42 protein-coding genes and 1 other RNA gene (2 of these 43 only partly in view) are annotated in these 57,671 nt (G+C 44.8%); 29 read left to right on the top strand and 14 right to left on the bottom strand.

From position 1 onward, the window contains the following. Positions 1-104, bottom strand: partial view of an ATP-binding protein gene (locus ACTJLE_RS00995; protein WP_481267038.1) — the start only. It extends 1,327 nt beyond the left edge of the window; only the first 104 of its 1,431 coding nucleotides appear in the window; it begins with the start codon at positions 102-104; its stop codon lies off the left edge, out of view. 382 nt (positions 105-486) lie between these two features. Then, positions 487-2,013 (bottom strand): aminotransferase class I/II-fold pyridoxal phosphate-dependent enzyme, encoded by a 1,527-nt coding sequence (locus ACTJLE_RS01000; RefSeq protein ID WP_481267039.1) that lies wholly within the window; start codon positions 2,011-2,013, stop codon positions 487-489. 343 nt (positions 2,014-2,356) lie between these two features. On the opposite strand from ACTJLE_RS01000, the gene ACTJLE_RS01005 reads away from it, so the two are divergent. Further along, positions 2,357-2,614, top strand: a complete 258-nt coding sequence (locus ACTJLE_RS01005) for a hypothetical protein (protein ID WP_116971496.1) — start codon at positions 2,357-2,359, stop codon at positions 2,612-2,614. 32 nt (positions 2,615-2,646) lie between these two features. Here ACTJLE_RS01005 and ACTJLE_RS01010 read toward each other — a convergent pair whose 3' ends face one another. Further along, on the bottom strand, positions 2,647-3,435 hold the full coding sequence (locus ACTJLE_RS01010) for a nitroreductase family protein (protein WP_481267040.1): 789 nt from the start codon (positions 3,433-3,435) through the stop codon (positions 2,647-2,649). Positions 3,436-3,551: 116 nt separating this feature from the next. Beyond that, positions 3,552-4,067 (bottom strand): DUF4235 domain-containing protein, encoded by a 516-nt coding sequence (locus ACTJLE_RS01015; RefSeq protein WP_481267041.1) that lies wholly within the window; start codon positions 4,065-4,067, stop codon positions 3,552-3,554. Between the two features lie 171 nt (positions 4,068-4,238). On the opposite strand from ACTJLE_RS01015, the gene ACTJLE_RS01020 reads away from it, so the two are divergent. The 3 genes from ACTJLE_RS01020 (at position 4,239) to ACTJLE_RS01030 (ending at position 8,170) form a co-directional block, all read left to right on the top strand. Then, entirely contained in the window at positions 4,239-4,949 is a 711-nt protein-coding gene (locus tag ACTJLE_RS01020; protein WP_481267042.1) for a histidine phosphatase family protein, read from the top strand. A 177-nt stretch (positions 4,950-5,126) separates the two neighbouring features. After that, complete coding sequence (locus tag ACTJLE_RS01025; protein ID WP_481267043.1) at positions 5,127-6,548, top strand: ABC transporter substrate-binding protein; 1,422 nt, start codon at positions 5,127-5,129, stop codon at positions 6,546-6,548. Between the two features lie 275 nt (positions 6,549-6,823). After that, positions 6,824-8,170, top strand: a complete 1,347-nt coding sequence (locus ACTJLE_RS01030; protein WP_481267104.1) for an ABC transporter substrate-binding protein — start codon at positions 6,824-6,826, stop codon at positions 8,168-8,170. 192 nt (positions 8,171-8,362) lie between these two features. On the opposite strand, the gene ACTJLE_RS01035 is transcribed toward ACTJLE_RS01030, so the two are convergent. Beyond that, positions 8,363-9,376, bottom strand: a complete 1,014-nt coding sequence (locus tag ACTJLE_RS01035) for a LacI family DNA-binding transcriptional regulator (RefSeq protein WP_481267044.1) — start codon at positions 9,374-9,376, stop codon at positions 8,363-8,365. A 301-nt stretch (positions 9,377-9,677) separates the two neighbouring features. Here ACTJLE_RS01035 and ACTJLE_RS01040 point away from each other — a divergent pair, with 301 nt between their 5' ends. From ACTJLE_RS01040 to ACTJLE_RS01050, 3 genes are all read left to right on the top strand, one after another. Continuing rightward, positions 9,678-10,532, top strand: coding sequence for a carbohydrate ABC transporter permease (locus ACTJLE_RS01040; RefSeq protein ID WP_119487590.1), 855 nt, complete (start codon positions 9,678-9,680; stop codon positions 10,530-10,532). After that, entirely contained in the window at positions 10,529-11,362 is an 834-nt protein-coding gene (locus ACTJLE_RS01045) for a carbohydrate ABC transporter permease (RefSeq protein ID WP_481267045.1), read from the top strand. Before ACTJLE_RS01040 ends, ACTJLE_RS01045 begins: the two co-directional genes overlap by 4 nt. A gap of 150 nt (positions 11,363-11,512) precedes the next feature. Beyond that, complete coding sequence (locus tag ACTJLE_RS01050) at positions 11,513-12,118, top strand: DUF624 domain-containing protein (RefSeq protein ID WP_481267046.1); 606 nt, start codon at positions 11,513-11,515, stop codon at positions 12,116-12,118. Positions 12,119-12,451: 333 nt separating this feature from the next. On the opposite strand, the gene malQ is transcribed toward ACTJLE_RS01050, so the two are convergent. The 5 genes from malQ to ACTJLE_RS01075 all read right to left on the bottom strand — a co-directional run bounded on the left by malQ (position 12,452) and on the right by ACTJLE_RS01075 (position 21,016). Continuing rightward, positions 12,452-14,698 carry a 4-alpha-glucanotransferase gene (gene malQ, locus ACTJLE_RS01055; RefSeq protein WP_481267047.1) on the bottom strand — a complete coding sequence of 749 codons (2,247 nt, stop codon included), beginning with the start codon at positions 14,696-14,698 and terminating at the stop codon, positions 12,452-12,454. A 188-nt stretch (positions 14,699-14,886) separates the two neighbouring features. Further along, positions 14,887-16,902, bottom strand: a complete 2,016-nt coding sequence (gene pulA / locus ACTJLE_RS01060; protein WP_481267048.1) for a type I pullulanase — start codon at positions 16,900-16,902, stop codon at positions 14,887-14,889. 389 nt (positions 16,903-17,291) lie between these two features. Beyond that, the gene (locus ACTJLE_RS01065) at positions 17,292-18,194 is read right to left on the bottom strand and encodes a sugar ABC transporter permease (RefSeq protein ID WP_479691719.1); all 903 of its coding nucleotides are present in this window, start codon (positions 18,192-18,194) and stop codon (positions 17,292-17,294) included. Between the two features lie 17 nt (positions 18,195-18,211). Continuing rightward, positions 18,212-19,609 (bottom strand): carbohydrate ABC transporter permease, encoded by a 1,398-nt coding sequence (locus tag ACTJLE_RS01070; RefSeq protein ID WP_481267049.1) that lies wholly within the window; start codon positions 19,607-19,609, stop codon positions 18,212-18,214. A gap of 174 nt (positions 19,610-19,783) precedes the next feature. Beyond that, positions 19,784-21,016 carry an extracellular solute-binding protein gene (locus ACTJLE_RS01075; protein ID WP_481267050.1) on the bottom strand — a complete coding sequence of 411 codons (1,233 nt, stop codon included), beginning with the start codon at positions 21,014-21,016 and terminating at the stop codon, positions 19,784-19,786. Positions 21,017-21,273: 257 nt separating this feature from the next. Here ACTJLE_RS01075 and ACTJLE_RS01080 point away from each other — a divergent pair, with 257 nt between their 5' ends. The 12 genes from ACTJLE_RS01080 (at position 21,274) to ACTJLE_RS01135 (ending at position 41,673) form a co-directional block, all read left to right on the top strand. Then, positions 21,274-22,980, top strand: a complete 1,707-nt coding sequence (locus ACTJLE_RS01080) for an alpha-amylase family glycosyl hydrolase (RefSeq protein ID WP_481267051.1) — start codon at positions 21,274-21,276, stop codon at positions 22,978-22,980. Positions 22,981-23,138: 158 nt separating this feature from the next. Further along, positions 23,139-23,915 (top strand): TraX family protein, encoded by a 777-nt coding sequence (locus ACTJLE_RS01085; RefSeq protein WP_481267105.1) that lies wholly within the window; start codon positions 23,139-23,141, stop codon positions 23,913-23,915. 121 nt (positions 23,916-24,036) lie between these two features. Continuing rightward, positions 24,037-26,724, top strand: a complete 2,688-nt coding sequence (locus ACTJLE_RS01090; protein WP_481267052.1) for a glycoside hydrolase family 31 protein — start codon at positions 24,037-24,039, stop codon at positions 26,722-26,724. 179 nt (positions 26,725-26,903) lie between these two features. Then, a complete protein-coding gene (locus ACTJLE_RS01095; RefSeq protein WP_481267053.1) occupies positions 26,904-32,975 on the top strand; it encodes a hypothetical protein in 6,072 nt (2,023 codons plus the stop codon). Positions 32,976-33,542: 567 nt separating this feature from the next. Continuing rightward, positions 33,543-34,613, top strand: a complete 1,071-nt coding sequence (gene thiO, locus ACTJLE_RS01100) for a glycine oxidase ThiO (protein WP_004129299.1) — start codon at positions 33,543-33,545, stop codon at positions 34,611-34,613. A gap of 84 nt (positions 34,614-34,697) precedes the next feature. Next, entirely contained in the window at positions 34,698-34,904 is a 207-nt protein-coding gene (gene thiS, locus ACTJLE_RS01105) for a sulfur carrier protein ThiS (RefSeq protein WP_119487475.1), read from the top strand. A gap of 38 nt (positions 34,905-34,942) precedes the next feature. After that, the gene (locus tag ACTJLE_RS01110) at positions 34,943-35,767 is read left to right on the top strand and encodes a thiazole synthase (protein ID WP_479857089.1); all 825 of its coding nucleotides are present in this window, start codon (positions 34,943-34,945) and stop codon (positions 35,765-35,767) included. 36 nt (positions 35,768-35,803) lie between these two features. Next, positions 35,804-36,535, top strand: a complete 732-nt coding sequence (locus ACTJLE_RS01115) for a HesA/MoeB/ThiF family protein (protein ID WP_481267054.1) — start codon at positions 35,804-35,806, stop codon at positions 36,533-36,535. A 729-nt stretch (positions 36,536-37,264) separates the two neighbouring features. Beyond that, on the top strand, positions 37,265-39,163 hold the full coding sequence (gene dnaK, locus ACTJLE_RS01120) for a molecular chaperone DnaK (RefSeq protein ID WP_481267055.1): 1,899 nt from the start codon (positions 37,265-37,267) through the stop codon (positions 39,161-39,163). Then, positions 39,163-39,867, top strand: coding sequence for a nucleotide exchange factor GrpE (gene grpE, locus ACTJLE_RS01125; RefSeq protein WP_481267056.1), 705 nt, complete (start codon positions 39,163-39,165; stop codon positions 39,865-39,867). The genes dnaK and grpE overlap by 1 nt, the downstream gene beginning before the upstream one ends. Positions 39,868-39,961: 94 nt before the next feature. Beyond that, a complete protein-coding gene (locus ACTJLE_RS01130) occupies positions 39,962-41,014 on the top strand; it encodes a DnaJ C-terminal domain-containing protein (RefSeq protein ID WP_481267057.1) in 1,053 nt (350 codons plus the stop codon). Positions 41,015-41,073: 59 nt separating this feature from the next. After that, entirely contained in the window at positions 41,074-41,673 is a 600-nt protein-coding gene (locus tag ACTJLE_RS01135; RefSeq protein WP_119487480.1) for a heat shock protein transcriptional repressor HspR, read from the top strand. Here ACTJLE_RS01135 and ACTJLE_RS01140 read toward each other — a convergent pair. After that, complete coding sequence (locus ACTJLE_RS01140; protein WP_481267058.1) at positions 41,618-42,412, bottom strand: HAD family hydrolase; 795 nt, start codon at positions 42,410-42,412, stop codon at positions 41,618-41,620. The two genes, ACTJLE_RS01135 and ACTJLE_RS01140, sit on opposite strands and share 56 nt — an antisense overlap. Positions 42,413-42,541: 129 nt before the next feature. Beyond that, complete coding sequence (locus ACTJLE_RS01145; RefSeq protein ID WP_481267059.1) at positions 42,542-44,875, bottom strand: transglycosylase domain-containing protein; 2,334 nt, start codon at positions 44,873-44,875, stop codon at positions 42,542-42,544. Positions 44,876-45,080: 205 nt separating this feature from the next. On the opposite strand from ACTJLE_RS01145, the gene ACTJLE_RS01150 reads away from it, so the two are divergent. The 6 genes from ACTJLE_RS01150 to ACTJLE_RS01175 all read left to right on the top strand — a co-directional run bounded on the left by ACTJLE_RS01150 (position 45,081) and on the right by ACTJLE_RS01175 (position 52,669). Beyond that, positions 45,081-46,223 carry an inositol-3-phosphate synthase gene (locus ACTJLE_RS01150; RefSeq protein WP_481267060.1) on the top strand — a complete coding sequence of 381 codons (1,143 nt, stop codon included), beginning with the start codon at positions 45,081-45,083 and terminating at the stop codon, positions 46,221-46,223. 92 nt (positions 46,224-46,315) lie between these two features. Then, positions 46,316-46,412, top strand: an RNA gene (gene ffs / locus ACTJLE_RS01155) — signal recognition particle sRNA small type. A gap of 59 nt (positions 46,413-46,471) precedes the next feature. Continuing rightward, positions 46,472-47,710 carry a phosphatase PAP2 family protein gene (locus tag ACTJLE_RS01160; protein ID WP_481267061.1) on the top strand — a complete coding sequence of 413 codons (1,239 nt, stop codon included), beginning with the start codon at positions 46,472-46,474 and terminating at the stop codon, positions 47,708-47,710. Positions 47,711-47,844: 134 nt separating this feature from the next. Then, entirely contained in the window at positions 47,845-50,709 is a 2,865-nt protein-coding gene (gene topA / locus ACTJLE_RS01165; RefSeq protein ID WP_481267062.1) for a type I DNA topoisomerase, read from the top strand. Between the two features lie 22 nt (positions 50,710-50,731). Further along, entirely contained in the window at positions 50,732-51,436 is a 705-nt protein-coding gene (gene tmk, locus ACTJLE_RS01170; protein ID WP_481267063.1) for a dTMP kinase, read from the top strand. A 63-nt stretch (positions 51,437-51,499) separates the two neighbouring features. Then, positions 51,500-52,669 (top strand): DNA polymerase III subunit delta', encoded by a 1,170-nt coding sequence (locus ACTJLE_RS01175; protein ID WP_481267064.1) that lies wholly within the window; start codon positions 51,500-51,502, stop codon positions 52,667-52,669. Between the two features lie 11 nt (positions 52,670-52,680). Here the strand turns inward: ACTJLE_RS01175 and ACTJLE_RS01180 are convergent, their stop codons facing one another. Continuing rightward, a complete protein-coding gene (locus ACTJLE_RS01180) occupies positions 52,681-53,760 on the bottom strand; it encodes a LacI family DNA-binding transcriptional regulator (protein ID WP_481267065.1) in 1,080 nt (359 codons plus the stop codon). A 119-nt stretch (positions 53,761-53,879) separates the two neighbouring features. Then, the gene (locus ACTJLE_RS01185; protein ID WP_481267066.1) at positions 53,880-54,146 is read right to left on the bottom strand and encodes an HPr family phosphocarrier protein; all 267 of its coding nucleotides are present in this window, start codon (positions 54,144-54,146) and stop codon (positions 53,880-53,882) included. A gap of 299 nt (positions 54,147-54,445) precedes the next feature. Between ACTJLE_RS01185 and ptsP the strand changes: the two genes are divergently transcribed. The 4 genes from ptsP to ACTJLE_RS01205 form a co-directional block, all read left to right on the top strand. After that, positions 54,446-56,104 carry a phosphoenolpyruvate--protein phosphotransferase gene (gene ptsP / locus ACTJLE_RS01190; protein WP_481267067.1) on the top strand — a complete coding sequence of 553 codons (1,659 nt, stop codon included), beginning with the start codon at positions 54,446-54,448 and terminating at the stop codon, positions 56,102-56,104. A gap of 111 nt (positions 56,105-56,215) precedes the next feature. Further along, positions 56,216-56,665 carry a PTS sugar transporter subunit IIA gene (locus ACTJLE_RS01195; RefSeq protein ID WP_481267068.1) on the top strand — a complete coding sequence of 150 codons (450 nt, stop codon included), beginning with the start codon at positions 56,216-56,218 and terminating at the stop codon, positions 56,663-56,665. A 57-nt stretch (positions 56,666-56,722) separates the two neighbouring features. After that, positions 56,723-56,992, top strand: a complete 270-nt coding sequence (locus ACTJLE_RS01200; protein ID WP_119487489.1) for a PTS sugar transporter subunit IIB — start codon at positions 56,723-56,725, stop codon at positions 56,990-56,992. An 84-nt stretch (positions 56,993-57,076) separates the two neighbouring features. After that, positions 57,077-57,671: the 5' end (the start) of a PTS ascorbate transporter subunit IIC gene (locus tag ACTJLE_RS01205; RefSeq protein WP_481267069.1), read on the top strand. The gene runs 947 nt beyond the window's last position; only the first 595 of its 1,542 coding nucleotides appear in the window; the start codon lies at positions 57,077-57,079; the stop codon falls past the right edge of the window.

Consider the following 57,671-nt stretch of genomic DNA (forward strand, 5'->3'; position numbering starts at 1 on the left):
ATGACGTGTTTTAGTATATCTTTAGGCTTTATGCGAGCACTTTTGCGATCAAAATACTGACCTTCTTTCAGGTCTTTAATCTCTTCAATCTTGTACTCTTCCATTGTTCCGCCTTAAATATCGAAGCATTACTGCGCGATTTTTATACGAATAATTCTTGTGATTACTATATCAAAAGAAGGATATAGAGAATGTTATTATTTCAAGGATTTGACTGGAATGCTATATGAGTAAATTAAGAGTATTTATAGAGCGCTATTAAGTACACTGTTGTTTTACTCCGAAATACCCTTAACTACTCCGAACTACTCCGAAGTGTGCTGAGCCTTACTCTCGTATAGCTTTGTTGGGTTTTTATTGTGTTTATTGTGGTGTTTTACTCCGAAATACTCCGAAATACTCCGAAATACTCCGAAATGCTCCGAAATGTATTTATCTTTAGTTTTTTTGTCGCTTGTATTGCAGCTTATAGGCAGGGGGTTGCGGCTACTGGCGATAGTAGGAGAGGAAGCTGGAGAGTTTGCCCATTGCGTCGCGAAGCGTTTGCAAGCGCGGCAAGTAGACTACGCGGAAGTAGCCTGGAGTCTGCCAATTAAAGCCTTTGCCGTGCACAATCAGCAACTTCTGATCGCGTAGCAAATCAAGAGCAAACTGTTCGTCGTCGTGAATGTTGTATCGACTTGGATCGAGCTTTACAAACATGTAGAAAGCAGCGTCTGGTCGCTCAACGCTTACGCCATCCATCTCCTGAAGCGCGTTATAGCAATACTCGCGCTGCTCATACACGCGTCCGCCTGGCTCCAAATACTTCTCAACGCTCTGGTATCCGCCCAAAGCAGTCTGAATAATCGACTGCGCAGGAACATTCGAGCACAAGCGCATATTAGACAGCATATTAAGTCCCATAATGTAGTCGCGAGCCTTGGATTTATCTCCCGAAAGACTCATCCAACCAATACGGAAGCCAGCAATCATATGCGACTTAGAAAGTCCGCTAAAAGTTACGCAGAACACGTCTGGAGCAAGAGAAGCAATCGAAATATGCTTCTTACCGTCCATAACAAGACGGTCGTAAATCTCGTCCGCAAAAATAATCAGATTAAACTCGCGCGCAATCTTAACAATCTCTTCCAAAACTTCGCGGCTATACAGCACGCCCGTAGGATTATTCGGGTTAATAATCACGATTGCTTTAGTACGAGGCGTGATTTTAGAGCGAATATCGGCAATATCTGGGTACCAATGCGACTTTTCGTCACACATATAGTGCACAGGAGTGCCGCCAGCCAAGCTAGCGCACGCAGTCCACAGAGGATAGTCCGGGCTTGGAATAAGAATCTCGTCGCCGCAATCAAGCAGCGCTTGCATAGAAAGGTTAATCAGCTCGGAAACGCCGTTTCCGGTGTAAATATCTTCCATTTGCACGCCTGGAATGCCCTTAAGCTGATCGTATTGCATAATCGCTTTGCGCGCGGAGAAAAGTCCGCGACTATCCGAGTAGCCTTCGCAATCAATAAGCTGCTGCTGCATGTCGTAAATTACTTCGTCTGGAGCGCGGAAGCCAAAAGGCGCAGGATTTCCAATATTGAGCTTTAAAATATGCGTTCCGTTTGCTTCCATGCGGTTTGCTTCTTCAACAACTGGGCCGCGAACGTCGTAAAGCACATGCTCAAGTTTGGTTGATTTGTTGAAGTTTCTATGTTTGAGCGTTTCGGAAAGTTCAGCTTCCGTAAGCTGTGGCTGATTTAATTGTGATTCTTCTGCAGATTGGCAGTTTTGCTCGATTTTTGCACAAGAATGACCGCTTTTAATTCCGTCTCCGCTGATTCCGAGAATTTCTGCAAGCATGTTACGCACGTCTTTGCGCGGCTCAGTTTTGCCGCTTAAATACTGGCTTAACTGGCTTTTTCCAAGCTTATGGCCATTTTTTGCCGCAAGCTCGATTACTTCAATCTGCTTGTATCCCTTACGTTTCATAGCTTTCTTAAGCTCGTCAGCAAAATTCTGTGCCATAATCTTTCTTTCTCGTAAAATCAATATTTATAAATTGAACAAACCGACAATAAACTAATAATAAAGTTCACAATAAAGTTCAAAATATAAGTATTAAATTGAATTATTTGCCCAATGTTAGTCGAAAAAATTATTTTTGTATAGTATTTTTTCAAAAAATGACGAAAAATGACGAAAAATAGTAAAAAGATAGAAGAAAAATTGAACCAAAGTATAAGAAATTGAATTTATATTGAACTTTTGCGAATATGTTTGGGGGCTTAAGTTTAGGAATATTGCATGATTTACGACATTGCGAGCACCTCGTAGAAGCTCTGTTAAGCGGTTTGATACCATAAAAGTTATGTATTTCTTTACTCCGAGGCGCTGCGAATCTACCCAAAAAATCATGTACAAGAATAAAGGGCAGGCTCTTATGGCGGCGGAGCAGAGTTTAAGAGAGCGCGGCGCGCAATTGTGGGTTTATGCTTGTGAATATTGCGGTTGTTGGCATTTGACGCATAAAAATCCGGTGGATCGCATGTATTCGGATATGCGCTCGCCATCCGCAAGCACAAAGCCGAGGTCTAGAAAACGCGGGTACAAGCCAAGACGGCGCTAATACAAGACGTCGTTAAACTAAGGCGGAGCTAATTAAGCAACATTAAAACCTTGTCTTGCAACCTGCTCAACATCCTCTGCCTCATGCTTTTTCGCGCTATTATCCGTTGCCAACGCAACAATTTGCGCACTAAAAGCGTCAACCGGTCTGCTAGCATTTCGCAAATCGTAGTATTGATGCACGCGAGCGTCAAAATCAGCAAGATTTTCTAATAATTCAGCGTCGTCAGCAGGGTAAGTATTCTCAAAAATCTGCATATTAGCGCTCATTCGCGGCTTTAATTCCGGATTTTGCGCAGGTTTACCAATTGCCAGGCCGAGCACAGGGTACGTGTATTCAGGCAAATTCAAAATATCAATAAGCTGAGTTCTACTGTTCAAAATTGAACCGAGAATTACGCAACCAAGTCCCAAAGATTCCGCGGCTGTTTCCATGGCATGAAGAGCCAAAATAACGTCGTTTTGTGCTTGAGTAAAGCGGTAACGAGTTTTAAGCATAAACTCATCGCTACTTGTATCTACATCTACGCCATTTTTTCGCGCAATTGCAGCGTTTCTATGCTCATCAATAATAAAAACGTACAGTAATGGAGCTGTAGCAATATATGTTTGATTGCCGATTTCGGAAAGTTTCTGCTTAATTGAAGCATCCGTAATTTTAATTGCTGACCAGTCGTTCAAAAACTGGCTGCAAGCTGCGCGCTGAGCCACGGTTTCGAGAGTTGCGACTGTATCTTCGTCAATTGCTTCGCTACTAAAAGCGCGAATTGAGCGGCGATTCAGTAAAGTATCAATAGTTTCGTTATGGCGTAAGTTTTGCACGTTGCTCTTATCCCTTATTATTTCCTTATTATCTTTTTATTATTTCGCTACTTTTATTATTTCGATTATTTCGATTATTCCGCTTATTTCTGCATTCTCAGTTCATTTGTTCAAAACTAGAATTTATTTTTTCGAGACTGCCGTTTTCTTTGCCTCCGCGCAATATAAGACAAGGTTCCGCTACTTACTAAGCGGCCAACAATCGTAGTAAGAATCGCGGAAAATACTGCAAATCCAATAGACATTAGCAGAGGCTCTTCTTGCTTAACACGTTGCTTTTGCGCAATTTTTTCATTAGAGCGTCCGTTACGCTGTTCGTTACGTTGTTCGTTACGTTGTCCGTTACGTTGTTCGTTACGCTGTTCGTTACGTTGCTTATTAGAACCTAAATTAATTTTTCCAGAATGAATATTCTTTTTCCACACAACATGCGCAATTTGCCCAGCTATAAACGTTGCAAAAGACGGAAGTGCAGCTTTAAGCAACGAATCTCCTAAAGTATTTGGGTTTTTTAATCGGCGCTCGCGAAGCACATCAATCTTATGATTTGCTGCATTAAGTCGCTGTACTGTAGCCTGAGCTGCGCGATGATTGCGAGCGGATTTATTATTTGCCGATGATAATTGCGTCATATTTTCTATGTTAGTGGTAACGAAATACCAATTTTGGCGGTAACATAGAACAGTAATCTCGATTTGCAGCAGTGTAGATGCATTTTGAGAAATATACGTGAACAAACTCGTGCCGCTTGGCGTCCGGCGCGACGGAAGGGTTACGTGGCGCTGTAGAGGAATGTGAAAGCTATGCAGAATAACGCTACTCAAGAATTATCCGAAAAAAAGTGCTCGAAGCAGGGATGCTTGGTGTTGCTTCGTCACGGTCAAACAGCTTGGAGCGTGTCTGGTCAGCATACTGGGCGCACGGATTTGCCGCTTACTGAAGTTGGTATTGAGCAGGCAAAAGATGCGAAAGTACGTTTGCGCTGTGAGTTTCCGCAAGGTTTTGATGAGGATTGCGTATTCGTAAGCCCGCTTCGTCGCGCGCAGCAAACAGCTCAGTTTGCTGGATTTGCTTCGTATGCAATTTGCGATAGTGCGCTGGAGTGGGATTATGGTGCTGCTGAGGGGCGCACGCGCGGCGATATTGCGGCATTAAGTGGCGTTGAGGCGTGGGATGTGTGGAAGCATGGTCCTAAAGTTCTTCCTGAGCATATGATTAGCGATGCTAGAGAGGTGCTTCCTAATGGTGAGGAAGTTGATGTGCATAGAACTTCTGGCGAAAGTTTGCAAGAGGTTTCGAATCGTACTCAAAAAATTATTGATGCTGCAATTCCTAAACTTAAGCAGGGTAAAAATGTGCTTGTGGTTGCTCACGCGCATGTTTTGCGCATACTAACTACTCGCTGGCTTGGAGTAAGCCCAGATTTTGCGCGATTGCTGCGTCTCGATACTGCGCATTATTCTGTGCTGGGCGAGTACAAAGGTGACAATGTAATTGTGCATTGGAATTGCTGAAATACGGTTTAGAATTTCATGTATTTTATTGTGATTTGCACAATTTTTATTGCAGATAGATTTATGTTATTTGAGTCTTGAGTTTGCCGTATTATTGGTGCTCTACTGTGGTTTAGCAGTATTTAATAGTGGTAATTAGTTAGTTTGGAAAAGATTAGCAGTATGTGGAAAGGTTCGATGATGAGTCGTTCAGTTAAGTCGATTATTGCGCTAGTAGTTTGCGCTGTTTTGGCGGCTTGCGCGTTTACTGCTTTTGGTTTTTCTAAGTCTTTTGGTGTAAATACCGATGGGTCTGCTAAAGGGCAGGTTACTTTCTTCAACTTAAAGCCTGAGGCTTCTTCCGAATGGCAAGAGGTTGCTAGAAAGTACACAGCTGAAACCGGTGTTGAAGTAACTATAGTTACACCACGTAGTGATCAGTATGAAGAGAGACTTAAAACTGAAATTGAGAAATATAGAGATCATCAAGATGGTATGCCTACGCTATTCCAGATTAACGGTCCTGTTGGCTACGCTAACTGGAAGAAGTACACTGCTGATCTAACTAATTCCATTCTCTATAGGAATCTTAGTGACAAATACAAGGATTACGCTGTTAAGGATGGCAATAAGGTTGTTGGAGTGCCATATGTTACTGAAAATTATGGCTTGATTTACAACAAGGCCTTGCTTGCTAGGTATGCGGATCTTCATAATTCAAAGTTGAAGCCGGAAGAAGATGGCAAATCTTTTGAAGATCAAATAACCTCTTTTGATAAGTTGAAGGAAGTTGCAGACGATTTGCAAAAACGCAAGGATGAGCTTGGGATTGATGGTGCTTTTGCGTCCGCAGGATTTGATTTAAGCTCTGATTGGCGTTTTAAGACGCATCTTGCAAATATGCCTCTGTATTATCAATTCATTGCAAATAAAGTTAAAGGTCAGCCGCAGTCGATAGATGACAAGTATGTTGATAATTTCAGGAAGATTTTTGACCTTTATATTTCTGATTCCACAACTCCTGTAAGTCAGTTAAGCACCAAAACTGGCGAGGATGCTGTTTATGAGTTTGCTCTTGGTAAAGCTGTGTTCTACCAGAATGGTACTTGGGCTTGGAGCGATCTTTCGAAGGCTGGCATAAAAACTGACGACGTTGGCATGCTCCCAATTTATATTGGTGCTCCCGGTGAAGAGGATCAAGGCATGGCTACTGGTTCTGAAAATTATTTGTGCATTAATGAAAAGGCTTCAAAAAAGGATCAGAAGGCAACTAATGATTTCCTTAACTGGTTACTCACGTCACATGATGGTCAGGATGCTTTAGCTAATAAGATGGGCTTTGCTACTCCTTTCAAAAATTTCCTTAAAGCTGAAAATCCTCTTGTTCAGGCTGCTGTCGATTACAATGCTAAAGAAGGCAAGAAGCCTGTTAAGTGGGTGTTTGTTACCATGCCATCTAACGGTTGGAAAGACGATGTTGGCTCTGATTTGCTCACATATGCTCAAGCAACAAAAGACGGTATGACTTCTATGGGCGCTAATCAAGCATGGGATACTCTTAAGAAAGCGTTCGTGGACGGCTGGGCTAAAGAGTATGCGATTGCTCACAGTAAGAGTTAGCTGCTAATTAAATAATTTGTTTTAAACTATGATTCTCAAGGGGTTGCGCAATCGTTTGCTAAATTGTTGCGTAATCCCTTTAATTATTTCCAAAAATATCTATCAATTTTATTTAAATATATTATTATGTGCCATTTTTATGGCGACACGCTCTAATTTACTTATGCCATCGTTTGCAATATTCAAATAGTTGAGGCATAATAAGTATTGTCGATAAGGACACCTAGAGGTGTGGCAGTCCGATGATGGGATTGTCGGCATACGAGAAAGGTTCGATGATGAATCGTACGATTAAGTCAACAATTGCACTGGTAGCTTGCTCAGCGATGGCTTTTGGCGCGCTCGCAGCTTGCGGTTCCTCTTCCAGCGAAAAAGCCGCTGAGAAGGGCAAGGTTTACTTCCTGAACTTCAAGCCAGAAGCTGCAAACCAGTGGAAGGAAGTTGCTAAGGAATATACCAAGAAGACTGGCGTTCAGGTAAAGGTTCAGACCGCTGCTTCTGGTACATATGAGCAGTCTTTGAAGAGCGAAATCAGCAAGGGTGACGAAGCTCCTACACTCTTCCAGATTAACGGCCCAGTCGGTTACGCAAGCTGGAAAGATTACACCGCTGATTTGAAGGATACCGAGCTTTACAACCAGCTCCAGAACAAGGATATTGCTCTTAAGGATGGCGATAAGGTTGTTGGCGTTCCATACGCAATGGAAACCTACGGCTTGATTTACAACAAGGCTTTGCTTAAGAAGTACACCGAGCTTAAGGATGCAAAGGTAAAGTCTGCTGAGGAGATTAACTCCTTCGATAAGTTGAAGGCTGTTGCTGACGACATTCAGAAGCACAAGGCAGATCTTGGTGTTGATGGTGCCTTCACTTCTGCAGGCTTCGATTCCAGCTCTGACTGGCGCTTCAAGACCCACCTTGCAAACCTTCCTCTGTACTACGAGTTCAAGGAAGATCACGTTACCAAGCAGCCTGCAAAGGTTAAGGGTACATTTCTTGATGGTTACAAGAAGATCTTCGATCTTTACATCACTGATTCCACCACTCCTGCAACTCAGCTCAGCTCCAAGACTGGCGAAGATGCAAACGCTGAATTCTCCCAGAGCAAGGCTGTGTTCTACCAGAATGGTACTTGGGCTTGGGGCGACCTCTCCAAGGCTGGTATGAAGGCTGAAGATCTTGGCATGCTCCCAATTTACATTGGTGCTAAGGGCGAAGAGAAGCAAGGCTTGGCCACCGGTTCTGAGAATTATTGGTGCATCAACGATAAGGCTTCTGACGCTAACAAGAAGGCCACCAAGGACTTCTTGAAGTGGTTGCTTACCTCCGAAGAAGGCAAGGATGCTTTGTCCAAGCAGATGGGCTTCACCACTCCATTCAAGAGCTTCGCAGATATTAAGTCCGACAACCCATTGACTCAGGCTGCTGTTGAAGATGCTAAGTCCGGTAAGACCCCAGTAAGCTGGAACTTCACCGTGATGCCATCTGATAACTGGAAGAACGATCTCGGCTCTGCTTTGCTTGAGTACGCTCAGGGCACTGGCAAGTGGGATAAGGTTAAGACCGCATTCGTTGATGGCTGGGCTAAGGAATATGCTCAGGCTCACGAAGATGAGGACTAATCTTTAATTAAATAAATTAATATTAAATAAATTAATAGACGTTGCACCTCTGACGTAAGTAAGCAAAGGTGACGTAAGCGGATCCGCTAGGATACTGACACAGTTTAGTGTTAAGTCCTAGCGGATTTTTTATTTAATTTAAATAGTGTGTAGGGATTATAAAAAGCTACTTGCTTAAATAAAATAAAATATTTACTCACTTAATAAAGCGGCAGTGCTTGAGCGCACAATAAGCTGTGCTGGCACAATCATATACGGATTTTCAACCTCTTGACCATTTATAAGCGAAAGTGTCATTTTTGCGACAGTTGCAGCAATATCAACCGGATCCTGCCTAATAGTAGTTAAGCCAGTTTCATGAGCATAAAAACTATCGTCAAAACCAATAATCGACACATCGCCAGGAGTCGCATAACCGCTGCGAGCAAGCTGGAACATAAGCGGTATAGCAATTCCATCTTCCTGGCAAGCAATAGCAGTCGGCATATTTACATTTCCAAGAAGCATAGAAACTATAGCGCTTATTCTGTCCAAATTTTCAGGTGCCACAATTTCTTTTGGCGTGATTCCGTTATTTTTACACTCGTCAATAAACGAATGATAACGTTGCAAAACGCTGAAATGTAGCGAAACATCGCGAGTTGTGCGCACATAAGCAATATTGCGATGCCCCAAGCCAATTAAGTGACGTGCCATAAGACGCGCGCCTTGATCGTCGTCAATATTAATAGTCGCGTCAAAATCACAATCCTTAGGATGCAAGCAATTTATGCCAACAATAGGTACGCCTGTAGTTTTAAGTTGCTCAATTTCCTTAGTATTTACATCAAAAGAGCACACAATAACAGCGTCTGCATTGCGCCTAGTTGGAAGCATAGTGAAAAATTCGCTACGCTCTTCGCTGCTGGAAATTTGGAAAATAGACAAATCGTAGCCTGCGCTGTGAAATACTTGATTAAGACCTTGAATAACAGATGCGCCAAACCACAGGCGAATTTGATCGCTAATAAGCAAAGCAATACGCAAAGTTTTGCCAGATTTTAGCGCCGCGGCAGATTTTGAAATAGAAAAGTTTAATTGCTCTGCAATAGCTAGCACTTTATTTCGCGTAGCGGCAGAGACTAAATCTGGACGCGTGAAGGAACGCGATACTGTAGAAACTGACACATGAGCTTTATCTGCAACATCTTGAATATTCGCTGGCATGTGAACTCCTTTATTCGCGCATAACAAACGCGTATCACGGCTTTGTGTTTGACTGTTTGAAGCGAACTATCGTAGTCCGAAACAAACAAACGTTTGCAACCACTTCTATTTTAGCAAATTTTATTGGAATGCCAACGATAATAAGCTATTTTTTTAAAACTAAATTTATTTATTTCTTTCACGCGACGTGCCAAAATGACAACGTTTGACATAACTAATTCATGTAGTAAAATGAAATTATTGGTTCGGGACGGCGATGTCTAAACTGGCGTCGTACTCAAGGAGGAGAAAGTGACGAGTCATGATTAGTATGAGCGGAAAAGCAATACGTAAATGGTGGGCATTATTTGCTTTGCCAACATTTGCGGCTTTTATAATTGGTTTTGTTGTGCCGTTTATTATGGGCGTGTATTTAAGTTTTACTAAATTCCACGCTGTTACAGATAGTAAATTCGTTGGTATTCGTAACTACCGCAAGGCATTTAGGGATCCACACTTTGTTCATTCGTTAATTTTTACTACTGCATTTACTGTAATAACAACTATTCTTATTAACGTAATTGCTTTCGCAATTGCTTATATGCTTACTAAGAAGTTTAGTGGATCAAACATTTTCCGCACTGTGTTCTTTATGCCAAATCTTATTGGCGGCATTGTGTTGGGCTATGTTTGGCAGTTAGTACTTAATGGTATTTTGGCATACTTCGGCCGTTCTATTACGTATTCTGCCGTGTATGGCTTCTGGGGATTGGTGCTGCTTATTTGCTGGCAGCAAATCGGCTATATGATGATTATTTATATTGCTGGTTTGCAAGCTCTTCCAGGAGATGTTATTGAGGCTGCTGCTGTTGATGGTGCAAGCCCAATGCAAACACTGTTTAAGATTACGATTCCACTTATGATGCCATCGATTACCGTTTGCACATTCTTAACTGTTACTAACGGCTTCAAGCTCTTCGATCAGAACTTGGCGTTGACAAATGGTATGCCTTCCAGAAAGTCCGAAATGTTGGCATTGAACATTTTCAACACGTTCTACGGGCGTACAAATGGTGAAGGCGTTGGCCAGGCAAAGGCAGTTGTGTTCTTCGTGATTGTGGCTGTGCTTGCTTTGGTTCAGAATATGCTTACTAGGTCTAAGGAGGTAGTGGCATGAACGAGAAAATGAAGCATTCTACACTGTGGACAATCTTCTTTACTGTTGTAAGCTTACTTTGGATTTTCCCAATCGCTATAGTTTTTGTAAATTCCTTCAAGTCGAAGATTTATATTGCTAGCGAGCCTTTTAGCCTTGACCCTAAGTCTTTTATTGGACTTGGAAATTATTCCCTAGGAATTGAGCGCACGAATCTTATCATGAGCTTCTGGTGGACCATCGTGATCACCGTTGGCGCCGTGATTTTGATTCTGCTTTGCACATCAATGTGCGCATGGTGGATTGTTCGTGTGAACAATTGGGCTGCAAAGCTTCTATATGTTTTGTTCCTATTCAACATGATTGTGCCATTCCAGATGGTTATGTTCACTCTTTCCGACATCACCAATAAGCTCGGATTGAACACTCCATGGGGATTGTGGATTATCTACTTAGGCTTTGGTGCTGGTCTTGCAGTGTTTATTTTCACTGGCGTGATTAAGGGCATTCCGCAAGAGCTTGAAGAGTCTGCAATGATTGATGGCGCTTCTGTGCCGCGCATATTCTTCCAGATTATTGTGCCGATTATGAGGCCAGCAATCGTGTCCGTGTCCATTTTGCAAACTATGTGGATTTGGAACGACTTCCTGCTTCCATACCTTACCTTGGACTTGAACAAGTACAAGACGGTTTCGATTGCAGTTCAGTATTTGAAGGGTGGTTATGGTTCCGTTGAAATGGGCGCCATGATGGGCTGCTTGGTTCTGGCCATTCTTCCAATTATCGTCTTCTACCTCATCTGCCAGAAGTACATTATCAAAGGCGTTATGGCTGGTGCGGTAAAAGGCTGAGATTTCTTCTCCTCCAAAATCTCAAGTGGTTAAAATAATGGTGGTGACTACAGTCGTAAGATTTGTAAGTCACCACCATTGTATTATTAGTAAGCGTATTGGTAAGTCAGCTATAAATAGCGCAAACAGAAACGTAAAGGAGATAATTCAATGTTCTCGTTTGGTAATCCGGATTCAAAGTTTGCGCAGGGTATGGAAACATTCTCTAATGCAGTGTGGCTTACTATATTGATGGTTTTAACAAGCATCCCGTTAATAACTATCGGAGCGGCGATTTCTGCAGCGCATGATGCTGCAAGACGCGTCGAAAATGCGGAAGGGCACATGACTTCTGCCTACTTTCGTGCATTCGCAAGTAACTTTTTAAAATCTACCGCTATTTGGATTGTGATGGGGCCGCTTCTTGCGCTTATATTATGGGCTTGGATTGCGGTTAGAATACCGCCGCTTTTAATCCCGCAATTTGCAATAAGCTTAATTTGGCTGTTGATAGCGGAATGGGTATTTGCTTTACAGGCGCGTTTCGAAAATTCTATTGGCAAAACCGTTTTGAACGCGCTTATTTTCAGCGTTGCGTATTGGCAGTCAACGCTTGGAATGATTATTATAGACGCGGTTTTTGTGAGTCTTGTAGTGGCTTCACTTATTTATTTGCCGCAAGGTTTGCCGTTGCTATTATTCATCGGCTGGGGATCGACTATTATGCTTCACACGCCTTTGATAGAGCGTGTTTTTGCAAAGTATATTAAGAAGTAGTTCTGCGTTAGGGTCTCTGGTGGGTGGTTATTGGACAGTCGTGCAGATGGCGTTCTGCGTTAGGGTCTCTGGTGGGTGGTTATTGGACAGTCGTGCAGATGGCGTTCTGCGTTAGGGTCTCTGGTGGGTGGTTATTGGACAGTCGTGCAGATGAGTTACTGCGCTAGGGCCTCATTTTTCCGCTTACACATAATTAATGAGGCGAGCATCATCGTAGACGCTCGCCTCACATAGGACATCATTGCAAGCAATACTTTTGATTTGCTACTATGCAAACCGTATTTCTTGCGGGGAATTGAGTCGGTTCTCAGTAAACCAACGTTTTAATTATACTCACTTACTTGTATTTTCGCCGCGCATAACTGCTGTCATAGAAAGCACTCGTGGCGACTTAAATACTTCATCAGTGTGGACTACGCGACCATCTGCATCAGCAAGAGGAATACGCCAATTTGGATACTCCGTACTAGTGCCAGGCTGATTCTGAGAGCGGCGCTCGCCAACAGCATCAACCAAAGCAACTTGTAGCAGCAACGATGGGGAAGTGCGCATAATCGCATGCATAGCTTCCACAATCTCTTGCACGTGGCCTTCTACGTCCTCAGCAGCCTCTTTACTAATCCAGCCGCCCTCAAGAAGCATCTTCATCATCGCGTCACGCTCAGCTGTAGCTGCCTCTTGGAACGTTTCTACAGAATCAGTAAGCAAGTGAAGCTGTTCACGAAGCTTTACATGCTCAAACGCAAGATAGCCTGCGGTAGGCGGCATATCGTGCGTCGTAACAGAAGCAAGTGCGTACTCGCGGTAAGTAGAAGGATCAGCAAATATAATCTGCTTCTTTCCAAGCTTCTTAGTAGCGGATTCAGCTTCGTCGTCGTGAGTAAACCACTCAACAACAGTGCCAAGCACGCCGTGAGAAGCAAGAACTTTAGAAACATACTTTGGAACTGTGCCCAAATCTTCGCCAATAACTACACCGCCTGCGCGAGTTGCCTCAATAGTAAGCACTGCAAGCATTGCGTCTACGTTGTAGTAGACGTATGCGCCATTCCTTGCGCTCTGGCCTTGAGGAATCCACCACAAGCGGAAAAGTCCAAGCACATGGTCAATTCGCGCGGCTCCTGCATGCAAGAACACGTTATGAACCATATCGCGGTAAGCAATGTAGCCGGTTTCGTCCAAGTAATTCGGGTCGAATGGAGGCTGACCCCAATCCTGACCCTGCTGATTGTAGAAATCAGGAGGAGCGCCAACGCTTACGCCATTAGCAAATCGTTCCGGACTCCACCAAACGTCAGCACCGTAACCATGCACGCCAACGGCCATATCCTGCATAAGGCCAATCGCCATTCCAGCAGCCTTAGCTTCAGCATGAGCCGCAGCAACCTGCTCGTCCGCAATCCACTGCAACCAGCGATGGAACTCAAACAAGTCAGAATGTTCTCTCTTAAGACGCTCAATTTGCGGAGTGCCTTTGCCCGTGGTATCAAACCACAAGTTCTCGCCCCAAGGAGCGCCCCAAACTTCAAACGCAACGCACCAAGTTGCAAAAGCATCAAGATCTTCGCCAGAACGACGCTTAAACTCAGCAAACTCGTGCTCGCGTTCCGCCGAACGAGGCTGCTTGAAAATAATGCGCAACGCAGGCAACTTAGCATCCCAAGCTGCGTTAATATCCATAGGATTTGGATTGTTATTTTGATGCGCAATAGATTCGTGCAATTGCTCGACTTTAGCAAGATCTTCGCCGCTTAATTCAGCATATTCTGGAATATCTTGCGGACGAATATACGTAACATTTAAGAACCTACGAGATTCAGGCAAGTAAGGCGAAGGCTCAAGAGGCGTTACTGGAGCGCATGCGTGAATTGGATTAATCAGCATAAAATCTGCCTTACCAATTTCGCCGGCATCCTTAAGCAAACGACGCAAATCGCCATAATCGCCGATTCCCCAAGAATCCTTCGAACGCACAGAATACATTTGCGTCATAAAGCCCCAACGATGCTGCTTCTTTACGCTTTCCGGAAGAGGAATGCGCTCAGGTGCTGCAATCAAGGTAACGTCTGCGTGTTGCGCAATTTCGCCGTTTTTATTCGTTACTTGCGCATGCAAAGTGTGGTAGCCCATTGGCAAATCATCAGGAAGCTCAGTGTAAAAATCACCATCTTCCTCGGTTAAAACATCGCCTAATTCGCCTTCGTAGTCGGTACCGTCTTCAAGCGTAATCGAAAGTTTAATATCTTCCGGTTTAGCTTCCCCTGCATGAATTGGTACGCAAGTTTTTTTGCCGTTAAACGAAACAACGGTTGGTGGTAGCAATTCGCTAGCACGTTTTTGCTGAACATGCTTTAACGAAACTGCAATACTATCTTGAGTATCTGCAGGCATGCCTAATGCGTCAAGCACTCCAACTAATGCTTCATCTGTAATCTCTGTGTAGCTTCCTTGCTGATCAATATAAAAAGTGGCAACGCCACACGCCTTCGCAAGCTTAATAAGCGGACGCGCAAGACGTTCCGCGCTTTCTTCTTCCATAGGCTTCTCAGCATCAGCTTTGCCAGTAGCTGTTGTTGTCATGGTGCTCCTTCTATCTTGTTGGCACATTTCTAACATCGTCGTAAGCGTGCCAAACGTGCAACTATGGCGAGAGCGTGCAATCCAATACATCTCTGGATTGAAATACACCCTGTTTGTTAATTATATAAACACCTGATATCGTTTGCAAATTAGCGTTGCGATATCAGGTGCAGGTTTTTAAAGCGCAATTATTTAGTACTAAGTACTACGAAAGTGCGCTTTGGCAAGTGCAAAATAGCGCTGTTTCCATCTTCAATAGAAACTTCAGAAGACGGCTTCTCGCCAGTCCACTTAGCGAAATAATCACTTGAGTTTAATACGCAATGCCATCCATGAGATTTTTCGCTATGGATTAAAGGCAATTCAACAGTTGCGTCTTCGTGATACATAGGATTAGCGCAAACAATAATATTATTTCCAATTCGCGTTGCTAAAACAGTGCGATTAGAAGTTGTAAGCTGCTTGCGTTTTCCGTCATATAATGCGCTATGTTGCGCGCGAAGAGCAATAAGATCGCGGTACCATTCAATAAGAGGCTGGAAGCGCTCAGTGCGAGCCCAATCGAGCTGATTTAGCAAAACGCCGCGATTATAAGAATTATCGCAACCGTGCTTTGTGCGTCCAAATTCTTCGCCGCTAAGCATAAACGGAGTGCCAGCGGAGCACAAAATCATGCCTGCTGCAAACATATTCGCATTCATAATATCCGCAACTTGTTGCGCATCTTGAGCAGAAAACTCAAGGTCAGTTGCGTTTTCGCGCATAGAAATGCAAAGCTTATCCCACAATGTCAAATCATCATGAGCGGAAGTGTACTGCACAATCTGACCAACTTCCTTACCTGCAGAAGGAGTATCGCGCCACGCGTCCAAAGTTTGGCGAGCAGCGTCACAGCACCAAAACTCGTTGCCGTTAACGTATCCGCGGTCAAGATGATTCATCACATTGCCCTTAAGAGAATCGCGTGATTCGTCGCTAAACCAACCAATGCGCTCGTTAAGAGTGTTGCGGCCGTCTTTATCTCCCATCGGCAACTTTTCGTCAACAGCAGGGTCAGAAGCACCCCAAGGCTCGCCATACATAACAATATCTTTTCCACCAGGAAGCTCATCCAACGCCGCTCGAGCCTGATTCAAAGTTTCTGTATCCGTCAAACCCATAAGGTCAAAACGGAAGCCGTCAATATGGTAACAGCGCGCCCAATGAAGCAAAGATTCAATAATAAACCTACGGAACATAGGGTGTTCGGAAGCCATTTCGTTGCCGCATCCAGAGCCGTTAGCAAAAGAGCCATCTGCATCACGCCTGCAGAAGTATCCTGGAGCCATAAGCTCAAAAGCATTCTCCGCAGACCTGTACATGTGGTTATACACAACGTCCATAATTACGCGCTGGCCGTTGGCATGAAGAGCCGCGATCATTGCTTTGCACTCGCGAATTCGAGCAGTGCCATCGTAAGGATTGCTAGAATACGCGCCTTCTGGAACGTTATAAGCGTGAGGATCGTAACCCCAGTTATACAAAGAGTCTAATTCTTCTGCAGAAGCACCATTTTTGCGAGCTGCATCGATAGAAGATTCGTCAACTGTTGCAAAATCGTAAATAGGTTCCAATTGCACGTGAGTAACGCCAAGCTGCTTTAAATAATCCAAGCCTGTAGGAAGAGCGGTAGCGGAAGCAGAAGAAGCATTTTCACTTTGCAAAGTTGTGTGCTCGTCCGTAAAAGCAAGGTACTGTCCGCGATGCTCCGGTTTAAAACCGCCATTAGGGTCGTTGCTGAAATCGGCAACATGCGTTTCCCAAACAACCATTGCGTGGCGCACAAACTTAGGCGACTTATCTTTATGCCAATTAGCAGGGGATACTCGCTCTTCGTCAATAACAAGGCTGCGCTCGCCGTTTACGCCGCTTGCAATACCCCAAGGGTCGCATGTGCGATTTACTGTGCCATCAGCGAAGGTGACGAGATAGTCGTAATACATGCCATCCAAGCGCTTGCGGAAATTGGCTCGCCAAGCGCCGTCGCGCAAAGGTTTCATTTCGTGAGTTTGAGTTGGCTCGCTATTATTGCCTGTTTCAAAAAGACGTAAGGTTACAGCTTGTGCAGTAGGTGCCCATACGGTAAAAGTAGTTGACTTAGTATTTAAATTAAAACCAAGAGGTCCTTCATACATTGGCCATGTTGCCGAAGATGGATTCGTCATGTGGTTTAGCCTTCTTTTTGTACTTGTAAGTATTCTTATATTCTATAAGTTTTTAGTATGTTTACTGATTGTAATATATGAAGCTAATTTTAAATTTTATATTTTAATTATTGTTCTTTTATTTAAGTATTTGTTGAGCACTATTTGGCTGAATACGGTAGGGTTTTTAAGCCAGTATCGTGTTGAGTCAAACTGCGAGCAAACTGCAGCACGATTTTAAATTATTTACTAATTGCGCTGCATTAGTATCATTATTTGCAATATTTTTTGCGCTATTATTTTGCTTTATTTTTTTTTTAGATTACTTTAGATTACTTTCCTTAAATTGCGAATAAAGAAAGCCGAAACGCTCGAAAGCGCCTCGGCCTTCTTTATTTTATCTGTTATTATCAGCCCTTAACGGAGCCAGACATGGACTCCTCGTAGAAGCGCTGCATAATAATGAACAGGATTGCGATAGGAATCGAAACGCACACAGCGCCCGCGCAGAATCGTGCGAACCAGTTGCTAATGAATTCCCTATCAAGCATCTTCCACAAGCCCAAAGCAACAGTGTAGTTGTCTTGGCTGTTGGCAATCGTCTTAACCATAACGAAGTCAAGCCATGGACCCAAGAAGCTCGTAATTGCCTGGAACACAATCATAGGCTTGCAGATTGGGAGGATAATCTTGTAGAACACCTGCCAAGTAGTGCAGCCATCCAAGTAAGCAGCTTCATCCAAAGACTTTGGAATAGTATCCATGTAGCCCTTCATAACGTAGAAGCCGGCGCCGCTACCTGCGGAGTAGACGATAATAAGTGCGATTAGAACAACCGAACCATTCGTCAAACCGAGAGCCTTCAAAATGAAGTAGATAGCGATAACAGCCATGATGCCTGGGAACATGCCCAAAATCAAAGCAATATTCATGAATGTCTTACGTCCGCGGAAGCGAAGTCGAGACATGCAGAACGACACGGCAAGTACGAAGAACAAGGAAATAATGCACACGAAAATGGACACAATCAAAGTGTTCAAGAACATGCGTGGGAAGTCCAAGGCTTCGCGCTCGGTGAACAAGCGAATATAGTTATTGAACGAATACTCTGTTGGGAAGAATGTCTTTTGGAATGGAGATTCGTTCTTGTTGAAGCTTTCCAAGAAAACCCAAACGATTGGAATCAACCAAATAATCGACAAAACAGCCAAGAATAAGTGGGAGAAAATATCTCCGATTATTCTTCTTACGCGTTGATCTTTGAACAGAGAAACACTACGGGTGCTATGTACAACAACTTCTTCGTTTTTCATAGCGGTATTTTTATTACTCACCGGAATCCCTCCTCGTTCTTATAAGATCCAGAGTTGCGATACGTAATAAGTGCTACGACGGCAAGAACAATGAATGTCATAATACCGATAACAGCACCGATGTTGTAGTCTCCGCGATCCACTGTCAACTTGTAGAGCCAAGTAATAAGCAAATCTGTCTTACCCGCGGAAGAATCAAGTGGTGTTGGTTCGCCGCCAGACAAGAGGTAAATAACGTTGAAGTTATTGATGTTACCAGTGAAGGTGGTAATCAAGTATGGAGTCATCACGAAGATAATGTACGGCATTGTGACGTTCATGAAGCGCTGCCACCAAGTTGCACCATCAAGCTCTGCAGCTTCGTAAAGCTCTGCAGGAACGTTTTGCAAAATACCTGTAATCTGCATGATTGTGAACGGAATACCAACCCAAAGGTTAATAAGAATAACTGTTACGCGAGCCCAAGTTACATCCTGGAAGAATGGAAGAGGTTGAGTAATCCAATGATTTTCCAGAAGAATGCTGTTAATAGCACCATTTCGCTGGAGCATGTTGTTCATAACAAGCAAAGATACGAACTGTGGAACTGCAATTGTAAGAGAGAAGCATGTGCGCCACAAACCCTTAAGACGGGTGGACTTGCGGTTAATAATCATTGCAATGAACATGCCGAAGAAGAAGTTCAGGAATGTTGCAAAGAATGCCCACACAAGAGTCCAAACCAAAACGTCGAAGAATGTGCCTGCGTTGATGGAGCTCTTAGAGTTACCAATTGCGAAGAAGTTATTTAAACCAGTCCAAGTGAACAGAACTGGATGGTTCCTATCGTAGCTTGTGAATGCCATAGAAATCATGAAGATTAATGGCAAAATAGTAAAGAGAACGATGCCAGCGGTTGGAAGTGTCATCAAACCAACGTGTGCTTTGCTGTCGAGCAGAGACGAAGCATCTTTAATGAAGTTTGCTGGCTTTTGGCCGTTTGCTGTAATAACTTGTGCTTTATAAGCGCTACGAAGAGAAAGCGTTGCTAAATAAATGAGCACAATAATTGTTGCAATAGACATAACGCCGTACAGCAAAATTTCAACGGAATTATCGCCTGCAGTGTAATGCCAGAAACCGTTTATCTTAATCTTACCTTGCTTTACTGTGCCAAGCGTAAGAATCTTTGGAAGGTATTCTGAACCGGTTGTGAATAAGAATCCTAAAAGAACAACTTCACACAGCAGGAACAAAATGCCTTTAGTGAATTGTTTGCGAACAAAAGTGCCGAAACCGAAAATAATAATGGAAATCCACGAAAGAATGTCTGCGTGCTCTGCAGCCTCTTTCAGTGAATATGGTGAAGGAGCAAAGCGTTCTACAACTGACGTCTTCTGGCGCCTTTGTCGCTTTGTGGATGTCGTGCCAGTCATGACATACCTTTCATATAAACAGTGAGTGCTTTAGAGAAGTATATATAAATAACACGCCCCGGCCCCTTTTCACTATAGTGGGGACTGGGGCGTGTTATTTGCAAACGCATAAGCTATTTGTAATTTTCACTTATACATTTCATATAAATTTATTTAGTTAGCATAAGTAAATGCTTACTTTACAGCTCCCGCCAAACCCTTAGCAAAGTCAGCGGTCTTGTCTGCAGCATTTGCGTCCTTAACCTCGTGGTTTACGATTGCCTTACCGAAGTTGCCCATTGGCTCCCAGAAGCTACCCATCTCTGGGATTGCTGGCTGCAAGACAGAAGTCTTAGCAATGGTTTCCATCTGAGCAACAGCAGCTGGATCAGACTTTACGCTGTCAGCAAGAGACTTGTCGGAAGGAATAACGCCCTGCTTCTCATAAGCAATCTGCTGGGACTTCTTGGAGCCCAAGAATGCAGCGAACTTAGCAGCCATCTCTGGGTGCTTGGAGTTAGGGTTGTAAGCAACAGCCTTAGAACCAGCGAAGGACTTCATCTGATGTTCGCCGGACTCGGTCTTGAAGGTTGGAAGAGAAGCAGCAGCATAGTTGTCGCCCAAAATCTGCTTCACGTTTGCAGCATCCCAAGAACCGGAGAAGTAAGCGTCAACCTTACCGCTCTTGAGGCCGTTCAAGCCAGCGCTGTTGCCATCGAGCACGAAGTTCTTGTTATCAAAGAGCTTTACGATGTACTTGGTGATTTCAGCAGCCTTGTCGCCGAGCTTCATGCCAGCCTTAGCATCATTGCCCTTCTCGCCGAAGAGAGTCATGTTGCCATCGAGGTAGAAGCCTGGGAGATACCAAGCGTTGCTAAGATCGAATGCAACCTTGCCCTTTTCGAGCATCTTGTCGAGGGACTTGACGTCGTCAGCAGCAAACTTGGACTTGTTGTAGTACATGAACCAAGTGTTGCCGGTGTAAGGAACGCCGTACATCTTGCCGTCCTGAGCGGTAACAGAATTAATCAAAGTATCTTCGTTCTGTTCCTTGACCTGCTTTGCAGCATCATCGCTCAACTCGCCGATTGCGCCAGCCTTGACCAAATCGCCAAGCTGATCGTTAGGGAAGAGATAAACATCAGCAGCAGCCTTTGCATCCTTCTTTACAGACTCAGCAGCTTTTGGTGGCTCAACAACAGTGTTCTTGAACTTAACGTTTGGGTTAGCCTTCTGGAATTCCTTCTCAACGGTGTCAACCCAGCCGCCTGCCTTCTGATCTTCAGAAGCAGACCAAACAGTAAGCTGAACAGGGCCGGATTCAGTGGCCTTCTTATCGCTAGTAGCAGTGCTTGAACCGCAAGCTGCAAATCCAAACAAAGTAGCAACTGCAAGACCTGCACCCAGCATCTTCTTAATATTCGTCATCCTTGACCTCCTAGATCATGCCAAAAACTGGCATATCTTTTGGTGGCGTAGTAACGGACTCCGTTGTGGCGCAACATCGCGATTGCTGCGTAGAGCAGCGTCACAAGTCTCACAAATCCGTTCGTAAGCAATGTGTAGTATACACGGATATTATGTCGTTTGCAAATGAGTGGCGGGTTAGTGAAAATATTTTTATGATATAAAATTTCAAGTAGCTGATTGTAAATTAATTAACGCAACGCGAGAAGGGCAAAATAATGGGATTATATAATCACGCACAATGGCTTAAAGACGCTGTTTTTTACGAAATTTATCCGCAAAGTTTTTACGATAAGAATGGTGACGGCATAGGCGATATTCAGGGAATTATTGAAAAATTAGATTATGTAAAATCGCTTGGTTGCAACGCAATTTGGCTTAATCCTTGCTACGATTCGCCTTTTAAGGATGCAGGTTACGATGTTCGTGACTACAAAAAAGTGGCTGCTCGCTACGGAACGAACGAAGATTTAAAGCAGCTTTTTAACGAAGCGCACACCCGTGGAATGCATATTTTGCTTGATTTAGTGCCGGGTCATACTAGCGAAGAGCACGAGTGGTTCCGCGAAAGTTCGAAAGCTCAAGAAAACGAGTTCAGCAAGCGCTACATTTGGACGGATAGTGCGTTTAGCGGCTATTCTATGCCGTTTATTGGCGGCGAAACTGAGCGCGACGCAACGTATATTCTAAACTTTTTCAAATGTCAGCCTGCGCTAAATTACGGTTTTGCACATAGGGATCGCGATTGGCAATCTTCTCCTGATTCTAAAGAAGCGGCTGAAACACGCGCTGCAATGGTTGATGTTATGCGATTTTGGCTTTCGCTTGGTGCTGACGGTTTCCGCGTTGATATGGCAGATTCGCTTGTAAAAAACGATGACAATAATGGCGAAGGAAGTCTTGGCAAAGATAATACGATTCGCGCATGGCAGGAAATGCTGGGCGCTGTAAAAGAAGAGTACCCGGATGCTGCTTTTGTGTCCGAATGGGGAAGGCCTCGCCAGGCTCTTGCTGCCGGATTCGACATGGACTTTTATTTAAGCTGGCGTTGGGATGGAAATCCTAATGGTTACGCGCGTTTGGCTAGGGATGTTGACAACGCTTTGGACAACAATCCAGAACATGATCACAGCTACTTTTCGGCGCGCGGCGGCGGAAGCATTTGCCCATTCTTGGACGACTACTGCCCGCAATACGAATCAACATGCAACCAAGGCTACTTCAGCTTTATTACTTGTAATCATGACACGCCGCGCATGGCTCCACGCCTAGATGATCGTGAGCGCAGAGTTGCTTTCGGAATGCTGCTTACAATGCCGGGCGTGCCTTTTGTTTACTATGGCGACGAAATCGGCATGAAATATTTAGATATTCCAACAAAAGAAGGCGGCTACGCTCGAACCGGCACGCGCACGCCAATGCAGTGGGATGACACGAAAAATCTTGGATTCTCCACGGCTGCAAAATCGAAACTATATTTGCCTGTTGAAGCTAGAGCGGACGGACGCACTTGCGCAAACTCTCGCAAGCAAGCTGTAGAAAGTGGCGAGATTCCAACAGTTTCTGCGCAAATTAATTGCGAGGATTCATTCCTTTCTTGGGTTCGCACGCTTATTGCGCTTCGTCACAGTCGCGCTTCTTTGCAAGCTGACGCGTCTTGGAGAGTTTTGTATGCTCCTGTTGACGGCCGCGGATTTGCTTACGAGCGTTGCGCAAAAAGTAACGAGGGAGAATCAGCTGCCGAAAGAAGCATCGTGGTTATGAATCCTGGAGTAAACGCAGAAACGGTGCCGTTTGAAGCGCTGGCAAATCTTACTCAGGAAGCAGTCGAAAATCCTTTGCTAAAAATTGGCGAAGTGTTAGGCTGCGGAAATTCATTGAAACTCGGCGCGCAAAGTTTCGCAATATTCAATCTGCCGCTTTAAGTCGTAATAAATACTGCGATACAATAAACGGTAGTAAAACAGAGTAGTAAAAAATAAGCAAGCGTTACTTAAAAGGAACGTTAGAACGTTACTTAAAAGCGTTACTTAAAGTAAGTGCTATGCAAAACAATGCGTGGAAATACAAGGGAGTGCAAGTCATGGATGTGCTAAAGCCTAAAATTCGTGCAGATAAAAACATAAAAATGGGCATTACTTTGCGCAAGTTTAAAATGCTTGGCGCGTTCATGATGATGCTTAGTGCATTTAGCGCTCCCGTAATACCGCATTTGTTTGGCGGCTTGCACAGGGACAACATGCTTGCTCTCACGTTTGCGGTTCTTTGCGAAGTAGTGAGCTGGACGGCGATGCCATGGTATGCGTGGATTCTTATGCGCGGGTACCACAATACGCATAACGTGAATCTTTATATATTGCGACTTTTGATTTTGGCAATAATTTGCGAAGTGCCGTACGATCTTACTACATCCGGTTGCGCGTTTGATTTGCGCTCGCAAAATCCTGTGTTTGCGCTGGTAATTGCGCTATTCGTTCTTATGGGAATCGACATGATTCGAGAGCGTTTTAGCGGTTTTTCGCGCGGTGCTGCGTATGTTGCGCTAGTAGTTGCAGGATTATTGTGGAATATTATTGGCAAAGTTTATGTGCGTCAGCAAATTTTCTGGGGAGGCGCGATATTTCTTGTGTTCGTGCTGATTTTTGAGCTGATGCAAAAGCATGAAATTCGCATGGAGCTGATTTCCGGCATGTTTGGCGCTATGTCGATGCTTGCGCCAGGCATTGGAGTTGCGGTGTTGCACTATCGCAGTCCTTATGGTGACGGGCATAAGGATTCGCCAGTATTCCGCTGGACTATGTACGCGTGGTACCCGGTAATGCTGGCGATTGCAGCTTTGTTTGCAGTATTCGTCAAATAAAAAGCGTGCGAATTAATAAAAAGCGTAAGTTAATTAAATAAAAGCGTGCGTGAATTAATAAAAAACGTAAGTTAATTAAATAGAAGTGTGCGCGAATTAATAAAAAGCAAGGTATAAAATAATGGAATCTTCTAAGTTGGGAATTTTTTATAAGTACGCATCCGACTCAAACGCAAAGGCGCAGGATAGTCAAGTAATTAAAGGCGAAAAGTGGAGAATTACGGTTATTACGGATTCTCTTATTCGTCTTGAATGGAGCGATGATGGAAAGTTTGTTGACAATCCTACGCAAACTGTAATCTGCCGAAATTTTGCTCACAAAAGTGCGGACGCTCAGCCGCAATTTAGTGCGCGAACAAACGAAAACGGATGGCTGGAAGTCGAAACTGAAAAGCTGCATCTTACTTATAATTGCGAAGCTTTTAGCAAAGAGGGCTTAAGCATTGTTGTGCGCGGAGTGCCATGTACGCAATTTAATACGTGGCATTACGGCGACGACTGCCCGGGAAATCTTCTTGGAACTTTTAGGACTTTGGATCAAGCGAACGGCTCGGTAAAACTTGGTAAAGGAATACTTTCGCGCGATGGATGGTCTGTTTTAGACGATTCTGCAACTTGCGAAATTGTGCCAGCTGAGGAAATAAATGGCAAACCAAACCCGTATGGGGCTTGGGTTAAGTCGCGTGCGCAAAAAGTTAGCGAGCAATCAGGAAGATATAAAGACTTATACTTCTTCGGCTACGGACATCACTATATTCAAGCAATTCAAGACTTTTATAAGCTTACGGGCGCTCAGCCGCTACTGCCGCGTTTTGCACTAAGCAATTGGTGGAGCCGCTATTATCGCTACCGTCAAGACGAATATTTGCAATTGCATAATCGTTTTAAGCGCGAAGGAATACCTTTTAGCACGGCTGTTATTGATATGGATTGGCATGTGACGGACGTTGATCCGAAGTATGGATCCGGCTGGACGGGTTACACGTGGAATGAGGAGCTTTTCCCGGATCATCGCGCTTTTTTGCGTAAACTTAACGCGGCTGGATTGGCTCCAACTTTGAACTTGCATCCGCGCGACGGCGTGCGCGCGTTCGAAAAAGATTATGCGCAAGTTGCGAAAGATGCTGGTATTGATCCTGCAAGCGGCAAAGCTGTGGAATTTGATTTAACGAATCCTCAGTTTGTGAAAGCTTACTTCAACATGCATCATCGTATGGAAGATGAAGGCGTGCGATTCTGGTGGATTGACTGGCAGCAGGGTGGAGTGACGCGCGAGCCTGGTTTGGATCCGCTTTGGATGTTAAACCATATGCACTACGAGGACGCTGCGCGCGAAGGCCGTTGGCCGATTACGTTCTCGCGCTATGCTGGCCCTGGTTCGCATCGCTACCCGGTTGGATTCTCGGGAGATACCGTTACTACTTGGGATTCGCTTGCTTTCCAAACTTACTTCACTTCTACGGCTTCAAATATTGGCTACGGATGGTGGAGTCACGATATTGGCGGACACATGCTTGGCGTGCGCAACAACGAGTTGGAAGCGCGATGGTACGCTTTCGGCGCGTTTAGTCCTATTAATCGTTTGCACTCGACCTGCTCGCCGTTTGCTGGAAAAGAGCCGTGGAATTTCCCTAAGGAAACTCGCGAAGCAATGGTGAAAATGCTTCGTTTGCGCGCGGAACTTTTGCCATACGTTTATACGATGAATTATCGCGCAGCTTTTGATGGCAGGCCGATTATTGAGCCAATGTACTGGCAGTCGCCGGAAGTTGGAATGGCTTACGAAATTCCTAACGAGTACCGTTTTGGAAGCGAGCTTATAGTAGCGCCGATTACTTCTCCTAACGATGCTGCTGCTTTGCGCGGATGTGCTGAAGTTTGGTTGCCGGAAGGTGATTGGTACGATTTGTTTGACGGGCGCAGGTACGTGTCTCGCGGCTGGAATGGTCGCAGGTTTGAAGCGTGGCGTGCGCTTGACCGTGTGCCTGCTTTTGCGCGTGCCGGAGCGATTGTGCCTACGCAAGTTTTGCCGGAAGTTGCAGATTGCGAGCGTAGTCATGAGGCTGCTGAAGCTGTTAATAGTATTGAAAATCCGCGAGCTTTGCGCGTTCTTGCATTCCCTGGAGCAGACGGCGAATTTGTTATGCGAGAGGACAACGGCGATTTTGCTGCAGCGTCTGCTGGTAATACTGCTAACACTCGCATGAATTTTGTGTGGCGAGACGGCAATGGTTCTTCGCAATTTATTATTTCCGGCGTAGAAGGTGCTGAAGCTGCCGTAGAATCTGTGCCGCAAAAACGCAACTGGAACGTTGTATTTAGAGGAGTTGCTTGCGCAGATTTTGCGAAAGTGCGCGTTTTTGTAGGAAGCCGCGAGCTTAACGCAAGCGATTTCGCAATTTCTTACGAAGGCGAAGAGTCGACATTGAGCCTAACTGTTTCTGTAAAAGACGTGCCAGCTCGTTCGGAAGTTCGCGTAATTGTTGACGGCGGATTGCAAATCGCTGCCGACCCTAAAGTTGGCGACGCTTACCGATTCCTGCTTCAAGCGCAAGTGCCGTACAGAGGCAAGGAAATGGCTTTTGACGCAGTGCGCGAGACTGGCGGAAGTGCAAGCGCTATTGTTGCAATCTCAACTCTTGAATACGAAAACGAATCGGAAGCAGAAAAGTATCGCAACAACGTTGATATGCTTAACGCTTACGCAACTGATCAGCCTTCCGTAGTTAAGTGGGCGCAATGGCGTTGCACGCTTCCTGTTTCGGTAAAGCACGCGCTTGAGGAGATTTTGCTGCGCTCGGTTGAGTAGAGCTATATGAAAATTTGCTTTACGGTAGTATAATTCCTAAAGGAGAGAACTGCATATATTTAAAATTATATGCAGGATTATCGGTTTTATGCATGGCGCGCGATGATGTGTATGCGATATATATTGCGTATGCGTGAGAGTTTAATAAGCGCAGTTATTGCATTGTTGAGGGAGGAATTATGGGTTCAAAGTCTGTAAAGCGCGAGCGCAAGGTGACGCTTGATGCTTCTGTTAGTAGCGCTATTGCGAAGGCTGTGGATGCTCGCAAGGTTGCGGCGTTTACTATAGGCGCTGCCGGTGTGCTTGCAGGTGCTGCGTTGGCATTTAGCGTGACTCCTACGAATACTGCAATGGCTGCGGAGATAAAAGACGCACAGGTTGTTCAGAGTGATGCTCAAAAAGGCGAGCAACAGAAGAATGAGCAACCAGTTAGCGATAAGCAGGATAGTGATAAGAAATCTAGCGATAAGCAGACTAGCGATACGAAGGATAGTGATAAGCAGCCTAACGATAAGCAGACTCAGAAGAAAAATGTGACTGAAACTCCTGAAAACCAAATGGGGGGGGGTCTGCCTTCTAAGAAGGACGTTGAGCAAACTAAGGTAGAGAAGCCTGAAGTAGAAAAGACTCAAGCAAAGCAAACTGAAGTAAAGAAAACTGAAGATAATCAGCCTGAAGAAAAGCAAGATAAAGTAAAGAAAACTGAAGATAGTCATCCTAATGCAAATAAAGCTGAGGCAGAGCAGCCTAAGCTAAAATCCGTAGCTTCGCCGTTTATGGTGTTGGCTTCTAATGCTGACGAGGGGGATGGTGGAGATTACCCAATGCCGCCAATGTACCCAAATACTGATCTTAATTTTGATAAGCCAGTAATCAAAGATCCTGAGCATTTGACTGATTCTGAAAAACTTGAGATTAGGAATCGTGTAGCTAAAGCAAATAAAGTTTCCGTGGATAAAGTGACTTTTGGCGATAACAAGAAAATTGTTATTAATTTTGGGCAAATAATTCCAGGTCAGGGTGACTATACGGACACAATTAACTTGGATGATGCAATCATAAAAGAGATTGCCGAATCTAAGATTACCATCCCTTCTGGCGATGATGCCGTTCCTGTGTATAATCCAATCGGTTTTTCTAACGACGAGCTTGATCGCATTAAGCAAAAGTTATTTGACGAAAATCAAAGCAATGCACAGCTTGGGCTTACTAGCAAAGATCAAATCAAATTTGATTGGCATTCAGGTGATACTGCTAGCTGGATTGATGATGGTCCTCATAGGGCAATTTCAAATGGTATGGCAGAAAATACCATCACTGTTACAATCAAAACCGACAAAGCGTATGTGCAGTTTACGTCGAATATTAAGAATAGCAAGCTTACACGCGCAGTTGATATTCGTAAGGACTATAACCTTGAGTGGACTAAGCAGCAAATGGATGGTCGCAGCACCGATGAAGGTTTTAGCTGGAGTAGCGACAAGAATACGCTTATTTACCACTACGATGCCACTAAAGCGCAAAAATTTAGCACGGAAGATGTTGTTAAATATTTGAAAGCAACGCCAAAAGAGGCTAACTCTGGTTTGCGTACAGTAGTTGGTGGAGAGAAGCTTGCTAGCGAAGGCAGAGATGGTAAACCGCGAAGATCTAATATGCACTATTTGCTCGATGCTCAGGACAACCCAACAACTTCGCTTACGATGGGCAATATGGGTGGTCCGTATTGGAATGGTAATCCTGCAATTGATAATTCGGATCGCAATTTAGATGATCATAATTCGGATGTGCAGGATTATCATTTTGGCAATGATGCTCATATGAAGCTTGCTGCTAAGAGTGGCAAGGTATATCCAGCTCATTTGTATTTATCTCCGTACGAGTATTCGTATTTTAAGCTTGCAGTCTCAGTTAACTCTATTAACTTACTATTTGTGCCACAGCCTTCGCATGACAAAACTAGGTTGAAGGCGTCGATTGATGAGTATACGACTGCGCAGGTTGGGGACAAAAAAGTACCAACTAAGTCAAAGTATTACAATGCGTCGGATACTTTGAGGAATAATTACGATACTGCGCTTAGTGAGGCCGATAGTCTGTATAAAACCGTTGAAAATATTGCTAAAGATAAGCTTTCAGAGCAGCAGAAAGCCGATATTGATAACGCAGCTATTAAGCTAAATAAAGCGTATGAAGCGCTTAACGGTGATCCTACAGATAAGAAAGATCTTAATAAAGACATTACGGATCAGGGCACTGCTGCAACTGCACAGGGCGCGGTAGCTACTGGAACGTATGTAACTGATAGGTATAAGAACGTAGCTAATCCGCAATTTAAGAAAGCGGATGGCACGCTTGATACCAATAAGAATAATAAAGCTACTCAGGCAAAAACTGCGTACGATGAAGCTCTTGCAGAAGCTCAAAAAGTAAACGCAAACCAGTATGCTACGCAAAAAGAAGTAAACGCTGCCAAAGAGAAGCTTGATAAAGCGCGCAGAGCGTTGGATGAGTTTGAAACCAATAAAGATAAGTTGAGCGAAGTAATTCAAAGCTCCAAGGTTAATACTGGTGGTAATCAGGGTATTACTAATGCTGATCCTGCGTATCAGAACGCCACAGAAGAAGAGCGCAATAAATACAATGAAGCTGTAAAGAAAGCGCAAGAGCTTTTTGCTGACCCGAATGCTTCGCAAGCTGATGTTGATTTGGCTATTGTGCAGCTTAATAATGCCAAGAAAGCAATTGATGCTAAGGCAACGAATAAGTCTGCTCTTGATGCGCAGGTTTTGCAAAGTCATGACCATGATGGTGATGGCGAAAATCAGAAGAGCGTTTTCTATAAGAACGGTACGTATGACAACTACTTCAATGACAATAATTTCCCTAGCGACGTGAACAAGGAAGAAGCTAAGCAGTACGCATCTAAGTACGATGAAGCTTTACAAAAAGCAAAGGAAGTTATTAATAATCCTAAGGCAACGCAAGCGCAGGTAAATGAGGCGCTCAACAATCTTAAAACAGCTGAAGAGAATTTGCATAAGCTTAAGACGAATAATTACGACCTTATTCAGACGCTTGCGAATAATTTCAGCGGGAATAAGCTTCCTGCATACTTTAACGCGTATGAGGAAAGCCAAAACGGAGCTGATGAAAGTAAGAAGGATAAAGCTAAAACTGACTTTGTTGCGTATAACGATGCGTATGCAGAAGCTAAAACTATTAAGCAAAAGATTGATGCAGCTCAAGCTGGAACTTCTACGTATTCGCAGCAAGAAATAGATGCAGCAAAAGCTAAGCTCGACAAAGCGCGCGATGCTATTGTAACTTATGCAACTAAGCCGTCTGCTTTGCAAACTTCTGCAGATCAAGATGGTGTGACTCAAAGCACAACTGCGTATAAGAATGCAAAAGCGTTGGCTGCTAAGGCAAGCGATACATCGCTTACAGGGGAAGAAAAAGTTAAAGTAGCTGCAGCCAAGAAGATTGTCGATGAGTATGCTGCTGCACTTGCTGCTGCAAAGAAAGTTTTAGCAAATCAAGTTGATAAAGACAAGAATGCTAGTGGAGCAGTAATCGATGATTCTGTGGAAGGCACAGGTGATCCAAGCTCCTCAACATTCCTCGACGGCGTGCAAAAGCATCCTGAAAACAAGGCTTTGCAGAAAGATGTTGACACAGCTCTTAAGCGCTTAGATGCAGCTCGCGCTGCACTTTCTGCTTACGCTACCAAGAAGGATGATTTGCGCAAGTCGGTTAATGCCGATGCTGACACCAAGCAGCTGCCTCAGTACAAGAATACTGATAGCCCTGTGTTTAACGATGCAGATGGTTCAAAGAACACGCAGGCTTCTGCTGCTAAAACAGCGTACGACCAGGCTCTTACTGATGCTAAGAATATGCTTGCAAAGCAAGACGCAACTCAAGCGGAAGTAGATGATGCGCTTAAGAAGCTTGATGGTGCGCGTAAGGCTTTGGACACATATAACACTGATTTTGCTAAGTTACAGGAAAGTGTTGGCAAGAACGGTGAACTTAATGCAGATGGCAGTGCAAAAACTGAAGGAACGCTCACGTCTGACGCGTATAGAAATGCTTCTAATCCGCAATTTATGAAGGATGATGGTTCTGGAAATCTTGTTCCTGATGCAGAAAGGAATGGTAAAGCCGCCGCAGCAAAGACAGCGTACGATTCTGCACTTGCTAAAGCCAATGAATTGCTCACAAAGAGTAAGGATGCTAACACTCCTGCGGAAGAAAAGCCAACGCAAGCGCAGGTAAATGATGCTCTTACTGCACTTGAAGCCGCTCGAACAGGGCTTGATGCATATAAGACCAATGCTGCAGATCTTAAAACTGAAACTGAAAAGTCTCAGGCAGAAGGTGAAACTGGTGAACCTGCTGCTGATAAGTTTGAGCACAAGCTTCAGATTAACAATGCAAAATATCTTCTTGAAAAGCTTAAAGACAACCAAGATTCTATTGCTTACAAGGATGCAAAAGATAAGCTTGATGCTTACGATGCTGCATTAAATAAAGCGCGCGAACTTGTAAAGAATGCTGAAGGTCAAACGCTTAGCAAGCATCCAACTCAGCAAGAAGTTGACGAGGCTCTTGCGGCTTTGAAGAAAGCAAAGTCCGACATCGAAAACGATGCGCAGTTCAACACCGATAAAACGGATCTCACTTCTGAGCACGGTAAAGATGCTGATTTTAAGAAGACGCCTGAATACAAGAATGCAGAAGCAAAGTCTAAGGCAAATCCTGTTGATAGCGCTGCAAAACAGGCGTTTGATGAATACACAAATGCTGTAAGTTCTGCCAAGAGCATTCTTGATAACGCAAATTCAACTCAAAAAGAAGTTGACGAGGCGTTAAGTAAGCTTCAAGCCGCTAAGAAGAAGATTACTGACGGCTACAAGACTAATAAGACTGATCTGAACACTGAGGCTGGCAAGGATTCTGACTTTACTAAGTCTCCTGAGTATATAAATGCTGCCGGCACTCCTGAAGCTGAGGCTTATAAGAAGGCTCTTGAGGATGCGAATAATGTTCTTAAGGATCCGAACGCAACGCAGGCTCAGGTTGATGAGGCTTTGAAGAAGCTTAAGGATGCTAAGAAGAAGCTTACTGACGACTATGGTACGAGCAAGCATGTTTTGCGCGAGGAGCATAGCGAGTATAGTAGCTTTGAGTCTTCTCCTGGATTCATTAATGCTATTAGTAATCTGAATGCAAATCCGGATGATGAGTCTACTAAGTCTGCGATTGATAATTATAAGAAGGCTCTTGAGTATGCTAAGAGCGTTCTTGATGATCCAAACGCAACTCAGGCTCAAGTTGATGCTGCTTTGAGTAGGCTTCGTGATGCTAAGGATGCTATTGCTCGAAAGTATGCGACGGATAAGAAGAATCTGAAGAATGAGCATGATTCTGATGGTGATTTTGAGAATTCGCCTGAATTCCAGAATGCTATCGGCACTCCTGAGGCTGATGCTTATAAGAAGGCGTTGGAGGATGCTAAGAAGGTTCTTGATGATCCGAATGCTACCCAGGCTCAGGTTGACGAGGCTTTGAGGAAGCTTCGTGACGCTAAGAATGCTTTGGTTAACGGTCATAAGACGAATAAAGCTGATTTGCAAAATGAGGCGGATGATGATCCAGTCTTCCGCAATGGCGTTCCGTATTTGATTGCTGGCTCTCCGGAGGTTGATGATTATAATCAGGCTTTGGATGAGGCTCGCCGCGTGCTTGCTGATCCTCACGCAGCTCAGGCTCAGGTTGATGCGGCTTTGAGGAAGCTTCGCGAAGCCAAGCAGCGTATTATTGACAAGTTCAATACGCGTGGCAATGGTTTTGACGGTTACGTTCCTAACGCTGGTGGTCACGAGGGTGACGGTTACGCGAATAATGCTAACGCTAACGCTAACGCTGTTGATAAGTCTGCTTTGCAGGCGGAAATTAATAATGCGTTGAATGTGCGCGGTAATTCGGCTGCGGCTCAAGCTTATAAGAAGGCTTTGGCTGATGCTAAGCGTGTTCTTGCGGATGCTAACGCAACTCAGGCTCAGGTGGATGCGGCTGTGAAGCAGTTGCGTGATGCTAAGGCTGCGTTTAAGGGCTTTGGTGGTAACCATAAGATTGCTAAGACGGGTGCTGCTACTGGCTTGTTTGCGGGTCTTGCCGCAATCTTCGCTGGTTTCGGTGCTGCTGGCGTTGCTTCTCGCCGCCGCAAGCACTCCAACGAGTAAGTTCTAGCGCGCTCCAAACGTGAGGTGGTGCTCGCGCTCTAAGCTCTCGCTTACGAAACTCGCTCAAGTTGGAAGTCCACTGGACTTCCAACTTGAGCGAGTTTCCGCTCCGAGTTGCTTTCGCGCGCTAAATCGCTGCGCTCAAGCAGGTCGTCGCGCGCGTTTGGAGCGAAATGTATCCTCAAACCCTCCAAACGTGAGGTAAGTTACTCGCGCCCGCGAGGAGAGAAATCCCCCGAAACTCGCGCCACAATAAGTGAGGAACCCTCAAAACTTGCGCGATTAACAAAATTGCTTAGTTTTGCGATTTTATATACCGTTTCAATTAACGAATTTTTCGTATAAGTGCTAAAATACTGCTCGGTAGTGTGACGAAGCTCACATAATTTCGTTACTTCTACCTGCAGCGTTTGTAATATCGCTAAAGTTGGCAATATTGTAAGCGCTTTACAATCGCAGTTTTGAAAGTCAAAGCTACGAAACACGGGAGCTTGTTCTATACAGGCTGAGAGGGCGAAAGCCGACCGTAAACCTGATGCGGGTAATGCCGCCGTAGGAAGGAGTATTATGCGAAATATTCGTATTATTGGTGCAGGTATTATTGGTTTAGCAACAGCGTGGAGGCTCACGGAAGCTGGCGTAAAAGTTAGCATTATTGATCCGGATCCAGTCTCGGGCGCTTCTCACCATGCTGCCGGCATGCTAGCTCCTACAGCAGAAATGCAATATCAGCAAGAAGCGTTGTATCCACTTATGTTTGAGTCTGCAACCATGTATAAGGAATTGGTTGATTCGGTTGCAAAGTACACCGATAAGCCAACCGGCTACTTAGAGTGCGGCTCTTACGTAATTGGCGGCGACGCTGCAGATAACGAGCATGTAAACGAGTTGCTAAACTTGCAACATCGTTACGGCCGTAGGGCTGAGCATATTTCTGTTAGTAAGCTTCGTGAAATTGAGCCTGCTCTTTCGCCAACTATTGCTGGCGCTGTAAGCGTGCCGGATGATCATCAAATCAACCCTCGTCTTTTCACTGCAGCTATGATTGATGCACTCGAAAAGCGCGGTGTTGTTATTGAGCGTCGCGCAAGCACTCCGGACGATTTGGGTCCTGACACAGTTTTGGCATCCGGCTTGGGTGCTAAGGATATGCTTCCGCAGCTTAAGCTTCGCGCTGTGTGGGGCGATATGATTCGTATGACTATTCCAGAGCCTTTGCGCCCAATTTTGAGCTCTGTGGTTCGTGGTTTTGTGCATGACCGTCCAGTTTATTTGGTTCCTCGCGCTAAGGAAACTGGCGAGCTTGTGCTCGGCGCTACTTCTCGCGAAGACGACCGCGATATTCCAAAGGTTGGCGGCGTGCTTGACTTGCTTCGCGATGCCGCAAGCGTGCTTCCTGGCATTCAGGAATGCTCGATTACTGAGGTTACCGCTGGCGGCCGCCCTGGAACTCCAGACGATTTGCCATTCATTGGTATTGATCCTAAGACGCATACTACGATTTCCACTGGCTACTTCCGTCACGGTATTTTGCTCACCGCTTTGGGTTCTTCTTTGACTACAAAGCTTGTGCTTGAGCAAGAGTTGACTGAGAAGGAAAAGGGCTTCTTGGAAAGCTGCGATCCTGCTCGCTTCTAGTAACGCAAGTTTCTAATTACGAGCGCTTCTAGTAACGCAAGTTTTAGTTGCGCAATTTTAATAGACGTTAATAAAGGTTGAATTATGCAAATCGTCGTCAATGGTGAAACTATTGAAGTTCAAGATGGGTTAACTGTTGCTGAGCTTATTGCTCAACGTTACGGTTCTGACGCTGGTCCTGGCATAGCTGTTGCAATTGGCGACGATGTGCTTTCACGCAATCAGTGGGCATCGACTGTGATCTGCGATGGTAATCAAATTGAGATTCTCAGCGCAGTTCAAGGCGGCTGACGCCTACAAAATATTAAATTTTAAATAAAAGGCTTAAAATGGCAGAAAATAATTCTGAAAATAATGCAGAAGAAAGTGTCGATACTTGGCAGCTTTGTGGCAAAACTTTACATTCAAGGCTTTTGCTTGGCACTGGCGGCATGACGAGCATTGACATTATGGAAAAGTCGCTTGTAGCTTCGGGTGCGGAAGTAGCTACGGTTGCTTTGCGCCGTCACGCAAAAACTGGCGTAGATATTTACGGAATGCTGCAGCGCCATAATATTAACGTTTTGCCAAATACTGCAGGCTGCAAAACTGCGCATGACGCTGTGCTCACTGCAAAAATGGCTCGCGAATCTTTAGGAACCGACTGGATTAAGCTCGAAGTTATTGCAGACGACGATACTTTGCTTCCGGATACTCGCGAAGTTTTGCTTGCTGCAGAAAAGCTTGTTGAAGAAGGCTTTAGCGTGTTGTGCTACACGAATGACGATCCGATTGTGGCTCGTCGCTTGGTTTCGCTTGGCGTGAAGGCTGTTATGCCTGGCGGCGCTCCAATTGGCACTGGTCTTGGTATTTTGAACCCTCGAAATATTGAGCTGATTGTGCGCGAATGCAAGGAAGCTGGCGTCCCTGTGATTTTGGATGCTGGCGTTGGCACTGCTTCCGACGTTGTTAAAGCTTTTGAAATCGGCTGCTCTGGTGTGCTTCTTGCAAGCGCTGTAACTCGCTGCCCAGATCCTGTAACGATGGGTCGCGCAATGGCTGCAGCTGTAACTGCCGGCAAGCTTGCTCACGATGCTGGACGTATTCCAATGCGAAATCATGCTCTCGCGTCTTCGCCTGTTGAAGGCCGCGCTTGGGCGGATTCCGTGCTGTAAATTTTGTAGTATGAATTTCGGCATAATTATTTAAGCATGACGATTAATAAAATTTACGACGACCTGCAGGAGCTTGAGGCGGATCGCACTTGCCGCCACTTGCTCCTGCCGGGCTTTAGTCTTGAGCATCAACAATTACTTAGAAATGCAAAAATTTGCATGGTTGGGGCTGGTGGGCTTGGTTCTCCATGCCTGCTTTCGCTTGCTGCTGCAGGAGTTGGGGAAATCACGATTTGTGATGACGACGTTGTGGAACTTTCCAACTTACAAAGGCAGACTTTATACACTGTTGATCAGTGTGGCAAATCTAAAGCGCAACTTGCAGCTAAGCGGCTGCAGGCGTTATCTCCGGGCTTAAAAATCAACCTTGTGAATAGGTTTAATGAAGATAACGCAAAGCAGCTTGTAGAAAATCACGATATTGTGATCGACGGTTGCGATAATTTTGCTACGCGCTTTTTGATTGCGGATTCCGCGTGGAGTGCAGGAACGCCGGAAGTTTACGGATCGGTGCTTTATTACGAAGGTCAAGTAAGCGTTTTTGTGCCTGGAAAAGGTCCTTGCTTGCGAGACTTGTATCCTTTCCCGCCTCCGGAAGAAACGGTGCCGAAATCGGCGGTATTGGGCGCGACTGCGGCTATTGTTGGCGCGATGATGGCGACTGAAGCAATTAAGCTTATAACCGGAATTGGTACGCCGCTTATTGGAGTTTTGGCGCGCTACAATGCGCTTAATAATTCACTTCGCCACTTTAAATTTAGCGCGTGAAACTTGTGTAATTATGACTTGATTTACTGCTTTTGTTTGCTGTGGCGCGAGTTTTGGGGGATTTCTCTCCTCGCACGTCCCGTCCTTCGTGCGCTCTAGCTGCTAAAAGAGTTTAGTGTGTTCGCCTATCTTTAAAGAATGTAGCTTCTCAGTCCTCTTTTAGTGCTCGTAGAGAAATCCCCCAAACTCTGCGTGCTTAATGTTTAATAACCGTGCAAATCGCAGAGATTTTTCGATTTTTCTTCTTCGCTCGGCTTGTCAGCAGCCTGCGGCTCTGACGTCCGCCTTCGTTCAGTGCGAAAAATCTCAAATCTCTACCACGTGAATATCCATGCGAATGAAGAACGCGCAAATAAGCTGCGGGTGGGTGTGTGGTTTGTGTGCCTGGCGTGATGTGTGCAGCAGCAATGATGCTAGTGTTCTCTATGCAATAAATACTCAGTGTCTGCAGAGCGCAACTGCAAAAGTTGAGTCTGGTTGTATAAAGTTTTTTGTAATTTTTGGGAATAAAAGTTGACTTTTGCAAGTTGAGTGTAGTAGGCTCAAGTTTTGGAAAGCGAAAAAGCTGAGATTTTATATAGCTTCCAATACGGATCTAAATACGGATCTAAATACGGATCTAAATATGGATCTAAATACGGAATCTAAATAAAGCTCAGCTTACGAACTACATAACTTGAAGGAAAGCGTAATTGCACAAAGCGTGCAATACCTAGTTAAGGAGAAAATATGGGACGCGCAGTAGGTATTGATTTGGGAACAACCAACTCTTGCATTGCTACTCTTGAAGGCGGTAGCCCAACTGTTATTGTGAACGCTGAAGGCGCACGTACCACACCATCTGTTGTGGCATTTAGCAAGTCCGGCGAAATTTTGGTTGGCGAAGTTGCTAAGCGTCAGGCTGTAACAAACGTTGACCGCACAATTAGCTCCGTAAAGCGCCACATGGGCACTGATTGGACTGTTGAAATCGACGGTAAGAAGTGGACTCCACAGGAGATTTCTGCTCAAGTTTTGATGAAGTTGAAGCGCGATGCTGAAGCTTACTTGGGTGAGCCAGTAACCGACGCTGTTATTACATGCCCCGCATACTTCAACGATGCTCAGCGTCAGGCAACTAAGGATGCAGGTAAGATTGCAGGCTTGAACGTGCTTCGTATTATTAACGAGCCGACTGCTGCAGCTTTGGCTTACGGCCTTGAAAAGGGCAAGGAAGACGAGCGTATTTTGGTATTCGACTTGGGTGGCGGTACTTTCGACGTGTCTTTGCTTGAGATTGGTAAGGATGACGACGGATTCTCCACAATTCAGGTTCAGGCCACAAACGGCGACAACCACTTGGGTGGCGACGATTGGGATCAGAAGATTATTGACTGGCTCGTTGGCGAAGTTAAGAACAAGTATGGCGTTGATTTGAGCAAGGATAAGATTGCTTTGCAGCGCTTGAAGGAAGCTGCTGAGCAAGCAAAGAAGGAGCTTAGCTCTTCTACTTCCACCTCAATTTCTATGCAGTACTTGGCAATGACTCCTGACGGCACTCCAGTGCATTTGGATGAGACTTTGACTCGCGCTCACTTTGAGGAAATGACTTCCGATTTGCTTGGCCGCTGCCGCACACCATTTAACAACGTGCTTTCTGACGCTGGAATTTCCGTAAGCCAGATTGATCACGTGGTTCTTGTTGGTGGTTCTACTCGTATGCCAGCTGTGAAGGATTTGGTGAAGGAACTTACCGGCGGTAAGGAAGCTAACCAGTCTGTGAACCCGGATGAAGTTGTGGCTGTTGGTGCAGCTGTGCAGTCGGGCGTTATTAAGGGCGATCGCAAGGACGTTCTGCTTATTGATGTAACTCCACTTTCCTTGGGTATTGAAACCAAGGGTGGAATTATGACGAAGCTTATTGACCGCAACACCGCAATTCCAACGAAGCGCTCGGAAGTGTTCTCCACTGCTGAAGATAATCAGCCATCCGTGTTGATTCAGGTTTACCAGGGTGAACGTGAGTTTGCTCGCGATAACAAGCCTCTCGGTACTTTTGAATTGACTGGTATTGCTCCAGCTCCTCGTGGCGTTCCGCAGATTGAAGTCACCTTCGATATTGATGCTAACGGCATTGTGCACGTTTCCGCTAAGGATAAGGGCACTGGCAAGGAACAGTCCATGACTATTACCGGTGGTTCTGGCCTTCCAAAGGACGAAATTGACCGCATGGTTAAGGAAGCTGAAGCTCACGAAGCTGAAGATAAGAAGCGTAAGGAAGAAGCTGAAGTTCGCAACCAGGCAGAAGCCTTTGCTTACCAAACTGAAAAGCTTGTAAACGACAATAAAGACAAGCTTTCGGACGAAATCTCTAAGGAAGTTACCGAAAAGGTTAACGCTTTGAAGGAAGCTTTGAAGGGTGATGACGTTGAGAAGATTAAGTCTGCTCAAAGCGAGTTGATGACTTCTGCTCAAAAGATTGGTCAGCAGCTTTACGCTCAGGGTGGTGCTCAAGGCGCTAACGCAGGTGCTGCAGGTGCAGGTGCTGCTGGTGCCGCTGGCGCTAACGCAGGTTCTGCCGCTAAAGACGATGACGTAGTTGACGCCGAAGTGGTGGACGACGACAAGGACGATAAGGACAACAAGTAATGTCCGAGTTCAACGCCAACGAATATTTGCAAAATATGGGGGATGCTGACTCAATGGATGTAAAACCTGAAAATGAGTCAGCTAACCCGGAGCAAACAACTAACAGCACGGATAGTGCTGCTCAAGCTGGTGAAAACAGTAAGAATCATGCAGAAACGCAAGCTGATGCTAATGCGGATGCTAACGTTTCTGCAGATTCTGCGGATTCTGCAAATACTTCAAAATCAGAAGAATCAAAAGGTAGCCAAGATGCAGAAGACGGCAGCTTGACTCCTTTAGGTAAAGCTAAAAAAGAAGCTGCAGAATACCTAGAAGCGTTACAGCGTGAGCGCGCGGAATTTATCAACTTTAGAAATCGTGCTGCGAAAGAGCAGGATCGTTTCCGCCAGCATGGAATTATCGATGTGCTTACTGCGCTGCTTCCGGCATTGGACGATATTGATCGTATTCGTGAACATAGCGAAATGGATGATTCGTTCAAAGCTGTTTCAACCAAGATTGATAAGGCTTTTGAAAAGTTTGGAGTGGAAAAGTTTGGTGAAAAGGGCGAAGATTTCGACCCGACCAAGCATGATGCGATTTTGCACAAGCCAGATCCAGACGCTACGAAAGAAACTGTTGATGCAGTGGTTGAGGCAGGTTACCGAATAGGAGATCGTGTTATTCGCGCCGCTCGCGTGGTCGTCTCTTCACCACAGCAGTGATTTATTCTCTGCTTGCTACCAAGTGTGGTGAGATTTGAGATTTTTCGGTCAAAAAGCGAAATGGCCAATGTGCTGATAACGAAAGGAGGCACAAATGGCTGAAAATGAATGGTTAGCTAAGGATTTTTATAAAGTTCTCGGTGTCTCCAAAGATGCTGACGAAGCAACGATTACTAAAGCGTATCGCAAACTTGCTCGAAAATATCACCCTGATTTAAACAAAACAAAAGAAGCTGAAGAAAAGTTTAAGGACGTTTCCGAAGCTTATGATGTGCTGAAAGATAGTCAAACTCGCCAGCGCTACGACGCTATTCGTCAATTTGGTGCAGGCGGCGCTCGTTTCGCAGGCGGCGCAGGTGGAGCTGGAGGCTTTGATGCGTCAAGCTTCTCGGATATCTTCTCCATGTTTAACGGCGGCTCCGGCATGGGCGGAATGGGCGGCAACGGTTCGCGCATTCGCTTTGCAACCAGCGGAGCCGGCCCAAATATGGGTGACATTTTCTCCATGTTTAGCGGCGGCCAGCAAAATCCGGGCGCAGCTGGATTCCAGGGTACGAATGGTTTTGCAGGCGAGCAGTACGCTAAAGCCCAGCCGGAAGATGTGCCTGAAAACGGCGAAGATATAACAACAAATATCAAACTTACTTTTAAACAGGCTTTTAAAGGTGCCACGGTGTCGCTTCGCGCGGCAGGCGAAACTTTTAAAACGCATATTCCAGCTGGTGTAAAAGCCGGTCAAAAAATTCGTTTAAAAGGAAAGGGTAAGCCGGGTAAATTTGGCGGTTCTGCAGGCGATTTGTATTTGCATGTGCAAGTTGAGCCGTCAGATCGCTTTACTTTGAGAGATAACAATTTAGTTGCTGATTTGCCTTTGACTTTGAGCGAGGCTGTGCACGGCGCAAAAGTTACGCTTAACGACGTAGACGGCAATGCTGTGACTTTTAAAGTGCCTGCTGGGTCTTCTAGTGGAGACGAGGTTCGCGCTCAAGGTGCTGGCGTGCCTGGCTCTAACGGCGATTTTATTGGTATTGTGCAAATTCGTATACCAAAGCACTCAAGTATGTTACTTAAGCGTGCTGCAAAAGAATTTGATAAAACTGCCGGCGGATCTTATGAAGAAGAAGTCAGCAATTTGAGGCAAAAGTAAAGCAAGTAAAGCGAAAGTAACGCAAAATAACGCAAAAGTAAGGCAAAGGAAGGCGTGCTATGACACCAATAACGCGTGAAACTAAAGCATTGTATGAAATGTGTGCTGTTGCTTTAGTGCGTGGTACTGCAACGCTTGACGGTGCAGATGAAGTAGGTTTTACTCTTGATTTGCCAATATTTACCGTCAGCCACGTAGCACGCCTTACTAATACGCATCCGCAAACTCTTAGGCAATACGACCGCCTGTGTTTAATTATGCCTCAGCGCACAGGCGGCGGCGCTCGCCGTTACTCGTTAAGAGATATTGACAGAATTGTGCAAACTCAGCATTTAAGCCAGGATGAAGGTATTAATCTTGCTGGGATTATGAAAATTTTGGCGCTTCAAGAAGAAAATCGACAGCTTAAAAGGCAAGTTCGTCATTTGACGGAAGCTGCAGAATCTTCAGAACGCAATATTTTCACTGCGAATGCGGACGGAGATATTGTGGAAATGCACCGCTCGCGCAACGCTAGGCGCTGGAGGCGAGATATTCGCACAGAGCGCAGAGCGTTGCCGTCGTCTTATTCTGTGGCAGAGTATGCTAAAGCGCAGAAAGGTGCTATTGAATCTCCGGAAGAGAAGTCTGTGGTTCTTTGGCGAGCTTGGAGCGTTTAATAACAATATCTTCAAGCGTTTTTACATTCACATTTTCGTAGCCGTTAAGCTCAGCGTGGTGCTTTCTTTCGGAAATATTTGCGCGAGAAAAACCAGTTTGTGCAACTACAGTCGCTCCAGAATTAACTGCAGCAGTAAGACCAGATAACGAATCTTCTATAATTACGCAATTTGCCATTTGCTTAGCGATTTCTTCTGCACTTCCGCAAATTCCAACAATTTTTCCTGCAGTCAAATATGGCTCAGCGCTTGGCTTAGGCTCATAACCGTCGTCGCCGCAAACATAGCCCACGAAAGCACCTTCCGGAGCGTGCTTAACAATATTTTCAACTAAACAACGCGGCGAATTGCTAACTAAAACAGAAGGAATTCCAGCTTTTGCAAGGCTTTTAAGCACATCGAGCACTCCAGGAATCCAGGGAACGCTTTCAGCTTCGCGAGCTGCAACGTAATCAACCATTCCTTTGCCGACTTCTTCTACAGTAAGCTTTGTGCCGGAAGGAATCATTTTATTTGCAACTGTTTCTAGGGAGCCTCCTGAGCATTCCCAAGCTAAATCCTCATCCCAATAACCGCCGTATTTTTTAACCAAATAAAACTCAGACTCATGCCAATATGGTTCGGAATCAATAAGCGTCCCGTCCATATCCCAAAATACTGCGCGCAAAATATGTTCGTCAGCTTTTTCGTTATCTTGCTTATTTATAAGATTTTCTAATTTTTCCGTCTTCTGTTCCACTATTTGCAATTCCTTGTAATTTATTTGTACCTGCCCCTCGCATGCCTCTAAATTCGACATTATACGATATTGCTGACCGTATGCTTACTGCCAGTATTATCACTGACAGTAAGCTTACTGCCAGTATGCTTACTGCCCGGTATGAGCAGCAGAAGGATCGTACTGACTTTCTCCACCATCCCCAGAATTAGTGTTGTCGGAGTTGCCTAATCCGTCTAGCAAAGAATTTTCGTCATCTTGCGGATGGCTGTTAGGCTGATCTTCGCTACTATTATCCTTGCTGTCTTTGCTATCTTTATTAGCATCTTCCTTATTGTGATTATTTTCACTTGCGTGCGAACGGCCGCCTAAGCCCCACGTGCCATCGTGGCCGCCAACATCGCCGGTGTCTTCTGCTTCTGGGAATTTAACGTTTTGACCACCAGCAAGCGCCTTCCTCATATACGTAGTAAACATATGAACAGGGTAGTCGCTTCCTCCGCTGTAGCCGTGGAATGGCTTAATTACTTGCGGATTTCCTTTTGCATCCGGGCTCCACATAGCAAAAACAGTAACTACATTTGGTGTGAATCCAACGAAACTACCAGCAGTACCATCGTTTGCTGTTCCAGATTTTCCAGCAAGATCTTTTCCAATTGCTCTAGCTTCAGTTGCAGTACCATGCTGCACTACGCCAATCATCGCTTTAATAGCCAATGCTGTATCTTTTGGCGAAAATACCTGCTTACCGTTAGTTGGTGCGCGATAAAACTCTTTGCCATCAGGATTCTTTACGCTAGCTACAATATGCAAATCTGGTCGTATTCCCTTATTTGCAAAAGTTGCGTAAGCTCGAGCAATTTCGCTTACGTGCACAGGATCGTTGCCCAATACTGTAAATGGATTCTTACCGTTGACGCGCTTAGGACTTAATCCGGCCGTAACAGCATTATGCGCAACTTTTTTAGCGCCCAGCTTTTCTTGCAAAGACATGTACACTGTATTTACAGAATCTGCTGTTGCTTTATACAAATTAATTGATCCGTAACTAGCATTCGCAAAATTAGCTACAGGTTTTTCAATACCCTTAAATTTAAGCGGGGAATTACCATTAAAAAGCGTATCCAAACTTGTTCCAGCCTGAATTGCTCCAAGTAAAGCAAAAGGTTTCATTGTGGAACCAGGCTCATACAGTGCTTGTGTTGCGTTATTTAGCTGCTTTTTAAGATAATCGTCTCCTGCATATACGGAAATAATCGACCCGTCTTTTGCGTTTACTGACATTGCGCCAATTTGCAAATCTTGTGGCACGATTCCGCGTCCGCCTTGCGATGGGCTTGCAACTTTGAACATTAAGTCTTGTTTAGCTTTGTCAATAGTTGTAATAATGCGGTATCCGCCGCTATCGAGATCTTCTTGAGTAAATGCGCCGTTTCGAGTTAGCTCGTCTCGAACCATGTGCAATAAGTATCCTTGCGGGCCAGCATACATATTTTGCACAGTTTGCGTAATAGTTTTTGGCATCTTAGCTTTAGCCGCTTCGGAAGGAGTAATGTAGCCGTCTTCCTTCATAATTTTCAAAACTCGCTTAAAGCGAATACTTGCTTCTTTAGGGCCGATTGCAGGATCCCATCTGCTTGGAGCCGGTATGATTCCAGCCAAAAGTGCTGCCTGCGGCAATGTTAAATCTTTAGCTTTTACACCAAAATAAGCCTTAGCTGCAGCTTGAATGCCGTAAGCTCCGCGCCCAAGATAAATAGTGTTCATATAATTGCAAAGAACTGTATCTTTATCTTGAGTTTGCGCAATTTTTAATGCCAAAATAGCTTCGTGCAGTTTTCCAAGATACGTTTTAGTTTCGCCTAAATAGTAGCGTTCTGCGTACTGTTGAGTAATAGTAGAGCCGCCCCAGCGTCCGCGCTTTGTGACGTTATGAATAAGCGCGCGGCCGATTCCTTTGAAATCAATACCATTGTCTTGGTAGAAGGAACGATTTTCGGATGCAATAATTGCTTTGCCAACATATTTAGGCAGTGCGGAGCAGCTAATAATTTCGCGATTTTGTTCAGCAAAAGAGCCTAATTCTGTTTTTCCGTCGGAATAATAAACTTTCGTTTTATCGGCCATTGCAACTTTGTCTGGAGCAGGTATGTTGGTTGTGGCATACATAAAGCCAAAAACAAGCGCGCCAAGCAAAATAGGAACAAAAATTACAATAAGCAACCAAAAAATAATTGGGTGCCTTCCATGCCATGTTTTTCTGCGCTGCTGCCTAGTGTATGCTTGCGAGCGCGCGCGTCTTGAATTACGGCCGTCATAATTGGAAGACTTTTTATTATCGTAATAATCTCGATAATCGTATTGTTCATACTCACTAGATGGAACTTGTCGCATATTCGCATTATTAGGTGAGTGTGACGCTACACTTCGTGGCGTTTTTGCGCGCGAAGTAGAATTTCGCCTTCCATTATTACGTGTAACCATACATTCCACCGTAGCGCCCGGGCTGAATTTTCTATAATCGCAACTATTTAATAGCTTTTAATAATATTTAATAGCAACTATTTTTGAGTAAAAAAGACTTTAAAAAACTCATATTTGCCCATATTGGTTAGAGCAATAGTATGATGAAGTATGTGTGTGTGCGGCATAACGTAATGCCGCTGATTTTTGCAGGCAAGGAGTCTATATGAGCATCCGCGTTGCCATTGCCGGCGTAGGCAATTGTGCTTCGTCGCTGGTTCAAGGCGTTGAGTATTACAAAAACGCTGATGACGGTGAGAAAATTCCAGGGTTGATGCACGCTGTATTTGGCCAATATCGTGTGCGCGATATTGAGTTTGTGGCGGCTTTTGATGTTGATTCATTAAAGGTTGGGCATGATTTAAGCGAAGCAATTGGCGCTTCGCAAAATAACACCATTCGTTTTGCCGAAGTGCCAAATTTGGGCGTTGAAGTTATGCGCGGCCCTACGTACGACGGTTTAGGTGATTATTACCGTGAAATGATTGATGAATCCGATGCTGAACCGGTTGATGTTGCGAAAGTTTTGAAAGATAAGCATGTTGACGTGCTTGTGTCTTATTTGCCAGTTGGGTCCGAAGAAGCAGATAAAGCTTACGCAACTGCAGCTATGGAAGCTGGTTGCGCTTTTGTAAACTGCTTGCCAGTGTTTATTGCTTCCGATCCTGAGTGGGCGCAAAAATTCCGTGATGCTGGCGTGCCGATTATTGGCGACGATATTAAAAGCCAGGTTGGAGCAACAATTACGCACCGCGTTATGGCACGTCTTTTTGAAGATCGCGGAGTTCGCTTGGATCGCACGTATCAGCTAAACGTTGGCGGCAACATGGACTTCATGAATATGCTTCAACGCTCAAGGCTCGAGTCTAAGAAGATTTCTAAAACGCGTGCAGTAACGTCAATCGTGCCGCACGAAATGGATGAGCATAACGTTCATATTGGCCCATCTGATTACGTTGCTTGGTTGGACGACCGTAAGTTTGCTTTTGTTCGTTTGGAAGGCACGACTTTTGGTGATGTTCCGCTTAATTTGGAGTACAAGCTTGAGGTTTGGGATTCTCCAAATTCTGCCGGTATTGTTATTGATGCTGTTCGTGCTGCAAAAATTGCGCTTGACAGGCATTTGTCTGGCCCGATTTTGGCTCCAAGTTCGTACTTTATGAAGTCTCCAGCTGTTCAGCATGAAGATAGTGAAGCTCGTCAACTAGTTGAGCGCTATATTGCTGGCGAAGTTGAAGCGGACGAAACGCAGCTTAATGCTGATGTTGAAGAAGCAAAAGAGCATGGCAAAAGCGTGTGGCGTGCGTAATTTATTTAGTTAGCAATAATTTATTTAGCTAACGTAATTTATTACCACTAATTTATTACTACTCGACATATAGCGAAAATCGTGTAATATAGATAAAGCCTCCGTGTGGCACTACGTCACCCAATCCCCCCAGGGCAGAAATGCAGCAAGGGTAAGTGGCCTCTGGTGGGTGCGCGGGGGTTTATTATTCCCAATTTTATTGTGCGCAAAACTCGCGCTGTCGTAGAGACTGTCGTAAAGTCTAAAGTATGAGCGAAGAATTTACAGAAATTCATGACGAAAAGTCTGGTAATCAGTCTAACGATTCTGAAAAGAAGTCAGAAGGCGAATTATCGGACGGTAATTTGCAATCTAATAGTTTGCAAGATATTGAAGAGTTGCCTGAATTGCCAGATATTCAAGCATTTTCTGCAATGGATAATGAAGAATCCTCTAATTTAGATTTAGAAGATAATTCCGTATTAGATAAAGCAAATTCTGCAAAAAAGTCTCTTAAAAATTCTGCAAAAAATTCTTCTAAAAATTTAAATCAAGATTCTTTATACGAAGACGAAGAATCGGAATTTGATCCATTAACGAAACGCCCGCGAGTTTCTGCAATATTGTGGTGCGTTGCGCTCGCAGTCGTATTTTTAATTTCTGCAGCAGGACTTTGGTTTGTGTGCGTGCAAACTGTAATAGGCCAAAGCTACGAAGAAATGGTTATTGACGGTTTTGGATCTCACGGAGTTCCGTCGTGGCTGAAGCTGTGTTTAAAGCCGCTTTGTAATTCAATAGTTGTTATTGCTGTTGGAGCTCTTATAGCTGTTGCTGCACTAGTTGTGGCATGCGTTAGAAGGCGATGGTGGCTGCTCGGTCAATGCGCAGGAATTATTATTTTGGCTGCAGCAGCTGAACCGCTTAAAAAAATTCTTCCTCGACCAATGCTTATTAACATACAATATTTGTCGGCAAATTCTGCACCTTCAGGTCACGCTTTACTTGTTGCAACAGCTTGTGCTTTGCTTATTTGCACGGTTTCGCGCGTTTGGCGCGCTTGGGCAGCTGTTGCTTCTACTGTAATAAGCGTTCTTGTGCAACTTTCTTTGATTGCAGGACATTGGCATAGAGCATCTGACGTTATTGTGTCGCTTCTTCTTGTTGGTGCAATAACGCTTATTGTTCTTGCTTTAACACGTAGTAGCGGAATGGATTTGCCTGCTTATAGGCGCTCTTCAGTAAGTGTGCAAATCGTTGGAAGCTCAATGATTACGCTTGGCGTGTTCTCCTGCTTGTATGCTGAATATTTAGTTTGGCAAATTCTTCCGGGAGTTGATATTTTCGCACAGTGGGCTGCAAACGTGTCTTATATTGCAACATACTGGTTAATTATTGGTGTATCTTTGCTAGTTTATGGAGCAATTATGGTAATGCGTCACTCTACTGCGTCGCCATTAAGTAGGCTTGGTTTAGTAGGCGCTCCGCCAACTCCACCGTCTGCAGCATAAGTAATATGTCTACTCTATCTGCTTTTATCCACCGAGGTGGAATTTAATAGACGTACTGCATAAGTTGCGATACAGTTAGCGTGAAACATGTAGTTCACAGCTGTGTGTTTGATTTTGTTAGGAAAGGAGCGAATATGACAGCAGAAAATAAGCTAGTCATTGTGGAGTCTCCCACGAAAGCGCGTAAAATTGGCGGGTATTTGGGTAATGGATACACCGTAATGGCGTCAGTGGGGCATATTCGCGACCTCGCTCAGCCAAGTCAGGTTCCAGCCTCACGCAAAGCTGCGTTTGGCAAGTTCGGCGTAGATGTTGATCACGGATTTACGCCATACTATGTGGTTGGTGCTGATAAAAAGAAAACAGTTGCTGATTTGAAGACTGCGCTCGCCAATGCGGACGAGCTGTATCTGGCAACTGATGAGGATCGCGAAGGCGAAGCTATTGCATGGCATTTGGTTGAAGCTTTGAAGCCAAAAGTGCCTGTAAAGCGTATGGTTTTTCACGAGATTACTAAAGATGCGATTCGTTCTTCGTTAAGTAACACTCGTGACGTTGACAACAATATGGTAGATGCTCAGGAAACTCGTCGCGTGCTTGACCGCTTGTATGGCTATGAGCTTTCGCCAGTATTGTGGCGTAAAGTTGGCCCAGGTCTTTCCGCAGGGCGAGTGCAGTCTGTTGCCACGCGTCTTATTGTTGAGCGCGAACGTGAGCGTATGGCGTTTACGAAGGCGTCTTACTGGGATATTAGCGCTGTTCTGCATGCTGCTGATGCAGATGGCCGCGATGTTGATTTTGAAGCTCGAATGACTGAGCTTGATGGACGTCGCTTGGCTGCTTCTAAAGATTTCAATTCAAAAGGTGAGCTTGTTGCTGCAAAAGGCGAGTCGCAGCTTGCTTTGCATGTAGATTCAGATTTTGCAAACAAACTTGCGCAATCTTTGCAAAAAGCAGATTTCATAGTTGACGCTATGGAAACTAAGCCGTACCGTCGCCGTCCTTTGCCGCCTTTTACTACATCAACTTTGCAGCAAACTGCAGGAAACCGACTTTCGATGAGCTCGCGTCAAACTATGCGCGCTGCACAAGCTTTGTACGAAAACGGCTATATTACTTATATGCGTACGGATTCCGTAACGCTTTCTCAAGAAGCTATTGCTGCTGCGCGAAATGCTGCGCAAGAAGCTTTTGGTGCTGAATATGTTGCAGAATCTCCTAAGCAGTACGCAACCACTTCCGCTGGAGCGCAGGAAGCTCACGAATGTATTCGTCCTGCTGGAGCGCGCTTCTTAAGCCCGGATGAGCTTGCAGATAAATTACCTGCGGATCAGCTGAAATTGTACACGCTTATTTGGCAGCGCACTCTTGCTTCCCAAATGGCTGATGCTACTGGTTTTACTGCAACTGTTAAGTTGAATGCAAGTGCTGGAGAATATGGTGAAGCTTTGTTCCAAGCTTCTGGAACCGTAATTACTTTTGCTGGTTTTATGAAGGTTTTTGGCGCGTCTTCTGCATCTGATTCAGATAATGATAAAGCTTTGCCGCCAATGCAAGCAGGTGACGTTCTTGAAGCTCAAAGCGTTACTGCAGACGGTCACGAAACTCAGCCGCCAGCTCGCTACACGGAAGCTTCGTTAGTAAAAACGTTGGAAGCTAAGGAAATCGGTCGCCCTTCTACTTACGCAAGTATTATTTCGACGATTATTGATCGCGGATACGTGTACGAGCGCGGGCGCGCGCTAATTCCTTCTTGGCTTGCGTTTGCTGTAATTAAACTTTTGGAAGCGAATTTCCCAAAGTATGTTGATTACGCGTTTACTGCAGATATGGAAAATGGTTTGGACAGAATTGCGCACGGTGAAGAAACTGGGCGCGATTGGTTGACTAGATTCTATTTTGGTTCTGGAGATGATTCTGCTAAGTCTGCTGACGAAGCGCATATTGGTTTGCAGCAGCAGGTTGCTGAACTTGGCGAAATTGACGCGCGCGAAATCAACACTATAAATATTGGCGACGGCTTGCATGTTCGCGTTGGTCGTTACGGCCCGTATTTGGAAGATACTAAGAATTTGGATGCTGAGGGCAATCCTCGTCATGCTTCTTTGCCAGAAACTTTGGCTCCAGATGAGTTGACTGTTGAGGAAGCTCATGAGTTGCTTGATCATAATGCCGAAGGACCTAGAGTTCTTGGCACTGATCCGGAAACTGGCGGAAGCGTGGAAGTGCGTAACGGTCGTTTTGGCCCGTACGTGGCATTGGTAGAAGCGCAGAATGATTCCGAAGAATCTAAGTCTTCTAAAGCGCGTCCAAAAATGGCATCTTTGTTTAAGACTATGGATCCTGCAACATTAAGTTTGCAAGATGCTTTGCGACTTTTGAATTTGCCGCGTTTGGTTGGCGAATATGAAGAAGTTGATGCCGAAGGCGTAGTAAAACTTGCGCGAATTGAAGCAAATAACGGCCGTTACGGTCCGTACTTAACAAAAACTTATGTTGCAGTTGATGCTTCTGCCGGCGAAACTGTGGATTCCAAGCCGGAGACGCGCTCTCTTGCTAGTGAAGACGCTATTTTTAGTACAACTTTAGAAGAAGCTCAAGCTTTATTTGCGCAACCAAAGTACGGTAAGCGTACTCGAGGCGCAGCTAAGCCTCCTCTTCGTGAGCTTGGCGCGGATCCGGAAACTGGTAAGCCTGTAGTAATTAAAGACGGTTTCTACGGGGCTTATATTACGGATGGTGAAACTAATCGCACTTTGCCAAAGCAGTATACGCCTGAGTCGATTGATCCTCAGGTTGCGTTTGAGCTTTTATCTCAAAAGCGAGCTGCGGGTCCTGTGAAGCGTAAGAAGCGTACGACTAAAAGCACTAAGTCTACTACTGCAAAAAAGACGACCGCAAAAAAGACGACTGCAAAGACTACCGCTAAAAAGTCGACTGCTAAATCGACTGCTAAATCGACTGCTAAAAAAGCAACGTCAGCAAAAGCAGCAGAGTAGAAATTATAAGTAGGGTTGACTTATGGAATCTTACAATAGTGATTTTTCTGGCGGTTGCGCTTGCGGCGGAAACTGCGGTTGTGGCGGTGCGGACGCGGCTGAAAACAAAGGATTGTTTATATCTTTTGAAGGCATTGATGGAGTAGGCAAAACTACGCAAGTTGAAGCTTTAAAAAAGCATTTACAGTCTTTAGGACGCGAAGTAGTAGTTACGCGTGAGCCTGGTGGCACTTTGCTAGGTAAGTCTTTGCGCGAAATATTGTTACACGGATCTTTTGTTGCTCCTAGAACCGAAGCGCTGCTTTTTGCTGCAGATCGTGCCCAGCATGTTGCGGAAGTTATTCGCCCTGCAATACAGCGCGGAGCCGTTGTGATTACTGACCGTTATATTGACTCTTCGCTGGCGTACCAAGCAGGCGGCCGCGAATTCACAATTGAAGATATACAAAACTTAAGCGAGTGGGCCACGGACTCTCTGTGGCCTAATCGCACGTATTTGCTAGATATGCAGCCAGAAGAAGCTTTTAAGCGTTTGCATCGTCAGCAGGATCGCATGGAATCTGCTGGAATTGATTTCGCAAGGCGCACGCGTGAAGCTTTTTTGGATTTGGCGCAAGAAAATGAGGAGCGTTACCGCGTTCTTGACGCAACTTGCTCTGTGCAATCTTTAGCTGATCTTATTTCTAAAGATGTAAATAATTTAATTGCTAAAACTGAGTCTGAATAAAAATTAATACGGACAAAACTTAATCTGAATAAATTAGCAACAGCGAATCTAGGGGGTGAAGCGATGAGCGTGTGGGATAGCGTAATTGGGCAAACGCAAGTAGTTCAACGCTTGCGTAAAGTTGCTTGCGCGGATGCTAGTAAAATAGCGCAATCCTGGCTTATTTGCGGAGCTGCCGGATTTGGTAGTGTGCAAGTTGCTAAAGCTTTTGCTGCGGCTTTAGAAAGCCCGGATCATGGCGAGGGCAGTGGCGAAAATAGTGGCGAAAATGGGCTTAGTAAAACTGCTCGCGAAGTTTTAGCTGGCTCGCATCCGGATGTTCACACTCTTACCACAGAAGGCATAACTCTTAGCGTTGAGGCCGTGCGCGAAGTTATTGGAATTTCTGAGCAAATGCCAAGCATAGCTCCGTGGCGAATTATTATTATTGAAGACGTTGGAAGAATGCTTGAGCGTAGCACAAACGTGTTGCTTAAAGAAATTGAAGAGCCGAGCGAGCACACAATTTGGTTGCTTTGCGCTTCAAGCCCTCAAGACGTGTTGCCAACAATTCGCTCTCGCACGCAACTTGTGCAATTAGCTACTCCGGATGAGCAATCAATAGCGCAATATATTGTTTCAAAAACAGGAGTTGAAAATAATCTTGCAAATCGCGCGGCTAGACTTTGCCAAGGAAATGTGGAAACTGCGCTTCTTTACGCAAGCGATGAGCGCGCTTTAAGCAGGCGAGATGAGCTGGTTGCGGGCTTACTTCGTATGCACGATGCTGCAGACGCGATTATGCTTGCGTCAACGCTTATTGAAGACGCAAAAGCGCAAGCCGAAGATGAAGTGCAGCGCAGCGTTGAGGCTCAACAAAATGAGTTTCGAAGAATTAACGGTTTAGCAGATTCGGACAGAGTTCCGCCAAAATTGCGCACGGCTTACAATGCGATTGGCAAAAAAGACGAAGTAAAGCGCAAAGTTACGCGCGTAAGCCGTGACGTTTTGAATCGCTCGCTGGACGCGATTAACAGCGTGTATCGTGACGTTTTAGTCGTGCTTAACAATGCTCAGAATTCTTCGCCAATAATAAATCAAGATTTTAAATCTGATATTTTGGCGCTATCTAAGAATCTTACGGTTTCTAGCGCTCTTAATTGCGTTGACAATATTGCTACAGCTCGCAGGCGTATTGCTAGAAACGGCAACTCAACGCTTGTTTTTGAAGCGCTATTCTGCTCGCTTTTGTAGAAAATAGCGTGCTATAGTCGCCACGGAAGTGACATGTCGCTCGTGCCTATTCTCGGAGCGTTCGTTGACTCGCGGCGCATGATTTCCGGCCTAAATTCCATGTGCGCTGGAAGCCAATGTTGCTCGGACTTGTCAACAGTTGTTAAGCGAATCGCCTCGCGAGCAATCTGCTGGTAAGGAGGCCTGATTGAAGAAAGTTTCGGCTCGGATATTTCTGCCTGCTTGCTATCTCCGTAACCTATTACGCGAACGTCTTGCGGAACCCTTAAAGAAAGCTCACTTAAAGCCAAAAGTGAACCCATCGCCACAGCGTCATTTGCACAAATAATCGCGTCCGGTTTGCGCGCTTGTTTAGAAGCGGAAGCAGAGAAAAGTTTCAAAGTATCCTTAAACCCACGCTGATACGTAAGCTCGCCAAAAGTAGTCCAATCTGGCTCAGAAAGCAGGCTTAAGCGGCTCGCTGCAGTTTGGAAATTCGCGAATAAGTTTGCGCTTTGCGTAGAGTTAACTTTTCCGCTTAAATAAGCAATATTGTGCGCGTCGTGATGCGAAAGATGTATTAAAGCAGCTTCCATCATAGATTCTTGATCCATTCCAACCCAGTTAATATGGAACGAAGTAGCTGTGCCGCCAATTTGCACAATCGGAAGATTATCTACGTAATTTTCAAGTATTTTTGTTAAATCAGTATTATTAGACGGCATCACAATAAGACCGTCAACATTATGCTCAATAAGCTCTTCTATGCGCTCTTCTTGCGATTCCGCGTCTTTCCCTGTGCCAACAAGAAGTATTTTATCTATTTTCTTAGCCGCTTCATCCAGCGCGGAAAGCATATTTATGTTGAACGAATCGTCTCCGCTGCTTGTGCTTATTACAACGCCTATGGTGTTTGTAGTGTCGCTTCTTAATGCGCTTGCTGCGTAATTTACTGAATAATTAAGCTGTTCTGCGGCTTTTCTAACGCGTTTTGCAATATCGTCGTCTTTGGCTCGACGCCCAGAAAGCACGCGAGATACTGTTGCGATTGATACTTTTGCAAGAGCCGCTACATGAGTAATGGAGGCATTTTGATTAGTTTGATTTGTCATATTTGCCCCCGAATAAGCGCGGTGCTGTAGTTATTGGTAAACAGCACCGCAAAGTGAATTAAAAGTAAGTATTGTTTATTTGCTCGCTTATTTATTTTATTTATTTGCTTGCTTTTATATTATTCGCCTTTCGTGACTACTTCGATAAGCTTAGCTGCTACATTTTCAGCATCTTCACCATCGACTGTAATTGTGATTGAATCACCCTTGGTAATTCCCAATCCCATAATCGAAAGAATGCTGTTTGCACTTACTGGAGCGCCTTCGCCTTTTGCGATTGTTACAGTGCAATTTGATGCCATTGCTGCTTGAGAAAATTCCGATGCAGGGCGTGCGTGAATGCCAACAGGGTCTTCGATAGTAGCGGTTCGAGTTGCGATTGCCATTTTTTCTCCTTTGAACATTAATTTAAATAGTAATTTAAATTTCTACTTTTATTTTACTTTTCATTAAAAGTTGCATAAAAGTCTTATAAAAGCAAACTATATTTTCTACAGTTTTTGTTGCTATCTTTAATGTTAAGTGTAACACAATTAACCGAAAAATACAGAAAACGTTTTCACTTGTTGTAACAACGTTTTTAATGGTGTATAGTTTCATTAGTAAGAAACGTTTACCTACAAGAAATGCTTCTGCGACGTTGCGGCTTTGGTAAAGATTTTTAAACCTAAAGGAGGGTTTAAGTATGGTAATCACTGGTGTTGGTATTGGTCGTTCAATGGCATCCGGTGAAGTATTGTGCATGGCACCTGCTTTGCGTGAACCAGAAGACGTGGCACGTTCTGAAGCAATATCAATTGAAGATGCCAAAACTTCAGTACGAAACGCTCTAAATGCGGTAAATAAAGATTTAAATCAACGCGCGGAAGCTGCTCTTAAAGCAACTGATGAAGGAACCAAAAAAGCGGCACCAATTATGCAAGCTCTTGCACAAATGGCGTCTGATCCTGCATTAATAAGCGCAATTGAAGCTGGAATTTCTGCTGGAAAAACGGCTGAGCGTGCTACTTGGGAAGGATTTGCGCAATTTGAAGATATGTTGCGTAATCTTGGCGGCTATATGGCTGAGCGCGCAGGAGATTTGCACGATGTTGGCCAGCGCGTTATTGCGTCTTTGCTTGGTGTTGAAGCTCCAGGCGTGCCAGAAAGCGATTCGCCTTTTGTGCTTGTTGCTAAGGATCTTTCGCCTGCGGATACTGCTTCGCTTGATTTAAGTAAGGTTCAGGCAATCGTCACAATTGACGGCGGCCCTACAAGCCACACGGCTATTCTTGCGCGCGCTCGCGGAATTGTTGCGGTTGTTGGTGCGCACGATGCTTCTCAATTAAAGAACCATCAGATGGTTGTAGTAGATGCAGCTAATAGTCGAGTTATAAGCGATCCTAGCGAAGAAGAAATTGAGCGTGTTAAAAAATCTCGCGAACGTTTAAGCCGTGCGCGTGAATTGCGCGGATTGCTTGGCGGAACTGAAGATGGTCACATGATTCCGCTTTTGGCTAATGTTGGAAAGCCTTCAGATGCTCAAATTGCGCACGAATATGGTGCAGAAGGCGTCGGCTTATTCCGCACTGAATTCCTGTTTATTGGTAACGAGAAACCGCCTAGCGTAGAAGAGCAAACGGAAGCATATACAAAGCTTTTATCTCAATTTGAGGGCAAGAAAGTTGTTATTCGTTTGCTTGATGCCGGCGCAGATAAGCCTTTGCCATTCTTAACTCCAGAAGATGAGCCAAATCCTGCGTTAGGACTTCGCGGTTTGCGCACATTAAGGCAGCATATGGATGTTTTAGATGGCCAGCTTGAGGCTTTGGCTCGCGCTGATGCTGCAACTAACGCAGATTTGTGGGTAATGGCTCCAATGGTTGCGGATGAGCACGAGGCAGCGTATTTCGTGAAGCTTGGTAAATCTAAAGGACTTAAGAAGGTCGGCGTTATGGCTGAGGTGCCTTCTATTGCGTTGGTTGCCGATGAAGTAGCTCAAGTTGCTGATTTTGTGTCTATTGGAACGAATGATTTGACGCAATACACTCTTGCAGCAGACAGAACCCTCGGCTCTGTTTCCAACTACCAAACTGCATGGCATCCTGCTGTGTTGCGCGCAATCAAAATGATTGCGGACGCCGGTAACGCGCATGGAATGCCAGTTGGAGTGTGTGGAGAAGCTGCTGCGGATCCAGACTTGGCGATTGTTCTTGTGGGTCTTGGCGTTAACTCGCTTTCTATGACTCCGGTTGCTTTGGACGAAGTTCGTGCGGAACTTATGCAAACCACATTCGCTCAAGCTCAGGCTCAAGCTCGCGAGGCTTTAGCTGGAAAGTTCTATCACTCAATTATGCAGGATTAACAAAAACGGGAGTAACAAAATCGCAAATAAAAATAAAAAATCGTAAATAAAAATAAAAAATCTGTAACAAAAAATCAGTAAAAAATTAAAAATAATCAGAAAAGAGAAAATATGAGCGCTGATATTGACGAGCTTCTTCCGGATGCTGCAGTTAATCTTGACGTTGCGGCTAAGGATTGGCGCGATGCGATTCGTCTTGCGGGCGATGCTTTGCGAGAAGCTGGCTTTACTACGGACGAATACACGGATCAAATGATTGAAACCGTCGAAAAAATGGGTCCGTATATTGTTATTGCTCCAGGCTTGGCTTTGGCTCACTCAAGGCCGTCTGCAGCAGTTCTTAAAAGCGGTTTAAGCTGGGTTCGTTTAAGCACGCCTGTTGAATTCGGAAATGCAGCAAACGATCCAGTTTCTTTAGTCATTGGTCTTGCAGGTCATGATGAAAGCGAGCATATTGGGGTTATGGCCGCAGTTGCTTCAGCTTTGTCTAACTCTGTAAAAACTAAAGAACTTGCGCAAGCAAAGACTGCGGAAGAAATTCGCGCAATTCTTAAAAGTTAGACACAAAACAGCAAAATTTGTAAAATTAAAAATGATAACTCAACGAAAGAGGCTATTATGAATATTCTGTGCGTTTGCGGAAACGGCATTGGCACGTCTGTACTGCTCAAAATCAATGTTGAGGCTGCAGCAGCAGACCTTGGTCTTGATGTTACGGTTACTACTTCCGATGCTGGAAGTGCAAAAGGTACCGCTAATATGAACGACCTTGTGCTCACATCTCCTCAGCTTGCTCCTGAGCTTGAGGGAACTACCACTCCTGTAGAAACAATCGAAAATTTCATGGATGTTGAAGAGGTGAAGAGCGTACTTGAGCGTTACGCATAGTGATTACTACGCATAGTGATTACTACGAATAGTGACTACTCATCGCATTTGCTTTTCTCCGGGAAATAAAAAGAAGGAATAAAAATGAACATCGTAGTTCAGGTTTTAAATTTCATAAGTCAGCAGATTTTAAATGTGCCGGCTTATTTGATTGGTATTATTGCGGCAATTGGCCTTATTGCGCTCAAGCGTAGTGCAGGACAGGTTATTGCTGGCGGCTTGAAGGCTGCTATGGGTTACCTTATTTTGGGTGCTGGTGCTGGCGTTGTGGTCGGCGCTCTTGCTCCGTTTGGTGACTTGGTTTTGAAGTCGACTGGCGCTCACGGCGTTGTGCCTACAAATGAGGTTATTACAGCTCAGGCAGCAGGCCAGTACGGTGCTACTTCTGCATATATTATTGTGCTTAGCTTCGTGCTTATGCTTCTTGCTGCACGCTTTACTCCGCTGAAGTACATCTTCTTGACTGGCCACCACATGGTGTTCATGTCTATGTTGCTTGCTTTGGTGCTTTCTGTTGGCTTCGGCGCAGGTAACCAGCTTCTTATTGTTATTGTTGGCTCCATTATTATGGCTACGGTTATGGTTGTTTTGCCAGCTTTTGCTCAGCCATTCATGAACCGCATTACCGGAAGCGATAAGCTTTCGATTGGCCACTTTAACTCTTTGAGCTACATTGTTT

This window comes from Gardnerella sp. CCPDSM, assembly GCF_056754715.1.

What these genes read in the sequence shown, in the direction of transcription:
- ACTJLE_RS01180 (WP_481267065.1), bottom strand. Translation starts at nt 53,760, where the DNA reads ATGACAAATCAAACTAATCAAAATGCCTCCATTACTCATGTAGCGGCT.
- ACTJLE_RS01135 (WP_119487480.1), top strand. Translation starts at nt 41,074, where the DNA reads ATGACACCAATAACGCGTGAAACTAAAGCATTGTATGAAATGTGTGCT.
- ACTJLE_RS01110 (WP_479857089.1), top strand. Translation starts at nt 34,943, where the DNA reads ATGGCAGAAAATAATTCTGAAAATAATGCAGAAGAAAGTGTCGATACT.
- ACTJLE_RS01035 (WP_481267044.1), bottom strand. Translation starts at nt 9,376, where the DNA reads ATGCCAGCGAATATTCAAGATGTTGCAGATAAAGCTCATGTGTCAGTT.
- malQ (WP_481267047.1), bottom strand. Translation starts at nt 14,698, where the DNA reads ATGACAACAACAGCTACTGGCAAAGCTGATGCTGAGAAGCCTATGGAA.
- ACTJLE_RS01160 (WP_481267061.1), top strand. Translation starts at nt 46,472, where the DNA reads ATGAGCGAAGAATTTACAGAAATTCATGACGAAAAGTCTGGTAATCAG.
- ACTJLE_RS01005 (WP_116971496.1), top strand. Translation starts at nt 2,357, where the DNA reads ATGTATTTCTTTACTCCGAGGCGCTGCGAATCTACCCAAAAAATCATG.
- ACTJLE_RS01015 (WP_481267041.1), bottom strand. Translation starts at nt 4,067, where the DNA reads ATGACGCAATTATCATCGGCAAATAATAAATCCGCTCGCAATCATCGC.
- tmk (WP_481267063.1), top strand. Translation starts at nt 50,732, where the DNA reads ATGGAATCTTACAATAGTGATTTTTCTGGCGGTTGCGCTTGCGGCGGA.
- ACTJLE_RS01000 (WP_481267039.1), bottom strand. Translation starts at nt 2,013, where the DNA reads ATGGCACAGAATTTTGCTGACGAGCTTAAGAAAGCTATGAAACGTAAG.
- ACTJLE_RS01200 (WP_119487489.1), top strand. Translation starts at nt 56,723, where the DNA reads ATGAATATTCTGTGCGTTTGCGGAAACGGCATTGGCACGTCTGTACTG.
- ACTJLE_RS01115 (WP_481267054.1), top strand. Translation starts at nt 35,804, where the DNA reads ATGACGATTAATAAAATTTACGACGACCTGCAGGAGCTTGAGGCGGAT.
- dnaK (WP_481267055.1), top strand. Translation starts at nt 37,265, where the DNA reads ATGGGACGCGCAGTAGGTATTGATTTGGGAACAACCAACTCTTGCATT.
- ACTJLE_RS01070 (WP_481267049.1), bottom strand. Translation starts at nt 19,609, where the DNA reads ATGACTGGCACGACATCCACAAAGCGACAAAGGCGCCAGAAGACGTCA.
- ptsP (WP_481267067.1), top strand. Translation starts at nt 54,446, where the DNA reads ATGGTAATCACTGGTGTTGGTATTGGTCGTTCAATGGCATCCGGTGAA.
- ACTJLE_RS01080 (WP_481267051.1), top strand. Translation starts at nt 21,274, where the DNA reads ATGGGATTATATAATCACGCACAATGGCTTAAAGACGCTGTTTTTTAC.
- pulA (WP_481267048.1), bottom strand. Translation starts at nt 16,902, where the DNA reads ATGACGAATCCATCTTCGGCAACATGGCCAATGTATGAAGGACCTCTT.
- ACTJLE_RS01030 (WP_481267104.1), top strand. Translation starts at nt 6,824, where the DNA reads ATGATGAATCGTACGATTAAGTCAACAATTGCACTGGTAGCTTGCTCA.
- ACTJLE_RS01045 (WP_481267045.1), top strand. Translation starts at nt 10,529, where the DNA reads ATGAACGAGAAAATGAAGCATTCTACACTGTGGACAATCTTCTTTACT.
- ACTJLE_RS01085 (WP_481267105.1), top strand. Translation starts at nt 23,139, where the DNA reads ATGGATGTGCTAAAGCCTAAAATTCGTGCAGATAAAAACATAAAAATG.
- ACTJLE_RS01175 (WP_481267064.1), top strand. Translation starts at nt 51,500, where the DNA reads ATGAGCGTGTGGGATAGCGTAATTGGGCAAACGCAAGTAGTTCAACGC.
- ACTJLE_RS01145 (WP_481267059.1), bottom strand. Translation starts at nt 44,875, where the DNA reads ATGGTTACACGTAATAATGGAAGGCGAAATTCTACTTCGCGCGCAAAA.
- topA (WP_481267062.1), top strand. Translation starts at nt 47,845, where the DNA reads ATGACAGCAGAAAATAAGCTAGTCATTGTGGAGTCTCCCACGAAAGCG.
- ACTJLE_RS01050 (WP_481267046.1), top strand. Translation starts at nt 11,513, where the DNA reads ATGTTCTCGTTTGGTAATCCGGATTCAAAGTTTGCGCAGGGTATGGAA.
- ACTJLE_RS01025 (WP_481267043.1), top strand. Translation starts at nt 5,127, where the DNA reads ATGATGAGTCGTTCAGTTAAGTCGATTATTGCGCTAGTAGTTTGCGCT.
- ACTJLE_RS01075 (WP_481267050.1), bottom strand. Translation starts at nt 21,016, where the DNA reads ATGACGAATATTAAGAAGATGCTGGGTGCAGGTCTTGCAGTTGCTACT.
- ACTJLE_RS01130 (WP_481267057.1), top strand. Translation starts at nt 39,962, where the DNA reads ATGGCTGAAAATGAATGGTTAGCTAAGGATTTTTATAAAGTTCTCGGT.
- ACTJLE_RS01065 (WP_479691719.1), bottom strand. Translation starts at nt 18,194, where the DNA reads ATGAAAAACGAAGAAGTTGTTGTACATAGCACCCGTAGTGTTTCTCTG.
- thiO (WP_004129299.1), top strand. Translation starts at nt 33,543, where the DNA reads ATGCGAAATATTCGTATTATTGGTGCAGGTATTATTGGTTTAGCAACA.
- ACTJLE_RS01040 (WP_119487590.1), top strand. Translation starts at nt 9,678, where the DNA reads ATGATTAGTATGAGCGGAAAAGCAATACGTAAATGGTGGGCATTATTT.
- ACTJLE_RS01020 (WP_481267042.1), top strand. Translation starts at nt 4,239, where the DNA reads ATGCAGAATAACGCTACTCAAGAATTATCCGAAAAAAAGTGCTCGAAG.
- ACTJLE_RS01195 (WP_481267068.1), top strand. Translation starts at nt 56,216, where the DNA reads ATGAGCGCTGATATTGACGAGCTTCTTCCGGATGCTGCAGTTAATCTT.
- ACTJLE_RS01150 (WP_481267060.1), top strand. Translation starts at nt 45,081, where the DNA reads ATGAGCATCCGCGTTGCCATTGCCGGCGTAGGCAATTGTGCTTCGTCG.
- ACTJLE_RS01185 (WP_481267066.1), bottom strand. Translation starts at nt 54,146, where the DNA reads ATGGCAATCGCAACTCGAACCGCTACTATCGAAGACCCTGTTGGCATT.
- ACTJLE_RS01090 (WP_481267052.1), top strand. Translation starts at nt 24,037, where the DNA reads ATGGAATCTTCTAAGTTGGGAATTTTTTATAAGTACGCATCCGACTCA.
- grpE (WP_481267056.1), top strand. Translation starts at nt 39,163, where the DNA reads ATGTCCGAGTTCAACGCCAACGAATATTTGCAAAATATGGGGGATGCT.
- ACTJLE_RS01095 (WP_481267053.1), top strand. Translation starts at nt 26,904, where the DNA reads ATGGGTTCAAAGTCTGTAAAGCGCGAGCGCAAGGTGACGCTTGATGCT.
- thiS (WP_119487475.1), top strand. Translation starts at nt 34,698, where the DNA reads ATGCAAATCGTCGTCAATGGTGAAACTATTGAAGTTCAAGATGGGTTA.